Here is a 57671-nt window from a genome sequence, read left to right as displayed (position 1 = left end):
GCCCACGGCGCCGGTGAGGTTGCCGACCAGCACCCGCTCGCGCGCCTCGTCGAAGCGCGCCAGGTGTCGGTCGATCTCATCGACCCAGACCGCGACCTTGTAGCCGAACGTCGTGGGCAGCGCCTGCTGCCCATGGGTCCGCGCCACCATCGGGGTGTGCCTGTGGCGCAGGGCGAGCGCCAGCAGGTGGCCACGGATCGAATGCAGCAGACCCAGCGCATGGCCCCAGGCTTCCTTGACCTGCAGGATCAGGCCGGTATCGAGGATGTCCTGGGTGGTCACGCCATAGTGCACGTACTCCCCCCGGCCACCCTCGCAGGCCCTGGCCAGCGCCCGGATCGTGGGCACCAGCAGGTGCCCGGTCTCCAGGCTTTCGCGACCCAGTGCCGCCAGGTCGAAGCGCTCCACCCGGGCGACCCGGGCGATTTCCTGCGCCGCCTCGTGGGGTATGAGGCCCAGTTCGGCCTGGGTCGCCGCCAGGGCCCGCTCGACATCCAGCCACTTCTGCACCTGGTTGGCGTCGGAGAAGATCGCGGCGAATGCCGGGGACGAGTAGGCGCCCCCGTGTATACGGGATTCCGTAATATGACTCGGCATTTTTCAGTGCTCGCTTTGTCCCGGGGAAGGTCACTTCACGCGCTGCATTTCTTCCCAGATGGCGTCGTAGTAGGCCCTTTCCACCCGGAAGTGCTGCGCCAGCGAGGTCAGGAACGCATTCTGGAACGCCACGTCGGGAATCCGCCTGGCGATGAGCTGCCACTCGCGCTTGGCCCGCGGCGGTACGAGACTGATATGGATCTTGTAGTACTCCGCCGCGTCTTCGCTCAGGCCGGCCTGGAGCAGGGCCCGATAGAGCTTCTCGTGGTTCCCCGGCACCACCAGCTCGGTGATGTAGAACACCGCCAGGCCCCAGCCGGCCTCCGGATGTCGGAAGGAACGGGCACGGTTGTTCAGGTAGGCGATCTCCTCGGGCATCGTCGAGACGGCCTGGAAGTCCGCCTCCAGGCCGATGGCCTCGAGCAGCTTGGCCAGCAGGCGCGGGTGCGAGCCTTTCTCGTCCTCCTCGCCCAGTTCGCCGTAGAGATAGCGGGCAAGCGCCGCGGCCTCGTCGACGTCGGTCAGGTTGACCAGCAGGTCGGCCGCGTCCCGGTACAGGCGGAAGGTGCGGAACCACTGGTGGCGCAGGAACACCTGGAGCTGCGCGCGGGAGGCCGAGCCGGAGAACACGTACTGCGACATCGGGTGCCGCTCGCGGGACTGGGCGGCGATCTCCTGTTCGAGGCGCTGCTGGAAGTCCGCCTCGGACAATGCCGTGGACAGGTCGGCGGCGGGCATGAAGCGCTCTTCCACGCGATAGATGGCGTTGGCCAGCCAGCGCCGGGTCAGCGCGGTAGGCACGTCGTCGCTCAGCGAGAGAATGTAGAGCAGTTGCTGGTAGGCGGCGTAGGCCTGGCGGTCGCCCTGGAGCGCCTTTTCGGTCAGCGCGGCGAGCGCGCTCGCCGCGCTTTCGACCTGACGCGCGGTGGCGCTGGCCGCCAGCGCATCGGCGACGATGCGCGCTTCATCGAGGTGCAGGTTCTGCAATTGATGCAGGGAAAAATTGCGAGTAGTCATCCTGTATTCCTTGTTCTTGTTTCCGGACCGGCCTCAGGCCATCGACAGGGAATGCGCCTGCATCTGTTCCCAGAGCAGATCGAAGTACGCGCGGTTGATCTCGAAGTGACGTGCCAGCGACTGCATGAACTTGCGCTGGAAGTCTTCGCTCGGCGCGAACTTGGCGATCAGCGCCCACATCTCCTCGGTGTCGATCTCGTCCTGGGTACCATGCAGGCGGTGGAACTCGCTGGGTTGCTCGGGCACGCCGAGGCGCTGCAGGAGTTCGTAGATACGCCGGTGGTTGACGCAGCTCACCGACTCGACCGCGTACAGCAGCGCGAGGCCCCAGGCGACATCGGTGTGACGCACGCAGCGGATGCGGTTGTTGAGGTAGGCCTTCTCCAACGGGTGCAGCGCCGGGAAGTCGATGCGCAGCGGGATGTCGAAGTAGGTCATCAGGTGGGACAGCAGCGCGGGGTGCGAACGCTCCGGGTTTTCCGCCCCGGCCTCGCCATAGAGGTTGCGATAGAACACCGAGGCGTCTTCGATATCCTCGAAGCGGAAAGCCAGCTCCGCGAGGAGGCTGTAGAAGTTGTAGGAACGGGTCCAGTGGTGTTCGAGGAAGAAGCGCACGTCCTCGACCGGCGGCGTGCCCTGGAACAGGTGGACCGACATGGGATGCCGCACCCGGCTGCGCGCCTCGATCTCGGCATCGACCTTCTTGCGGAACTCCTCCACCGGGACGGCGGCGAAACCGGCCGGCTCGGGCGCGAAGCGATCCTCGACCCGATAGACCTGACTCGCCATCCAGCGGCGGGTCGGCTCCGTGCGTGGATCACCGGCGACGTGCAGTTCCAGGAGCAGGGACTGGTACTGCGCGTAGGCGGCCGCGTCGCCATCCAGGCCCTTAGCCGTGACCGCGAGGATAGCCTCCAGCGCGAGCGTGACCTGGTCCAGGGAAGCTTCGGGTTTCAATGCCTCGGCGAGCAGGGCCGATGCATTGCGGGCGGGATCCGACAGTGTCCGCGCGGTGCGGGCAGCGATATCGGAAGATGAACTGCAGCATTGCTGTGACGACTTGGAAGTCATATGGATCACCCTTGTTTTTGTTGTTGTGCGGGGCGACCGTAAAGCTTGCCACCGTGGCAAGGTCAAGCAACGAAAAAGCCCTTTCCGGTGACCGATCCGGTTCACCGAAAGAGCCTCTTCGCAATACTCTCCACACTGCCCGAAACCCCGGAACAAAGGCCTCTCGGCGCACTTGCGCATATCTTTCCGGATTCTCGATCAGCGCTTTTCTGCATTCACATAAATGTCACCTTCGAGCATTCTGAAATATTTGTTTACAAAGGCCGAAGTGTGCCTTTCGCAATAGCTTTTCGCCATTGATGGCATATAACGGGCAGGTATTTAATGAAAATCATTTTCACCACAACCCAAACGGAACAACCGCCACCATGGGTTGCCACGGCGATGCTAGCCCCGACCTTCCTGATGCCCCTCCGGATAGCCGGCCTCGCTCAGCGCCGCCAGGAAGGCGCGCTTGTCCAGCGTGCTTTCGACCCTGGCCTCGCGCCGGGGTGGATCGGTTTCGACGCGCGCCTGCGGGTCGACGCTGAGCAGGACCTGGGTGACGGATCTGGCGCAGCCGCCACAGGACATATTGGGAATATGCAGGGAAAACATCGCTACCTCCGATTGGGTTAACAACTCCCGGACACTATGAAACTTGCCACGGTGACAAGGTCAACTCATAAAATTCTCAGGTCACGCATATTTAAAAATAGTTATATGGATAGTTCTCCATCCTATAAATGAGCGGAGCGAAAACGAAAAAGACCAATACTTTCCAAAGCAGCCAGACAATATGCGAGAGCGCCTGAAGGCCCTACTCGACGCATATACTTGCAAGGCCGCCAGATGAAACCTGAAGACATGAAGAAAGGGGAAAGGATAAACAGCCAAGCCACATCCAGCGTGATAATTCAACGACGCCGTACATCCAACAGAAGAGCAACATCGCCGCTCTCGATCAAACTCATTCCCCGGACACCCCGGACTTCGCTATTTGAACTTTCCAAGACCTTGGAAACTGTGGAAGAAGTTCCGAACTTGCGGCTCGGGAAGAAGGAAACATGAAAAACTATCGGCACGGCAAACCACCGCTTCGCAACTCCTGAAGAACCGGGAGAGGAGCCTCTCCCGGTAACGACTCAGGAGCGGGACGCCTGCGCGCCCTCCCGCTCCGGGGAGACTCCGTCGGCGGCCACGCGGCAGGGCTGCTGCGGGTCCGCGCAGACTTCCCAGCCGCCGCCCAGCGCCTTGTAGATGTCGACGATGGCGAGGCGCTGGCGGGTCCGCGCGATGCTCAGCGCACGCCGGCTGAGATAGTCGGAGCGCTCCGCCTCGAGCACGTCCAGGTACTCGCCGTCGCCCTGGACGAAGCGCTCCCGGGCCAGCCGCGCCGCCTCGCGATTGGCTGCCGACTCGAGCAGGCGCAGGCGCAGCGTATCGCCGGCCGCGCCATAGCCCTTGAAGGCGTCGTCGGTTTCCTGCAGGGCGCGCAGCACCGTCTGGTCGTAACGGATCAGCGCCTCCCTGGCGCGCGCTTCGCTGGCGGCGATCCGCGCGCGCACGCGGCCACGGTCGAGCAACGCCCAGCGGATCACCGGGTTGAGCAGGCTGAAGGTCGCGCCGCTCTCGTCCAAGGCGTCGAGATCGCCGGCCACCAGCCCGATCGAACCCTGCACCTGGACCTGCGGGTACAACCCGGCGGTCTCGACGCCGATGCGCGCGGTCGCGGCCGCCAGGTCGCGCTCGGCCGCGGTGATGTCGGCGCGGCGGGCCAGCAGTCCCGCCGGATCGCCCACGCCGATGCTACGCAGTGCCAGCGTCTCGCGAGAGGCGCCGGCAGGTGGCGGGACGAACGTCTGTGGCGTCTCGGCGAGCAGGATGGCCAGCGCATTGCGGCTGGCGGCGCGGCGCCGTTCGAGGTCGGGCAACGCCGCCTCGACATTGCGCAGCAGCGCCTCGGCGCGCAGCCGGTCGAACTCGTGGGCGGCGCCGGCGCCGACCAGGCGCTCGACCATCTCCAGGCTGTCGCGCTGGTTGTGGCGGATGTCCTCGACCACCGCCAGCTCCGCCTCGAGCCCACGCAATTCGAACCAGGTCGCGGCCACGGCGGCGGCGACACTCGCCTGCACGTTGCGCAGCAACGCCTGGCGGGATCCCGCCTGGGCCTCGGCGGCCTCCACCGAACGCCGCACGCGGCCGAACAGGTCGATCTCCCAGGCGGCATCCAGCGCGCCACGATAGGTCTCGATGTCGCGCGGCTCTCCGCTCGGCGTCTCCACCTCGCCACGGCGCCGGTTCTGGTAGTCGAACGCCGGTCCGCCGCGCGGCAGGAACTCCTGGCGGCTCTCGCGCAGCAACGCCTTCGCCTCGTCCAGGCGCGCGGCGGCCAGGGCGATGTCGTGGTTCGCCGCCAGCGCGCGCTGGATCAGCTCCACCAGCGCCGGCTCATCGAGCCCGCGCCACCAGGCGACCTCCACGCCAGCGCCGTCGAGGCCGGCGACGCTGGCGCCGAAGCTGGCCGGAACGGCCCTGGCGGGCGGCGAATAGTCGGGCCCCACCGCGGCGCACCCGGCCAGCAGGAGAAAAGCGCCCAGGGACGCCAATGGATGACGGAAATGCCGGCTCATGACGCGCTCTCCTGCAGATGAGCCTGGCCGGAGCCGCGACGCCGCTCCAGGCGTAGCGCCAGCGCACGGACCAGGACGTAGAACACCGGGGTCAGGAACAGGCCGAACAGCGTCACCCCGAGCATTCCGGCGAACACCGCCACCCCCATCGCCTGGCGCATCTCCGCCCCGGCGCCGCTGGCCATCACCAGCGGCACCACGCCGGCGATGAAGGCCAGCGAGGTCATCAGGATCGGCCGCAGGCGCAGGCGACACGCCTCGACCACCGCCTCCAGCGTGGCGGCGCCCTGGGCTTCCAGCGCGCGGGCGAACTCGACGATGAGGATGGCGTTCTTGGCCGCCAGGCCGACCAGCACCACCAGCCCGATCTGGACGAACACGTTGTTGTCGCCGCCCACCAGCCAGACCCCGGCGATCGCGCTGAGCAGGCACATCGGCACGATCAGCAGCACCGCCAGGGGCAACAGCCAGCTGTTGTACTGCGCGGCGAGGATCAGATAGGCCAGCAGTACACAGAGCGGGAAGATGAACAGCGCGCTATTGCCCGCCAGCTTCTGCTGGTAGGTCAGGTCGGTCCATTCGAAGGTCATGCCCTCCGGCAACACCTCGCCGGCCAGGCGCTCCATCAGCGCCACCGCCTGTCCGGAACTGACGCCCGGGAGCGCGCCGCCACTGATGTCTGCCGACGGATAACCGTTGTAGTGGATCACCCGGTCCGGGCCGGAGCCCGGCGTGACGGTAACGAACGAGGAAAGCGGCAGCATCGCCCCGGCCGCGTTGCGCACCTGTAGCCGGCCGATCGCCTCGGCCTGCATGCGGTGCGGCGCATCGGCCTGGGCGGTGACCTTGTAGGTGCGGCCGAAGCGGTTGAAGTCGTTGATGTACAGCGAGCCGAGGTAGACCTGCAGCGCCTCGAACACGTCGGCCAGCTGCACACCCTGGCTCTTCACCTTGGTGCGGTCGATCGCCACCTCGAGCTGCGGGGCGTTGATGTCGAAGCTGCTCATCAGGCCACCGAGCTGTCCGGACTCGGTGGCCTTCATCATGAGCACCTGCGTGTGCTTGGCCAGGGCTTCCAGGCCGGCGCCAGCGCGATCCTCGACCTGCATCTTGAAGCCGCCGATGGTCCCCAGGCCCGGGACCGGAGGCGGCGGGAACACGCCGAGGAAACCGTCGGGAATGCTGGCGAACTTCGCCTGCAGGCGCCCGGCGATGGCCACCGCGCTGAGTTCGTCGGAGGTGCGCGCCTCGAACGGGTCGAGCATGAAGAACATCACCGCGGCGTTCGGCACGTTGACGAAGCCATTGACCGACAGGCCCGGGAAGGCCACCACGCTCTCGACCCCCGGCTCGTCCAGGCCGATCCGCGACATCTGCCTGACCACCGCATCGGTGCGGTCCAGCGCCGCTCCGTTCGGCAATTGGGCGATGCCGACCAGGTAGTACTTGTCCTGCATCGGCACGAAGCCCGGCGGCACCGCCTGGAAACCGAACCAGGTCAGGCCGAGCAGGCCGCCATAGACCAGCAGCGCCAGGCCGCTGACCCGCACCACCCGGCGCACCGTATTGCCATAGGCGTCGGGCGCATTGCGCAACGGTCGGCCGAGGGCCTGGAGCCAGCCCCCGAGCCGGCCCGGGCGCGACGCCGCATGCCCACCCTGGCGCGGACGCAGCAGCAGGCCGGCCAGCGCCGGGCTGAGGGTCAGCGAGTTGATCGCCGAGAGAATGGTCGAGATGGCGATGGTCAGGGCGAACTGCCGGTAGAACTCGCCCTGCAGGCCACTGAGGAAGGCGGTGGGGATGAACACCGCCGCCAGCACCGAGGTGATCGCCACGATCGGCCCGGTCACCTCTTCCATCGCGCGCCGCGCAGCCTGCAGCGGCGGCTCGCCGTTCTCGATATGGCGCTCGACGTTCTCCACCACGACGATCGCGTCGTCGACGACGATACCGATCGACAGCACCAACCCGAACAGCGACAGGGTATTCAGCGAGAAGCCCATCAGGTGCATGACGGCGAAGGTACCGACCAGCGACACCGGCACCGCCAGCAGGGGAATCAGCGAGGCCCGCCAGCTGCGCAGGAACACCACCACCACGATCACCACCAGCAGGATCGCCTCCAGCAGGGTGGTGGCCACCGTCTGCAGGGAGGCCCGGACGAATACCGTCGGGTCGTAGGCGATCCGCGCGCTGATCCCGGCCGGGAAGTTGCCTTCGAGCCGAGCCACGGTGCCGCGCACCGCTTCGGCCACGTCCAGCGCGTTGGCCCCCGGGCTCTGGATGATCTGCAAGGCGACCGCCGGCTCGCCGTCGAGCAGGCTGCGCAGCGCGTAGGCGTCGCCCCCCATCTCGATCCGCGCGACTTCGCGCAGGCGCGTGACCTGGCCGTCGGCGCCGGTGCGGACGATGATGTCGCCGAACTGCTCCTCGTCGGTCAATCGCCCGAGGGTGTTGACCGTCACCTGGAAGGCCGCGGTGGAGTCCGGCGCCTGGCCGACCGAGCCGGCCGCCACCTGGACGTTCTGCTCGCGCACCGCGGCGATCACCTCGCCCGCGGTCAACCCGCGGGCGGCGATCAGGTCGGGGTCGAGCCACAGGCGCATGCTGTACTCGCCGGCGCCCCACACCACCACATCGCTGATGCCTGGCAGGCGCAGCAGTTCGTCGCGCACCTGGAGGTAGGCATAGTTGGAGATGTACAGCGGGTCGTAGCGCTTTTCCGGCGACAGCAGGTGCACCACCATCAGGATGTCCGGCGACGTCTTCTGGGTCACCACCCCCTGCCGCTGCACCTCCTCGGGCAGGCGCGAGAGCACCCGCGAGACGCGGTTCTGCACCTGGATCTGGGCCATGTCGGGATCCACGTGCTGGTCGAAGGTGATGGTCAGGATCAGCCGCCCATCGGTCGCCGACTGCGAGGACATGTAGAGCATCCCCTCGACGCCGGTGATCGCCTGCTCCAGCGGGGTCGCCACGGTTTCCGCGATGACCTCGGGGTTGGCCCCCGGGTAGGCGGTGGTCACCTGCACGGTGGGCGGCGTCACCGCCGGGTACTCGCTCAGCGGCAGCTGGAAGAACGAGACGATGCCGCCGATCATCATCAATACCGAGAGCACGATGGCGAAGATCGGCCGATCGATGAAGAAGCGTGGGAAGTTCATTGCGCGGCCCCCACGGTCGGCGCCAACTCCACCGGCGTGCCATCGATTTCCGCCAGGCGCGGGGTGATCTGCATGTCCGGGCGCACCAGGCCCTTGACGACGATGCGCTCGCCCGGCTGCAGGCCCTGGCGCACGACACGCAGGCCGTCGACCAGCGGCCCCAGTTCGACGGGGCGGTACTGGGTGCGGTCGCCCTCGCCGACCACCAGCACGTAGCGCCGGCCCTGGTCGGTGCCGATCGAATGGTCGGCGACCAGCACCTGTTCGCGGGGCTTTCCGGTCTCCAGCCTGACCTTGGCGAACAGCCCCGGGGTCAATTGCCCGTCCTGGTTGTCCACCACGGCGCGCACCCTGACCGTGCCGGTGCCGCGATCGGCGATGTTGGAGAGAAAGTCGAGGCGGCTGCGTCGCGCATAGCCGCTATCGGTCAGCAGCGCCACGTCGACCTTCGGCGCCTCGCCGCCGTCCTTGCCGCGGGTCGGAGCCAGCGCCTGCAGGTAGGTGCGCTCGTCGACGTCGAAGTACACGTAGAGCGGGTCGACCGAGACGATGGTGGTCAGCGCGGTCACGCCATTGGTGACGTAGTTGCCCTCGGTGACCTGGATATGCCCGACGCGCCCGCTGATCGGCGCGGTGACCCGGGTGAAGCCGAGGTCCAGCTGCGCCGCGTCGAGCGCGGCCCGGGCCGCATCGACCTGCGCCTTGCTGGCGTTGCGCGTGGCGATGGCATTGTCGAGGCGTTCACGGGCGACGACCTTCCTCGCGAACAGCAGCTCGGCCCGCTCGTGCTCGGTGCGCGCCAGCAACGCCGCGGCCTCGGCCTCGCGCAGGCGCGCCCTGGCGGCGTCCTGCGCGGCCTTGAACACGCGCGGGTCGATGAAGAACAGTTGCTGGCCCTTCTCTACCAGGCGGCCTTCCGGCACGCTGACGTCCTGGATGTAGCCGGAAACGCGCGGCCGCAGTTCCACCTGCTCGACAGCGGTCAGCGAGCCGGTGAACTCGACGTAGGGTGTCACCGGCCGAACCACCACCTCGGCGACGGGAACGCTCGGCGGGGCGCTCGACGAAGCGCTGGGTGCCGACTCCCCGCAGCCGGCGAGAGCGAGCGCGACGCCGAGCGTCGCGCCGATCAGGGGTATGTGTCTGACATTCATTGTTGTGCCTTCCTGGTCTGGATCAACATGGCCTGGCTGGACGAAACAGCTTCCGTGGCCGGTTATCGACCTTGACACCTTGGCAAGGTCAAGCCCTCTTTTCTCGACACCGCGGCGCGGCCGTTCCTCAAGCTGCGGAGTGGAAGGAGAGGCGTGCAGAGGGGCGCCAGGTGGGCGCGTGAGCAGGGGGAAGGATCGCATCCCAGCCTGGGAAGTCCGGTTGCCAGGCGGCCCGAGGACGGCTGCGGCTGGCGGCCACATGGTAAAATCAGCCTTTGACCGTGAAGCTCGAGGCAATGAACATGCGCATTCTCCATACCATGATCCGGGTCGGAAACATCGATCGCTCGATCGACTTCTACACCCGGGTGCTCGGCATGACCCTGCTCAGGAAAAACGACTACCCCGACGGCCAGTTCACCCTCGCCTTCGTCGGCTACGGCAGCGAGGCGGATTCGGCGGTGATCGAACTCACCCACAACTGGGGCGTCGATGCTTACGAGATCGGCAGCGGCTACGGCCATATCGCCATCGAGGTCGACGATGCCTACCAGGCCTGTGACGACATCCGCAACAACGGCGGCCAGGTCACCCGCGAAGCCGGGCCGATGAAGCACGGCACCACGGTCATCGCCTTCGTCACCGACCCGGACGGCTACAAGATCGAGCTGATCCAGAAGTCTTCCTGACCACTCCCCGGACCTCGCCGTCGCCGCCCAGGCGAAGACCCCGGCTATCGCTTTCAGCAGTCCGGAATGAAAAAACCCCGGCTCGTGGCCGGGGTTCTTCGTTCGGTCGCAGGCGACGCGCGTCGATCAGGACAGCGAGCGCCCCTTGTTCGCGGCGATACGCATGCGCAGCGCGTTGAGCTTGATGAAGCCCGCGGCATCGGCCTGGTTGTAGGCGCCGCCGTCTTCCTCGAAGGTCGCGATGTTGGCGTCGAACAGCGAGTCGTCGGACTTGCGGCCGACCACCACGACGTTGCCCTTGTACAGCTTCAGGCGCACTACGCCGTTCACGTTGACCTGCGAGGCGTCGATCATCTGCTGCAGCATCAGGCGCTCCGGGCTCCACCAGTAGCCGGTGTAGATCAGGCTGGCGTACTTGGGCATCAGCTCGTCTTTCAGGTGGGCCACTTCGCGGTCCAGGGTGATCGACTCGATGGCGCGGTGGGCCTTGAGCATGATGGTGCCGCCGGGGGTCTCGTAGCAGCCACGGGACTTCATGCCGACGTAACGGTTCTCGACGATGTCCAGGCGGCCGATGCCGTTGATCCCGCCGACCCGGTTCAGCTCGGTGAGCACCTGGGCCGGAGTCATCTCCTTGCCGTCGATGGCGACGATGTCGCCCTTGCGGTAGGTCAGTTCGATGTAGGTCGGGGCATCCGGCGCGCTTTCCGGGGAAGCGGTCCACTTCCACATGTCTTCTTCGTGCTCGGTCCAGGTATCTTCCAGCACGCCACCTTCGTAGGAGATATGCAGGAGGTTGGCGTCCATCGAGTACGGCGACTTCTTCTTGCCATGGCGCTCGATCGGGATGCCGTGCTTCTCGGCATAGTCCATCAGCTTCTCGCGGGACAGCAGGTCCCACTCGCGCCAGGGCGCGATCACCTTGACGCCGGGCTTCAGCGCGTAGGCGCCCAGCTCGAAGCGGACCTGGTCGTTGCCCTTGCCGGTGGCGCCGTGGGAGATGGCGTCGGCGCCGGTCTCGTTGGCGATCTCGATCAGGCGCTTGGCGATCAGCGGACGGGCGATGGAAGTACCCAGCAGGTACTCGCCCTCGTAGACGGTGTTGGCGCGGAACATCGGGTAGACGAAGTCGCGGACGAACTCTTCGCGCAGGTCGTCGATGTAGATTTCCCGGACGCCCATCGCGCGGGCCTTGGCGCGAGCCGGTTCGACTTCCTCGCCCTGGCCGAGGTCGGCGGTGAAGGTCACCACTTCGCAGTTATAGGTATCTTGCAACCACTTCAGAATTACCGAGGTATCCAGGCCGCCGGAATACGCCAGGACTACCTTCTTCACATCCGCCATGCCATCACTCCACGGGGGTCGTCACGAAAAGCGACAATTCTACGCAGGGCGCCGGGGAAATTACAGAGGGGCGACAGCTTTAGACGCAAAAGCGACAGATTCTATCGTCTGCGCGACTCAAACCGTGGGTTTTCCCTGGAGCGAGGCGGCCGGAGCCTTCGGCGCGGCAGGTTCTGCCGCCGGCACCGGCGGCTTGTCCTCGGCCCTGGGCGTTTCCGGCGCCGGCTCGACCACCGCCTCGCGCGCCAGATGCACGGTCACCCGACGGTTGCGCGCACGGTTGGCGGCGCTGTTATTGGCTACCAGCGGATAGCGTTCGCCGTAGAAGCGCACGTTGATCTGGCTCTCCGGCACGCCGTTGCCCTTCAGGTACTCCTGCACCGCCAGCGCGCGGCGGCGCGACAGATCGCGGTTGGTCAGGCGGTTGCCGCTGTTGTCGGAGTGGCCGTCCAGCTCGATGCGGTTGATGCTCGGATCGGCCTTGAGCAGTTGCAGGATGATGTCCAGCTTGGCCCGCGCCACGTCGTTCAGCGCGGTGCCGCCGTCGGGGAAGCCGACCTGGGCCAGCTTGACCTGGTCGAAGTTCACCGGCAGCAGCTTGGCGGTGCACGCCAGGTACTGGTTGTAGACGCCGGCGAAACGCGCCGGCAGCAGACGCACCTCCAGGCGGTCGCCCTGCCAGGTGCGATGGCGGACCAGCGGGCTGCGTCCTTCGAGCAGGCCGGTCAGCAGGCGGCCGGCCTGTTGCTGGCTGCTGTTGAACGGCACCTCGCCGCTGCCGACGCTGACCTGGCCGAGGTTGATGTCGCCCTGCCCCGGCCGCCACGGCGGAGCGGCGGCGAGCAGGGTCGCCGAACCGCGTCCCAGCCACTGGGCGTCCGGTTTCAGGCGGAAGGTGGCTTGCTCACCAGCGCGACGGACGAACTCGCCGACGCCGAAGTTCGCCACCGGCTGCGACAGGCGGCATTCGAACTGGTCGCCCTCGACCTTCCATTCGACGCTGTCCAGGCGCGTCTGGAAGGTCACCGCCAGCGCCGGCAGGCTGCTGAGCAGGAAAGGCAATAGAAGAAGGCGCGGCTGCACGACGGCGGGCTCCGGGAAAGCGTCCAAATACGAAGGATGTATCGGACGGCCCGGACAAAACTTGATAGCGAGTGCCCCGCCCCCCCTTTTCCGGTAGCATTTCCCCCACGAAATCCCGTCCTGGAAGCCCCATGTCCGACCGCCTCACCCTCCTGCGCCCCGACGACTGGCACATTCACCTGCGTGACGGTGCCGCGCTGGTCAATACCGTCGGCGATGCCGCGCGCACCTTCGGCCGCGCCATCGTCATGCCGAACCTGGTGCCGCCGGTGCGCAACGCCGCCGAAGCCGACGCCTATCGCCAGCGCATCCTCGCCGCCCGTCCCGCCGCCAGCCGCTTCGAGCCGCTGATGGTGCTGTATCTCACCGACCGTACCAGCGCCGAGGAAATCCGCACCGCCAAGGCCAGCGGCTTCGTGCACGCCGCCAAGCTCTATCCGGCCGGCGCCACCACCAACTCGGATTCCGGCGTGACCCGCATCGACAACGTCTTCGCGGCGCTCGAAGCCATGGCCGAGGTCGGCATGCCGTTGCTGGTGCATGGCGAGGTGACCCGCGCCGAGGTCGATGTGTTCGATCGCGAGAAGCAGTTCATCGACGAGCACCTGCGCCGGGTGGTCGAACGCTTCCCGCCCCTGAAGGTGGTCTTCGAACACATCACCACCGGCGACGCCGCCCAGTTCGTCCGCGAAGCACCGGCCAACGTCGGCGCGACCATCACCGCCCATCACCTGCTGTACAACCGCAACCACATGCTGGTCGGCGGGATTCGCCCGCACTTCTATTGCCTGCCGATCCTCAAGCGCAACACCCACCAGGAAGCCCTGCTGGACGCCGCGGTGAGCGGCAACCCGAAATTCTTCCTCGGCACCGACTCGGCGCCGCACGCCCGCCACGCCAAGGAAGCCGCCTGCGGCTGCGCCGGCTGCTACAGCGCCTACGCCGCCATCGAGCTGTACGCCGAGGCCTTCGAACAGCGCAACGCGCTGGACAAGCTGGAAGGCTTCGCCAGCCTGCATGGCCCGGACTTCTATGGCCTGCCGCGCAATACCGACCGGATCACCCTGGTCCGTGAACAATGGCAGGCGCCCGCCAGCCTGCCCTTCGGCGATTTCGACGTGGTACCGCTGCGCGCCGGCGAGACACTGCGCTGGAAACTGCTGGAGGCCGAGGCATGAGCGAAGACAACTTCGACGAAGAATTCGACGGCACCCTCCCCAGCGGCCCGCGCCATCCGATGGCGCGCCGCTTCCGCGGCTACCTGCCGGTGGTGGTGGACGTCGAGACCGGCGGCTTCAACTCGGCCACCGACGCGTTGCTGGAGATCGCCGCGACCACCGTCGGCATGGACGAGAAGGGCTTCCTGTTCCCGGAGCACACCTACTTCTTCCGCATCGAGCCCTTCGAAGGCGCCAACATCGAGCCGGCGGCCCTGGAGTTCACCGGCATCAAGCTCGACCACCCACTGCGCATGGCGGTGCAGGAAGAACAGGCGCTGACCGAAATCTTCCGCGGCATCCGCAAGGCACTGAAGGCCAATGGCTGCAAGCGGGCGATCCTGGTCGGCCACAACAGCAGCTTCGACCTCGGCTTCCTCAACGCCGCCGTGGCCCGTACCGGGATCAAGCGCAACCCGTTCCACCCGTTCTCCAGCTTCGACACCGCCACCCTGGCCGGCCTCGCCTACGGCCAGACGGTCCTGGCCAAGGCCTGCCAGGCCGCCGGCATGGAGTTCGACAACCGCGAGGCGCACTCGGCGCGCTACGACACCGAGAAGACCGCCGAGCTGTTCTGCGGCATCGTCAACCGCTGGAAGGAAATGGGCGGCTGGATGGATGACGACGACTGAGCCTCGGCCCACTTCGGCGGATAACGCCGGTTATCCGCCCTATGCGACCGGTCAGGCGATGCCCCTTCTTCGGAACGAGGCGCGTAATCAGGGACTGGCTGCCGCCCCCGCGACCCCATGAAAAAGCCCCGCAGAAGCGGGGCTTTGTTCAACGCGCGAAGCAGGCTCTTCTTACAGCTTGCTGGCGTTCTCGGCCAGGTACTTGGCCACGCCTTCGGGCGATGCGGTCATGCCCTTGTCGCCCTTCTTCCAGTTGGCCGGGCAGACTTCGCCGTGCTCTTCGTGGAACTGCAGGGCATCGACCAGGCGCAGCAGTTCGTCCATGTTGCGGCCCAGCGGCAGGTCGTTGACGATCTGCGAGCGCACCACGCCTTCCTTGTCGATCAGGAACGCGCCACGGAAGGCCACGCCGCCGTCGGACTCGACGTCATAGGCCTTGGCGATCTCGTGCTTGGTGTCGGCCGCCAGGGTGTACTTGACGGCGCCGATGCCGCCCTTGTCCACCGGGGTGTTGCGCCAGGCGTTGTGGGTGAAGTGGGAGTCGATGGAAACGCCGATCACCTCGACGTTGCGCGCCTGGAACTCGGGAATCCGGTGGTCCAGGGCGATCAGCTCGGAGGGGCAGACGAAGGTGAAGTCCAGCGGGTAGAAGAACACCAGGCCGTACTTGCCCTTGATGGCTTCGGACAGGGTGAAGCTCTCGACGATCTCGCCATTGCCCAGCACCGCGGCAACGTTGAAGTCAGGCGCTTTCTTACCTACGAGTACGCTCATTCCATGTCTCCTTGAAATGAAGGTTGAAGGACGACGCCGCAGCCTGCCGGACTCTCGTGAAACCCCGATGGCAGGGGCGCCGCTCCCTGGGAGCGAACCATCATACACCCCGCCCCGGCCAGCGCTAAGTCTTTGTCCGACAAAGCCATTTGTCGGGGCCCGAAAAAAACCCGAGTAAAACGCTCCGAGGAACTTTGACAATCATTCTCATTATTATTAGTATCTTTTCCAACTCAACTGCCCCAGTAGCCAGAACGCCATGTACGTCTGCCTCTGCCAAGGTGTTACCGACAACCAGATCCGCGATGCCATCTACGAAGGCTGCTGCAGCTATCGTGAAGTCCGTGAGGCCACCGGCGTCGGCACCCAGTGCGGCAAGTGCGCATGCCTGGCCAAGCAGGTGGTACGCGAAACCCTCAACGACCTGCAGAGTGCCCAGCCGGTACCGGCGTTCGGGACTACGGCATTCGTCGCTGCCTGAAAAATATTTTTATCCCTCTTTCAGAAGAACCGGGCCTGGCGCCCGGTTTTTTTATGCCTTCAATTCAATGACTTAGCGGCAGAACGCGGAAAGAAAACATTCGTATTCATATTCTTTTTCCCTTATATTTCAATAACTTAGGTTTGACACTCGGCTTCGTCGCGGCCAAACTTGGCGGATCACACCCACTACGACGGCAGGATTCGGCATGAAAGGCGACAAGAAAGTCATCCAGCACCTCAACAAGATCCTCGGCAACGAGCTGATCGCGATCAACCAGTACTTCCTCCACTCGCGCATGTGGAACGACTGGGGCCTGAAGCGCCTCGGCGCCCACGAGTACCACGAGTCGATCGACGAGATGAAGCATGCCGACAAGCTCATCGAACGCATCCTCTTCCTCGAAGGCCTGCCCAACCTGCAGGACCTCGGCAAGCTGCTGATCGGCGAGAACACCCAGGAAATGCTGCAGTGCGACCTGAACCTGGAGCTGAAGGCGACCAAGGACCTGCGCGAGGCCATCGTGCATTGCGAGCAGGTGCACGACTACGTCAGCCGCGACCTGCTGAAGGACATCCTGGAATCGGAAGAAGAGCACATCGACTACCTGGAAACCCAGCTGGGCCTGATCCAGAAAGTCGGCCTGGAGAACTACCTGCAGTCGCACATGCACGAAGACGACTGAGCGGGAAACGACACGAAGCGCCGGTGGCCTGCCCCGCCGGCGCTTTTTTTTCGCCCGCTGGAACCTCAGGCGGCGCGCGGCCGGCGTCGCACCAGGTCGGCGCGCAGCGCCAGCAGCAGGCACAACCCGACCAGCACCAGCAGCGCCCAGCGCAGGCCGATCTCGTGGGCCAGCAGGCCGATCAGCGGCGGTCCCATCAGCAACCCGCCATAGCCCACGGTGGACACCGCGGCGACGCCGATCACCGGGTCGATGCCCGGCTGGTTGCCGGCGGCGCTGATGACGATCGGCACCATCACCGACAGGCCCAGGCCGACCACTCCGAAGCCGAAGATGCTCAGCGCCGGCCACGGGCTGAACAACGCCACCAGCATGCCCAGCGTGGCCAGCGAACCGAGCCCGCGCAGCAGCGGCGCGTCGTCGATGCGTCCGCGCAGGCGGTCGCCGAACAGGCGCCCCACCACCATCGCCGCGGAGAATGCCGCGAAGCCCAGCGCCGCCACCCGCTCCGATGCCTCGAGGACGCTGTGCAGGAACAGCGCGCTCCAGTCGGCCACGCCGCCCTCGGAGACGAACGCGCAGAGGATCAGCAGGCCCAGGCCGAGCAGCGCCCGCGGCGGCAGGGTGAAGCCGCTGCCCGTGCGCTCGCCGGCCTTGCGCGGGTCCGGTGGCAGCAACGAGCGGGCGAAGAACGGCAGGCTCAGCAGGCCAAGGGCGGTGAGAATGAGGAAATGCCAGAACGGCGCGAGCCCGGCCAGGGCCGCCGCGCCCAGCGCACCGACCAGGCAGCCGAGGCTGTACATGCCATGCAGCATGGACATGCAGGGCTTGCCGAGCAGGCGCTCGACGTCCACCGCCTGGATGTTCATCGCCACGTCCATCCCGGCGAAGCTCACGCCCAGCACGTAGAAGGCCAGCGCCAGTTGCCACCAGCCCTGGCTCAGGCCGAGCAGCGGAAACACCAGCAGCATGATCAGGCAACCGCCGATCACTACGCTGCGGCTGCCGATGCGCTGGACCAGGAAACCGCTCAACGGGAACGCCGTGAGCGCGCCGACCCCGACCCCGAGCAGGGCCTGGCCGAGCGCGCGTTCGTCCAGCTGGGCCTGCTCCTTGAGCGCCGGGATGCGTCCCATCAGGTTGCCGATGACCAGCCCGGCCATGGCGAAGAAATAGATGCAGGCCAGGCGGCCCTGGCGAGGATTGACTTCCGTCATGGAGGCTCCCGGTTTCCTTGCTGGTTTCTCCGGACAAAAAAGAAACCCCGCACAAGGCGGGGCTCTTCGGCGGATGCGCGGATCAGGCGTTGGCTTTGGCCGCCGCGTCCTTGACCAGGGTTTGCAGTTCGCCCTTCTCGAACATCTCGGCGAGGATGTCGCTGCCGCCGACCAGTTCACCGTTGACCCACAGCTGCGGGAAGGTCGGCCAGTTCGCGTACTTCGGCAGGTTGGCGCGGATTTCCGGGTTCTGCAGGATGTCGACGTAGGCGAACTTCTCGCCACAGGCCATCAGCACCTGGGCCGCGCGCGAGGAGAAACCGCACTGCGGGGCGTTCGGCGAACCCTTCATGTACAGCAGGATGGGGTTGTTGGCGATCTGCTCTTTAATGGTTTCGATGATGTCCATGGCTTACCTCAACAGGAACGTTTCGACACGGTAACTCGGCGAATAATGACCGGTATTGTATCGGAAAGCCTAGCGTGGCGCTCGGCTTTACTGTCGCGCTCCGTCGACCCGCTCAGGCCGCCTCCACCTCCACCGGCAGGCCGTTGAGCGCGGCGTTGCCCGACAGCGCGTCGAGATGGCGCTCGTCGGTCAGGTCGTTGGCGCTGGCGCCCGCCTGCTGGCTGGCGATCGTCAGTTGCACGCCCGGCCGTGCGTGCCCCCAGCCGTGCGGCAGGCTGACCACCCCGGGCATCATCTCGCTGCTCGCCGCCACCTCCACCTCGACGCTGCCGACCCGCGAGCGCACCCGCACCCGCTGCCCGTCGACCAGGCCGCGACCCTCCAGATCGCGCGGGTGCATCAGCAACTGGTGGCGCGGCTTGCCCTTCACCAGGCGGTGATAGTTGTGCATCCAGGAATTGTTGCTGCGCACGTGGCGCCGGCCGATCAGCAGCAACTGGTCGGACGCCGGCATCGGCTGTGCGGCGAAGCGCTGCAGGTCATCGACGAACAGCGGCGGCGCGGCCTGGATCCGCTGGTCGGCGGTTTTCAGGCGCGGCGCCAGGTTCGGTCGCAGCGGCCCGAGGTCGATGCCGTGGGGATGTTCGCGCAGAGTGGCCAGGCTCAGCCTGTGCTCGGAACGGTCGCCGTAGGCGCCAGCGCGCAGGCCCAGGTCGATCATCCGCTGCGGCTCCAGGGTCGGTTTCAGCTCCAGGCCGTTGCGCGCGGCGAAGGCCCGCGCCAGGCCGACGAAGATCTCCCAGTCGTGCAGCGCACCCTCGGGACGCGGCAGCACGGCCTCGTTGAAACGGGTCACGTTACGCACGGCGAAGACGTTGAAGGTGGTGTCGTAGTGATCGTGCTCCAGCGGCGCGGTGGGCGGCAGGATGAGGTCGGCGTAGCGGGTCGTCTCGTTGATGTAGAGGTCGATGCTGAGCATGAACTCCAGGCCGTCCAGGGCCTGTTCCAGGCGCCGTCCGTTGGGCGTGGAGAGCACCGGGTTGCCGGCCACCGTGACCAGCGCGCGCACCTGCCCCTCGCCGTCGCCGAGGATTTCTTCGGCCAATGCCGCCACCGGCAGCTCGCCGCCATACTCCGGCAGGCCGGAGACGCGGCTGCGCCAACGGTCGAAGTGACCACCCGAGGTGCTCGCCACCAGGTCCAGCGCTGGCGAGGTGCAGAGCGCACCGCCGACCTGGTCGAGGTTGCCGCTGACCAGGTTGATCAGTTGCACCAGCCACTGGCAGAGCGTGCCGAAAGCCTGGGTGGAAACGCCCATCCGCCCGTAGCAGACCGCCCGCTCGGCGGCGGCGAAATCCCGCGCCAGCTGGCGAATGCTTTCGGCCGGCACGCCACAGCGCGCACTCATGGACTCGGCGTCGAAGACGGCGACCGCCTCGCGTACCCGTTCCAGCCCGTCGACCGGCAATGGCGTCGGGCGACCGAGGTTCTCCGCGAACAGGGTGTTGAGCACCCCGAGCAGCAGCGCCGCGTCCTGGCCGGGACGAACGAACAGGTGCTGGTCGGCGATCGCCGCGGTCTCGCTGCGCCGTGGATCGACCACCACCAGGCGGCCGCCGCGGGCCTTCAGCGCCTTCAGGCGCTTCTCCACGTCCGGCACGGTCATGATGCTGCCGTTGGACGCCAGCGGGTTGCCACCGAGCACCAGCATGAAGTCGGTGTGGTCGATGTCGGGGATCGGGATCAACAGGCCATGGCCGTACATCTGCTGGCTGACCAGGTGATGCGGCAACTGGTCGACGGAGGTCGCGGAAAAGCGGTTGCGTGTCTTCAGCAGGCCGAGGAAGTAGTTGCTATGGGTCATCAGGCCGTAGTTGTGCACGCTCGGATTGCCCTGGTAGACCGCCACCGCGTCATTGCCATGGCGCTCGCGGATCTCGCCGAGACGACTGGCCACCAGCGCGAAGGCCTCGTCCCAGCCGATCGGCTGCCACTCGCTGCCGACCCGGCGCAGCGGCTGGCGCAGGCGATCGGGATCGTCCTGGATGTCCTGCAGGGCCACCGCCTTGGGACAGACATGGCCACGGCTGAAGCTGTCCTGCGGGTCGCCCTTGATCGAGCGGATGCGCGGCACGCCGCCCTCGTCGCTCTCGGTCTCGATGGCAAGACCACAGATGGCCTCGCAGAGATGGCACGCACGGTAGTGGAGGGTCTTGCTCATGGCTCGCCTCTTCGTTTCTTGTTCTGCCGGTCGCGGCAGGTCGACGCCGGCGGCGTCCAGACGACCGGTCTAGTCGTCGAAGCGGAACTATGCGGCGCCCGCCACCGAAGCGCCAGCAGCGTCAGCCGGATGAATCGCCCGGCATCAGGCTGGCCGATGGGCACGCTGGAGGAAAAGCCTGCCGACCGCCGGGTTGTCAACTATCCACCTGGGAATTCCGGTGCGGCGGAAGCCGGTGCTACACCTTGTCTCTTCGAGTCCGCATCCCTGTCCGACAAGACCAATAAAAGAGTGGAGACCGCATGACCGACAACCGCCCACGCCTCACCCCGTTGTCCACCGCACTGCTGCTGGGCGCCTGGATCGCCCAGCCGGCCACGGCCGCCTATGTCGAAACCGGCCGGCCCGGCGACCCGGCCAGCTGGCGCTCCGCCGAATACCAGCAGGATTGGGGCCTGGAACGGATGCGGGCCGACCAGGCCTACGCCGCCGGTATCGACGGCCAGGGCGTGAAGATCGGCGAGATGGACTCCGGCTTCGACCCGAGCCATCCGGATACCCCCGCCTCGCGCTACCAGCCGGTGACGGCCAGCGGCACCTATGTCGACGGCACGCCGTTCAGCGTCAGCGGCGTGATGAACGGCAACAACGACTCCCACGGCACCCATGTCGGCGGCACCCTCGGCGCCTCGCGCGACGGCGTCGGCATGCATGGGGTGGCCTACGCGGCGCAGGTGTTCGTCGCCAACACCAACCAGAACGACAGCTTCCTGTTCGGCCCGACGCCCGACCCGAACTATTTCGAGGCCGCCTACCAGGCGCTGGCCGACGCCGGGGTGCGGGCGATCAACAACAGCTGGGGTAGCCAGCCCAAGGATGTCAGCTACGAGACCCTCGACGGCCTGCACGCCGCCTATGCCCAGCACTACGGCCGGACCACCTGGCTGGACGCCGCCGCCGGCGTCTCCCGCCAGGGCGTGATCAACGTCTTCAGCGCCGGCAACAGCGGCTACGCCAACGCCAGCGTGCGCTCCGCCCTGCCCTACTTCCAGCCGGACCTGGAAGGCCACTGGCTGGCCGTGTCCGGCCTCGACCAGCAGAACGCCCAGCGCTACAACCGCTGCGGCATCGCCAAGTACTGGTGCGTCACCACGCCCGGGCGGCTGATCAACAGCACCATGCCCGGCGGCGGCTACGCCAACAAGTCCGGTACCTCGATGGCCGCGCCCCACGCCACCGGCGCGCTGGCCCTGGTCATGCAGCGCTATCCGTACCTGAGCAACGAGCAGGCGCTGCAGGTCCTGCTGACCACCGCCACCCAGCTCGACGGCACGCCGACCCGCGCGCCCACCGACACCGTCGGCTGGGGCGTGCCGGATCTCGGCCGGGCGATGCATGGGCCTGGACAATTGCTCGGCCGCTTCGAGGCCAACCTTCCGGCGGGCCTGCGCGACGAATGGAGCAATTCGATTTCCGATAGCGCCCTGCTCCAGCGCCAGGCCGAGGACGCCGCCGAGCGCGCGGCCTGGCAGCGAACCCTGAAGGACAAGGGCTGGGAAAACGGCCTGCCGGCAAATGCCAGCCAGCAGGAGCGTACCGACTACGCCATCGGCATGGCTCGCGACCGGGCCGCCGCCCAGCGCCAGTACCAGGGCAGCCTGGTCAAGTCCGGTGCAGGCAGCCTGGTCCTCAGCGGCGAAAACACCTATCGCGGGCCGACCCTGGTCGACGGCGGTTCGCTCAGCGTCGAGGGTTCGCTGCTGTCCGCCGTCGAGGTCGATGCCGGCGGCACCCTCGGCGGCAACGGCAGGATCGGCGGCCTGCTGGCGCGCTCCGCCGGCACGGTGGCGCCGGGCAACTCCATCGGCACCCTGGAGGTCGCCGGCGACCTGCGCTTCGAGCCGGGCTCGACCTACGCGGTGGAACTGTCGGACAGCGCCAGCGACCGCATCGTCGCCAGCGGCAAGGCGAGCATCGCAGGCGGCGATGTCACCCTGGCCATGGAGAACAGTCCCGATCTGCTCAGCCAGGCCCAGGTCGAGAGCCTGGTCGGCCGCCGCTACGACATCCTCGAGGCCGCCGGCGGCATCGACGGGCGCTTCGACGCGGTGTTGCCGAACTACCTGTTCCTCGGCGGCACCCTGGACTACACGGCCAACGCCATCCGCCTGGATATCGGACGCAACGGCACCGCCCTCGCCAGCGTCGCGCAGACGCCCAACCAGGCGGCGGTCGCCGGCGCCATCGAGGCGCTCGGTGCAGGCAACCCGGTCTATGAAAGTCTGCTTCTGTCGGAAAACGCCGCAAGCGCCCAACGGGCCTTCCAGCAATTGTCCGGGGAAATCTATCCGGCGCTCGCCGGCCTGCTGCTCAACGACAGCCGCTATCTGCGCGACAGCGTCGGCGAACGCCTGCGCCAGACCAGCGACGCGCCCGACGGCGAGCGCCCCGAAGGCTGGTTCAAGGCGCTCGGCTCCTGGGGCAAGAGCGCCGACGGCAGCCATGGCAGCGAAGGCTACCGCCACTCGGTCGGCGGCTTCCTGCTCGGCATCGACAGCCAGGTCGCCAGCGACACGCGCCTCGGCCTGGTGGCCGGCTACAGCAACAGCTCGCTGAACATGGACAGCAGCCTGCAATCCTCCGCCAGCATCGACAGCTACCACCTCGGCGCCTATCTCGGCCGGCAATTGCAGCAATGGCGCCTGAGCCTGGGCGCGGCGCACGCTTGGCACCGCGCCGAGGTCAAGCGCGACCTGCAATACGGCGCCGTGGCCGGCAAGCAGAAGGCCAAGCTCGACGCACAGAGCAACCAGCTGTTCGCCGAGGCCGCCTACGCGCTGGGCTGGCGCACGCTGGAGCTGGAACCCTTCGCCGGGCTGGCCTATGTGAACGTCGCCAGCGACGGCTTCCACGAACGCGGTAGCGCCGCGGCGCTGAAGGGCGGCGACGACAACCTCGATGCCGCCTTCACCACCCTGGGCCTGCGTGCGAAGCGGCATTTCGAGCTGGATGCCGAACGCCGCCTGGCGCTCTCCGGTACCCTCGGCTGGCGCCACAACCTCAGCGACACAACCCCGCAACGCCACCTGGCCTTCGCCAGCGGCGGCCAGCCGTTCAGCGTGGAAAGCGTGGCCCTGTCGCGCGATGCCGCGCTGCTCGGCGTCGATGCCAGCCTCGCGGTGAACCGCGAGGTGAGCGTGAGGCTGGGTTACAACGGCCTGCTCGGCAGCCGCGAGAAGGACCACGGCGTCGGCCTGGCGGTCGACTGGCGCTTCTGAGCGGGTATCGAGGGCATGCCGCCCGTTGGTTGGGTTCCGGCGGGCGGCAAGGGGGAAATGCGACTTCATTGCCCTCGGTCACGAAACCGCTGCAAATATGAGAAAAAGACCTAACTAAAGGATTCATGCGAAATGCATAGCGCTATACTGTCCATCCAGCGCTGTACTATCCCTTCCAGCGCTGATCGCGGCCCGGTGCCCGCACCACCGTGCCGCACGAGCCCCGGAGATCCGCACCTCCGGGGCTCACCTTTTTCTCCTCTCGCGCCCTCCCTCCCCGACTGAGCCCCAGCCCTGCAGATCCGCGACGGATGACCGCCAAGCAGTGCATTTCCGACAAGGCCTACGAATGCCCGCGATGCGACAATCCGATGAACGCGCGGCCGAACGGCGAGCGCCTGCGCACGTCGCCGAACGGGTCAGGCCTGGCGGAAGAAGATCATGCCGAACAACACCGCCAGGGCGCTCAGGAACGACAGCCCGGTCTGCCCCAGGACCATCAGGGTCGCGGCCGCCGCCGTGCTCAGCGCATGCCAGCCCCAGAGCAGGCACGACAGGTTGAGGACGATCCCGGCCAGGGCCAGGTGGCGCTTGCGGCTGCGCCTGAGCAGGCCGGCCAGGCCCAGCACCAGGCCACAGGTCGATATTGCGAAGACCGCCAGCAAGGCGGCGAACAGGCCGAGCAGATGATTCTCGTCGCTGAGGTCGATCCGCTCGCCGAGCGCCAGCGCCATCAACACCAGAGCGATGGCCGCCCCGACCAGGGCGAGGCACAGCGACAGGCGGCCCAGCCGCGATTGCCGCAATGGCCGTGCCGGCGGCGCGGCGGCGAGTGTTTCTCCAGTGTGCATGTTCGACCTCCCTGGTCCCAGGCCCGCCTCCTCCATGAAGGCGTTCGTGCGCGCACAGCATAGAGTGTCGCAGCCGCCAACCGATAGATCGACGAAGCGCGCCCCGGGGGCGGGATAACCGCGAAGCCCCGGGAAAAACCCCGTAACCCGCGCCTTCCAAGCCCCTCCTTGTGTTTCCGCGACATTTCCTTATAAGATCGCGCCTTCCCCTATTTTCCCGCACGTTGCGGTCCCGCCGCAGGTCCAGTCCCGTTTTCTCTCGCGAAAGCCGGCCAGTGCCTCGGCCAGCAGTAAAAATAAAAGGTAGTCAGCGATGAGCGTACGGCACTTTCTCTCGTTTATGGATTACAGCCCCGAAGAGCTGATCGGTCTGATCCGCCGCGGCAGCGAGCTGAAGGACCTGCGCAACCGAGGCGTGCTCTACGAGCCGCTGAAGAGCCGGGTACTGGGCATGGTCTTCGAGAAGGCCTCGACCCGTACCCGCCTGTCCTTCGAAGCCGGGATGATCCAGCTCGGCGGCCAGGCGATCTTCCTCTCGCCGCGCGACACCCAGCTCGGCCGCGGCGAGCCGATCGGCGACAGCGCCCGGGTCATCTCGCGGATGCTCGACGGGGTGATGATCCGCACCTTCGCCCACAGCACCCTGACCGAGTTCGCCGCGCATTCGCGGGTACCGGTGATCAACGGCCTGTCCGACGACCTGCACCCCTGCCAGTTGCTCGCCGACATGCAGACCTTCCACGAACACCGTGGCAGCATCCAGGGCAAGACCGTGGCCTGGATCGGCGACGGCAACAACATGTGCAACAGCTATATAGAAGCGGCGCTGAAGTTCGACTTCCAGTTGCGCGTGGCCTGTCCCGAAGGCTACGAGCCGAAGGCCGAGTTCGTCGCCCTCGCCGGCGAACGCCTGCGCATCGTCCGCGATCCCCGCGAGGCGGTGGCCGGCGCGCATCTGGTGAGCACCGACGTCTGGGCCTCGATGGGCCAGGAAGACGAGGCCGCCGCGCGCATCGCCCTGTTCCGTCCCTTCCAGGTGAACGCCGCGCTGCTCGATGGGGCCGCCGACGATGTACTATTCATGCACTGCCTGCCGGCCCACCGCGGCGAGGAGATCAGCGAGGAGCTGCTGGACGACCCGCGCTCGGTGGCCTGGGACCAGGCAGAGAACCGTCTGCACGCGCAGAAGGCCCTCCTCGAACTGTTGATCGAACACGCCCACTACGCCTGACCCATGAGCCACGACCTGCTGCTGAACCTGAAAGATCTCGCCTGCGGCTACGCCGCGCAGAAAGTGGTGCAGGACCTCGACCTGCACCTCAACGCCGGCGACATCGGCTGCCTGCTGGGTCCTTCGGGATGCGGCAAGACCACCACCCTGCGCGCCATCGCCGGTTTCGAACCGGTGCTGTCCGGGCAGATCGAGCTGGGTGGCGAGGTCATCTCGCGGCCCGGCTTCACCCTGGCGCCGGAGAAGCGCCGGATCGGCATGGTGTTCCAGGACTATGCGCTGTTCCCGCACCTGAGCGTGGCCGACAACGTCGGCTTCGGCATCCGCAAGCATCCGCAGCGCGAACGCCTGGCTCGCGAATTGCTGGAGCTGGTCAAGCTCGACCACCTCGCCGCACGCCACCCCCATGAACTCTCCGGCGGCCAGCAGCAGCGCGTGGCCCTGGCCCGCGCGCTGGCGCCCGAACCGCTGTTGCTGCTGCTCGACGAACCCTTCTCCAACCTCGACGTGGAACTGCGCCGCAGCCTCAGCCAGGAGGTTCGCGAGATCCTCAAGGCACGCGGCACCAGCGCGATCCTGGTGACCCACGACCAGGAGGAAGCCTTCGCCGTCTGCGACCATATCGGCGTGTTCAAGGAAGGCCACCTGGAGCAGTGGGACACCCCCTACAACCTCTACCACGAACCGCTGACGCCCTTCGTCGCCAGCTTCGTCGGCCAGGGCTACTTCATTCGTGGCCAGTTGCTCAGCCCCGATACGGTGCAGACCGAACTCGGCGTGATCCGCGGCAATCGCGCCTATAGCCTGCCTTCCGGCAGCGCGGTGGACGTATTGCTGCGTCCGGACGACCTGGTGCATGCCCCCCAGGGCGAGCTGAAGGCGCGGATCGTCGGTAAGACCTTCCTCGGCGCCGCCACCCTCTATCGTCTGCAATTGCCCACCGGCACCCAGCTGGAATCGCTCTTCCCCAGCCACGCCGACCATCAGCCGGGCGACGATGTCGGCATCCGTGTCGCCGCCGACCACCTGGTGGTGTTCGCCGCCCAGGGCAGCGTCGCCGCGCATCGCGCGCCGCTCCCGGCCTGAAACCTCGGCGCCGTTCGCCGGCGCCGCCCTCCTCTATCGAGGGCATAGGTGGAGCCGAGCGTCTCCAGCCCCTACAATCGCCCGACGATTCGAGGAGCCTGAACGATGCTGATGGTGATTTCCCCCGCCAAGACCCTGGACTACGAGACCCCGCCGGTCACCCAACGCTTCACCCAGCCGCAATACCTGGACCATTCCCAGGAACTGATCCAGCAACTGCGCCAGCTCACACCACTGCAGATCAGCGAGCTGATGAAGCTGTCGGACAAGCTCGCCGGCCTCAACGCCGCGCGCTACGCCAGCTGGCACCCCGACTTCACCCCGCAGAACGCCAAGCAGGCGCTGCTCGCCTTCAAGGGCGACGTCTATACCGGCCTCGACGCCGAGTCATTCAGCGAAGACGACTTCGCCTTCGCCCAGGAGCACCTGCGCATGCTCTCCGGACTCTACGGCGTGCTGCGCCCGCTCGACCTGATGCAGCCCTACCGCCTGGAAATGGGCACGCGCCTGGCCAATGCCCGCGGCAAGGATCTCTACGCCTTCTGGGGCGAACGCATCAGCCAGTGGCTCAACGAAGCGCTGGCCGCCCAGGGCGACGACGTGCTGCTCAACCTGGCCTCCAACGAATACTTCGGCGCGGTGAAGCGCAAGGCGCTGCAGGCGCGGATCATCGATACCGAGTTCAAGGACCTGAAGAACGGCCAGTACAAGATCATCAGCTTCTACGCCAAGAAGGCCCGCGGCATGATGGCCCGCTACGTGATCCGCGAACGCCTGCGCGACCCCGCCGGGCTCAAGGACTTCAACGCCCACGGCTATTACTTCAGCGCCGAGCAGTCCGGCCCGGAGCAACTGGTGTTCCTCAGGGACGCCCCGCAGGACTGATCTCTCCGGCCCGCCACCATGGCGGGCCCACCCTCATTCGGCGCGCCGACGCTTCCAGCGTTCTTCCCTCCTGCGAACACCTCCGCGACGTCTTCCTGCCTGGAAAAGCCCTCGTGGCGAATAGGCCTACTCAACCGTTCGTCTGCAAGTCATGCGGAACTGCATCACATTTTTTCACGCCCAGCCATCACGCTTTTCCCCAGTTCGAGGCGGAAATGCCATCTCCGGCGTAATCCATTGGCCATTACCAGCCTCCCGCCATCACATGCAAATTACGATTGCAAAGTGCATGGGACGAAGATTAAGGAAACCTTAAGGTTTGCTTAAGGCGGTAAAAGCGGCCTCTGTTTCACTCCAATGACGTGGAACTTTCAGCCGCCATGCATTCTGCAACTAATGGCCATTGGCAGGCATTTATCGGAAACGCCATCAAGTTGGTATCAAGTGATATCAAACGGATATTTCCAAATATTTCGCGAGCGGGACAAACGGCCGGAACTTCCCTCACCGAGAAAACATCCTATCAGCGCAATGCCCATCGATAGTTATGGGAAGCGCAACTTGAAACCGTCTCGAACAATCGGAATTCGTTCCGAGGGACAAACTCAACCCATTGAAAATAAAGGCCTTTAGAAACTTGAATTCTATGGTCCGAACTAAAACGAAGCATCCAAGGTCGGGTTACGCACTGTTATTGAAACCCACCTGAAACATTAAAGGGCAAAAACTCATAACTTGCCCCATTAGAGTGCCAAACAACTAAGCACTCTATTCGAAACTGCCTGAAGGCGGATCAAGGGCTCTGGATCGGGGCTCGTAGTAACGGCTCGCCAGATAGGGATGTGGCCATCCGGCCACCTTATTAACGGCGCGACAAACAATCGAGGTGAATGCGATGCGAATCAGCATCTTTGGTTTGGGCTATGTCGGTGCGGTATGTGCTGGCTGCCTGTCGGCACGCGGTCATGAGGTCATTGGTGTGGATGTCTCCAGCACCAAGATCGACCTGATCAACCAGGGCAAGTCGCCCATCGTCGAACCGGGCCTGGAGGCGTTGTTGCAACAGGGTCGGCAGACCGGCCGGCTGTCCGGTACCACCGACTTCAAGAAGGCCGTGCTGGATTCCGACGTGTCGTTCATCTGCGTCGGCACGCCGAGCAAGAAGAACGGCGACCTGGACCTGGGCTACATCGAGACCGTCTGCCGCGAGATCGGCTTCGCCATCCGCGAGAAGTCCGAGCGCCACACCGTGGTGGTGCGCAGCACCGTGCTGCCGGGCACCGTCAACAACGTGGTGATCCCGCTGATCGAGGACTGCTCGGGCAAGAAGGCCGGGGTCGACTTCGGCGTCGGCACCAACCCCGAGTTCCTCCGCGAGAGCACCGCGATCAAGGATTACGACTTCCCGCCGATGACGGTGATCGGCGAGCTGGACAAGCAGACCGGCGACCTTCTCGAGGAGATCTACCGCGAGCTGGACGCGCCGATCATCCGCAAGACCGTCGAGGTCGCCGAGATGATCAAGTACACCTGCAACGTCTGGCACGCGGCCAAGGTCACCTTCGCCAACGAGATCGGCAACATCGCCAAGGCGGTCGGCGTCGACGGCCGCGAGGTGATGGACGTGATCTGCCAGGACCACAAGCTCAACCTGTCGCGCTACTACATGCGTCCCGGCTTCGCCTTCGGTGGCTCCTGCCTGCCCAAGGATGTGCGCGCCCTCACCTACCGCGCCAGCCAGCTGGACGTCGAACATCCGATGCTCGGCTCGCTGATGCGCAGCAACTCCAACCAGGTGCAGAAGGCCTTCGACATCATCACCAGCCACGACACCCGCAAGGTCGGCCTGCTCGGCCTGTCGTTCAAGGCCGGTACCGACGACCTGCGCGAGAGCCCACTGGTGGAACTGGCCGAGATGCTCATCGGCAAGGGCTACGAGCTGCGCATCTTCGACCGCAACGTCGAGTACGCCCGCGTCCACGGGGCGAACAAGGAGTACATCGAGTCGAAGATCCCGCACGTTTCCTCGCTGCTGGTCTCCGACCTCGACGAAGTGGTGGCCAGCTCCGACGTGCTGGTGCTGGGCAATGGCGACGAGCTGTTCGTCGACCTGGTGAACAAGACCCCGAGCGGCAAGAAGCTGGTCGACCTGGTGGGCTTCATGCCGCACACCACCACCGCCCAGGCCGAGGGCATCTGCTGGTAACGGGCCGCCCCCTGGCCCCGTGAGCCGGTAAAGACCTCTTTATCGCCCTCGGACCGAAGGCCGTCTCCGCGGCGTGCGCCATAACAACAACAAGCGCACGCCGGCGTCGAGGCCGAGGTCCCCAGCCCGATGGAACTGATGATGGAAACTTACAAACGCGGCCTTGCCGAAGCCACCGGCTGGCTGGTGTTCCTCAGCCTGCTGATGCTGCTCGCGCTGGCAGTGCCGAAGACCGTGTTCGACGCCGACTCCAAGGATTTCATCCTGCTCATCGGCGCCGTCGGCATCTGGCGCTACTCCATGGGCGGCGTGCACTTCCTGCGCGGCATGCTGTTCCTCCACGCGGTCTACCCGTACTACCGCCGGCGCGTGCGCCAGCTGGGCAGCGCGGCCGATCCGTCGCACGTGTTCCTGATGGTCACCAGTTTCCGCATCGACGCCCTGACCACCGCCATGGTCTATCGCTCGGTGATCCGCGAAGCCATCGACAGCGGCTACCCGACCACCGTGGTCTGCTCCATCGTCGAGATGTCCGACGAGGTCCTGGTCAGGTCGCTATGGGAAAAGATGAACCCGCCGGACCGGGTCAGCCTCGACTTCGTACGGATTCCCGGCACCGGCAAGCGCGACGGCCTGGCCTATGGCTTCCGCGCGATTTCCCGGCACCTGCCGGACGACGACGCGGTGGTCGCGGTAATCGACGGCGACACCGTGCTCGACCACGGCGTGGTGAAGAAGACCGTGCCCTGGTTCAAGCTCTTCCCCAACGTCGGCGGCCTCACCACCAACGAATTCTGCGAGGTGCAGGGCGGCTACGTGATGAGCGAGTGGCACAAGCTGCGCTTCGCCCAGCGCCACATCAACATGTGCTCGATGGCCCTGTCCAAGCGCGTGCTGACCATGACCGGACGGATGTCGGTGTTCCGCGCCCGGGTGGTGACCAACCCCGAATTCATCACCGACGTCGAGAACGACCACCTGGAACACTGGCGCCTGGGCCGCTTCAAGTTCCTCACCGGCGACGACAAGTCCAGCTGGTTCAGCCTGATGCGCCTGGGCTACGACACCTTCTACGTGCCCGACGCGGCGATCAACACGGTCGAGCATCCGCCGGAGAAGAGCTTCATCAAGGCCAGCCGCAAGCTGATGTACCGCTGGTACGGCAACAACCTGCGGCAGAACTCGCGCGCGCTCAAGCTCGGTGCGCGGCGCCTGGGCTGGTTCACCATGGTGGTGCTGTTCGACCAGCGCGTCTCGATGTGGACCAGCCTGCTCGGCCTGGTGGTGGCGATCCTCGCCAGCCTCAAGTACAGCATCGCCTTCCTGCTGGTGTACCTGCTCTGGATCGGCCTCACCCGCCTGGTGCTGACCCTGCTCCTCTCGCTGTCCGGGCACCGCATCGGCCCGGCCTACCCGCTGATCCTCTATTACAACCAGATCGTCGGCGCGCTGGTGAAGATCTACGTGTTCTTCCGCCTCGACCGGCAGTCCTGGACCCGTCAGCCGACCAAGCTGGAACGCGGCCTGGCCAGCTTCCAGCGCTGGTTCAACGCCTGGTCGTCGCGGGCCATGACCTTCTCTGCCGCCAGCATCTTCGTCGCCGTGCTGCTGACCATCGTATGACCACCGAATCGACTACGGACAACGCCAGGGCCGCGGCCCGCGCGTGAATCGACCCAGATTGGACCGAACAGGACCCGACACCATGAATACAGCCGTCAACGTCAACGTCGTGCACGAATCCGAAGCCCAGCGCCAGTTCGCCCGGGTCAAGCTGCCGGCACGCATCCGCTACATCGGCGCCAACCGCGAAGGCGTCGACGCACGCCTGCTCGATCTCTCCGCCGGCGGCTTCGCCTTCACCGCGAGCGGCGCGCCGATCCAGCCCGGCGACCTGTACAAGGGCAAGCTGCTGTTCCAGGTCGACAGCATCAGCTTCTCCCTCGAAGTGGAGTTCCAGGTGCGCTCGGTGGACCCCGCCAGCCGCCGCGTCGGCTGCGAGTTCCAGAACCTCAAGCCGCGCGAGGTGGCGGCCCTGCGCTACCTGATCACCTCCTACCTGGCCGGCGAGGTGATCGGTGTCGGCGACATGCTCAACACCCTGCAGCGCGAGAACTTCACCAAGGCCCGCAAGCAGGGCGGCGGCAACGGCGGCATGGGCTTCTTCGGCCGGGTCCGGGCGGTGACCCTGAGCACCGCGATCTTCGTCGTCGGGGTCGGCGCCTTCGCCTTCATCCTCAACCAGATGTACAACCTGTACTTCGTCACCCACGCCGACTCCGGCGTGGTCAGCGTTCCCAACCAGCAGATCACCATGCCCCGCGAGGGCACCGTGCAGAGCCTCCTCGGGCCCAACGCGGAAGTGGCCAAGGGCGCGCCGATCGCCACCTTCTCGGCCAACCTGCTGGACATGCTCAAGGGCAACCTGACCGAGGAGCAGCTCAACCCGGGCAACATCGAGAAGCTCTTCGGCCACCAGATGAAGGGCACCCTGACCAGCCCCTGCGACTGTCGCGTGGTCCAGCAACTGGTGGCCGACGGGCAGTACGCCAACAAGGGCCAGGTGATCTTCACCCTCGCCCCGCGCGACAGCGTGGCCAGCATCGAGGCGCGCTTCCCCTACCGCAACGCCGCCGAGCTGGCGCCGGGCACCCGGGTGAACTTCCAGGTCGCCGGCGACGGCGTCAACCGCAGCGGTCGCATCGTCAACACCGCGCCGGTGGATGGCGACCTGTCCTCGGAGATCCGCGTGCAGATCCAGCCCGACCAACCGCTCGACGCCCAGTATGCCGGCCGGCCGGCCGAGGTCAGCATCGGCGGCCTGCCCGGCCGCACCCTGCTGGACAAGGCCGTGACCCTGGCCACCGCTCGCTGACCGGTACCCGACCATGAAGATGCCCATCCTCCCTCCCCTGCCCCTGGCCTCCCGGCACCTGCTGCTGGCCTCGGCCATCGCCCTGGCCGCCGGCTGCGCCGGCCTGCCCGACCAGCGCCTGGCCCAGGAAGCGGCGGCGCGCGGCGACCTCGCCACCGCCCAGAGCAACTACCAGGCCCTGGCCGCGATGGGTTACGCCGACGCCCAGGTCGGCCTCGCCGACATGCAGGTCGCCAGCGGCGACAGCGCCCAGCAGGCCAAGGCCGAAAAGCTCTACCGCGAGGCCGCGCAGACCTCGCCGCGGGCCCGCGCGCGCCTGGGCAAGTGGCTGGCGGCCAAGCCCGGCGCCAGCGACGCCGAGCACCGCGAGGCCGAACGCCTGCTCAGCCAGGCCTTCGAACAGGGCGAGGACAGTGCCCTGGTGCCGCTCATCGTGCTCTACCTGCAATATCCGCAGTCCTGGCCGGAGATCGACCCGCAGCAGCGCATCGACCAGTGGCGCGCGCGCGGACTGCCGCAGGCGGACCTGGCGCAGATCATCCTCTACCGCACCCAGGGCACCTACGCCCAGCACCTGGGCGAGATCGAGCAGGTCTGCCAGCGCTGGCTGCGACGCATGGACGTGTGCTGGTACGAACTGGCCACGGTCTACCAGATACAGGGCAACGCGGAAAAGCAGAAGGCCCTGCTCGAACAGCTGCGCGCCGCCTACAAGGCCGGCCGGGTACCCGGCGAGCGGGTCGACTCGGTGGCCGGGGTGCTCGCCGACGGCGAACTCGGCCAGCCCGACCCGCAGACCGCCCAGGCGCTGCTGGAAGAGATCGCGCCGAGCTACCCCGCAGCCTGGGTCAGCCTGGCCAAGCTGCTCTACGACTACCCCGACCAGGGCGACCTGGAAAAGATGCTCGGCTACCTGAAGAACGCCCAGGACGCCGCCCAGCCACGCGCCGAACTGCTCCTCGGGCGCCTCTACTACGACGGCAAGTGGGCGCCGCAGGACCCGCGCACGGCCGAGCGGCATCTGCTCAAGGCCGCCGCCAGCGAACCCCAGGCCAACTACTACCTGGGGCAGATCTACCGCCGCGGCTTCCTCGGCAAGGTCTATCCGCAGAAGGCCGTCGACCACCTGATCCTCGCCGCCCGCGCCGGCCAGGCCAGCGCCGACATGGCCCTGGCCCAGCTCTGGTCGCAGGGCCGCGGCATCCAGCCGAACCGGGTCAACGCCTACGTCTTCGGCCAGCTCGCCGTGCAGCAGCAGGTACCGCAGGCCAGCGACCTGCTCGGGCAGATCGAAGCGCAACTGCCGCCGGCCGAACGCAGCCAGGCGCAGCAATTGCTCAAGCGCGAACAACAGAGCCGCGGCAACAACTGGCAGGCCACCGTCAGCCTGCTGCAGAGCCAGGACTCGCCGATCAACGAAGAAGAGCCAGAAAGCCTATGAACAGCTCCCGTTCCGTCAACCCGCGGCCGTCCTTCGCGCCGCGCGCCCTGTCCCTGGCCATCGCCCTGCTGCTCGGCGCGCCGGCGTTCGCCGCCGGCAGCGGCGAGGCGCCGAAGAACTTCGGCCTGGACGTGAAGATCACCGGCGAATCGGAAAACGATCGCGACCTCGGTACCGCTCCCGGCGGCACCCTCAACGATATCGGTATCGACCTGCGGCCCTGGGCCTTCGGCCAGTGGGGCGACTGGAGCGCCTACTTCATGGGCCAGGCGGTGGCCGCCACCGACACCATCGAGACCGACACCCTGCAGTCGGACACCGACGACGGCAACAACAGCCGCAACGACGGTCGCGAGCCGGACAAGAGCTACCTTGCCGCACGCGAATTCTGGGTCGACTACGCCGGCCTCACCGCCTACCCCGGCGAGCACCTGCGCTTCGGTCGCCAGCGCCTGCGGGAAGACAGCGGCCAGTGGCAGGACACCAACATCGAGGCGCTGAACTGGAGCTTCGAGACCACCCTGCTCAACGCCCATGCCGGGGTCGCCCAGCGTTTCAGCGAATACCGCACCGACCTCGACGAGCTGGCTCCGGAGGACAAAGACCGCACCCACGTGTTCGGCGACATCTCCACCCAGTGGGCGCCGCACCACCGCATCGGCGTGCGCATCCACCACGCCGACGACAGCGGCCACCTGCGCCGCCCCGGCGAGGAAGTCGACAACCTCGACAAGACCTATACCGGCCAGCTCACCTGGCTCGGCATCGAGGCTACCGGCGACGCCTACAACTATCGCTCGAGCATGCCGCTGAACTACTGGGCCAGCGCCACCTGGCTGACCGGCGACCGCGACAACCTGACCACCACCACGGTCGACGACCGGCGCATCGCCACCGGCAAGCAGAGCGGCGACGTCAATGCCTTCGGCGTCGACCTGGGCCTGCGCTGGAACATCGACGAGCAGTGGAAGGCCGGCGTCGGCTACGCCCGCGGCAGCGGCGGCGGCAAGGACGGCGAAGACCAGTTCCAGCAGACCGGGCTGGAGAGCAACCGCTCCAACTTCACCGGCACCCGCTCGCGCGTGCACCGCTTCGGCGAAGCCTTCCGCGGCGAACTGAGCAACCTCCAGGCAGCCACCCTGTTCGGCTCCTGGCAACTGCGCGAGGACTACGACGCGAGCTTGGTCTACCACAGGTTCTGGCGCGTCGACGACGACTCAGACATCGGCACCAGCGGCATCAACGCCGCCCTGCAACCGGGCGAGAAGGACATCGGCCAGGAACTCGACCTGGTGGTGACCAAGTACTTCAAGCAGGGCCTGCTGCCGGCCTCGATGAGCCAGTACGTCGACGAGCCCTCGGCGCTGATCCGCTTCCGCGGCGGCCTGTTCAAGCCGGGCGACGCCTACGGGCCGGGCACCGACTCGACCATGCACCGCGCCTTCGTCGACTTCATCTGGCGCTTCTGAGCCCCGCGAGGAAACCGGACATGCCCACTCCCCTTTCGACCTCCCATCGCCGGCTGCGGCCGCTGGCCGCGGCAGTGCTCGGCGCGCTGCTGCTGCACGGCCAGGCGTGGGCGGCGCAGCCGCTGGAGAAACCGCAACCGGCCCCGGCGCAGGCCGGCAACGAGCCGGGCCTGACCCAGGGCCTGAAGGAAACCGGCAACTACACGGTGACCGCCGCGCCAGCCGAGCCGCTGCACATGGATCCGCCGAAGCTGCCCGACCTCTCCGGCTACACCGCCGCCGCGGTGGAAGCCAGGATCGTGCGCAAGCCGGGTGGCCGCGCCAGCGTGCAGCGCATGGTCCAGCAGCAGCCGCTGAAGGAGTTCACCGGTGGCAGCAACCGCCTCGCCGAGTGGGTCAAGCGCCAGCGCCAGATGCCCCAGGCGATCTTCATCGAAGGCGGCTACGTGAACCTCGCCCAGCTCGCCGGCAAGCTTCCCGCCAGCGCCCTGGAACAGGTCGAGCCGGGGGTGTTCATCGCCCGCCTGCCGATCGTGGTCAGCCAGGGCGCGACCCTCGACATCGACAAGCAGGTCAGGGAACTGCGCCTGTCCCAGGAGCGCGGCGCGTTCCTGGTCAACGACGGCATGCTGTTCGTCCGCGACAGCAAGGTCACCGGCTGGAGCGAATCGAAGAAGGAGCCGGCCTGGTTCAGGACCCCCGACGAGTTCCGTCCGTTCCTGATCTCCTGGGGCGGCGCCGAGGTATACCTGAGCAACAGCACCTTCACCAGCTTCGGCTACAACGCCTCGAAGGCCTACGGCATCTCCATCTCGCAGTACAGCCCGGGCATGGACAAGCAGATGAAGCGCCCGCGGCCCAAGGGCTGGGTGATCGACTCGACCATCGTCGACAGCTGGTACGGCTTCTACTGCTACGAGGCCGACGACCTGGTGGTGAAGGGCAACACCTACCGCGACAACATCGTCTACGGCATCGACCCGCACGACCGTTCGCATCGCCTGATCATCGCCGACAACACCGTCCACGGGACGAAGAAGAAGCACGGCATCATCGTTTCGCGGGAGGTCAACGACAGCTTCATCTTCAACAACCGCAGCTACGAGAACAAGCTATCCGGGATCGTCCTCGACCGTAACAGCGAGGGCAACCTGGTGGCCTACAACGAGGTCTACCGCAACCATTCCGACGGCATCACCCTCTACGAGAGCGGCGACAACCTGCTCTGGGGCAACCAGGTCCTGGCCAACCGCCGCCACGGCATCCGCGTGCGCAACAGCGTGAACATCCGCCTCTACGAGAACCTCGCGGCGGGCAACCAGCTGATCGGCGTGTACGGCCACATCAAGGACCTCACCAATACCGACCGCAACATCGCCCTCGACCCGTTCGACACCAAGGTCTCGCTGATCGTGGTCGGCGGCAAGCTCGCCGGCAACGGTTCCGGCCCGCTCTCGGTGGATTCGCCGCTGAGCCTCGAACTGTACCGGGTGGCGATGCTCGCCCCGACCAAATCCTCCGGCATCAGCCTGCCCGGCGTGCTCGGCGAGAAGCAGGACCAGATCCTCGACCTGCTGGTGCGCCAGGACAAGGCAGTGCTGATCGATCCCGTGGAAAGCCAGGCCGAACTCCAGGACTGAGGACCCAGACGCATGAAAACCCGCACTTCCCGACTGTTCCGCCTGAGCGCCCTGGCCGCCGGCCTCTGCCTGGCCCAGGCCGCCCTCGCCGCAGAGCCCGGCACGGCGCCGAGCTACCAGGCGCTGCCGGCCGGCAATCTATGCCCGGCCGCCGCCGACGACTCGCGCTACGACACCAAGTACCTGGGCTTCTTCACCCACCTGGTGCAGGCCCAGGACGACTGGCTGTTCCGCACCACCTACGACCTGCGTACCGACTTCGGCACCAGCGCCGAAGGCTGGCGCGAACTGCGCGCACTGCGCGACGAACTCAAGCGCAAGGGCATCGAACTGGTGGTGGTCTACCAGCCGACCCGCGGCCTGGTGAACCGCGATAAGCTCAGCCCGGCGGAAAAGGCCGGCTTCGACTACGAGCTGGCGAAGAAGAACTACCTGGCGACCATCGCCCGCTTCCGCCAGGCCGGCATCTGGACCCCGGACTTCTCGCCGCTGTTCGACGAGAAGGAGGAGCACGCCTACTACTTCAAGGGCGATCACCACTGGACTCCCCATGGCGCCCGGCGCAGCGCGAAGATCGTGGCCGAGACGCTGAAGCAGGTGCCCGGCTTCGAGGAGATCCCCAAAAAACAGTTCGAAAGCAAGCGCGTCGGCCTGCTGTCCAAGCTCGGCACCTTCCACAAGGCCGCCGCGCAGCTCTGCGGCAACAGCTACGCCACCCAGTACGTCGACCGTTTCGAGACCGAGCCGGTGGGCGCCAGCGACAGCGGCGACCTGTTCGGCGACGGCGGCAACCCGCAGATCGCCCTGGTCGGCACCTCCAACAGCGGCCCGGCCTACAACTTCGCCGGCTTCCTGGAAGAGTTCAGCGGCGCCGACATCCTCAACAACGCGGTGTCCGGCGGCGGCTTCGACAGTTCGCTGCTGGCGTACATGACCAGCGAGGAATTCCACAAGAACCCGCCGAAGATCCTCATCTGGGAATTCGCCACCCACTACGACATGGCGCAGAAGAGCTTCTACCGCCAGGCCATGCCGCTGGTGGACAACGGCTGCTCCGGCCGGAAGACCGTGCTCAGCCGCAAGGTCAAGCTGCGCCAGGGCCGCAACGAGGTGCTGCTGAACAGTGCCGCGCTGCCGATCCGCAGCGGCAGCTACGTCGCCGACGTGACCTACAGCGACCCGTCGGTACACGAGCTGAAGAACACCATCTGGTACATGAACGGCCGCCGCGAGCAGCTGAAGATCGAGCAGTCGAAAGCCGTCGACACCGGCGGCCGCTACGTCTTCCAGCTGCGCAACGACAGCGACTGGGCCGACCAGCAGTTCCTTTCCCTGGAAATCGAAGCGCCGGAGGACATGCCCCAGGGCCTGGAGGTCCAGGCCAGCATCTGCCAGGCGGCGCCCGCCAAGGCCAGCCAGTCGGTGGCCGGGAGGTAATCGATGAAAACGTCCCACCTGATCCGTATCGCCCTGCCCGGCGCTCTCGCCGCGGCATTGCTCGCCAGCCAGGTCAGCCAGGCCGCCGACCTGGTGCCCCCGCCCGGCTACTACGCGGCGGTCGGCGAGCGCAAGGGCAGCGCCGGCAGTTGTCCGTCGGTGCCGCCGCCGTACACCGGCAGCCTGGTCTTCACCAGCAAGTACGAAGGCTCCGATTCGGCGCGGGCGACCCTCAACGCCAAGGCGGAGAAGGCGTTCCGCTCGCAGATCAAGGACATCACCGACATGGAGCGCGGCGCCACCAAGCTGGTCACCCAGTACATGCGCAGCGGCCGCGACGGCGACCTGGTCTGCGCGCTGAACTGGATGAGCGCCTGGGCCCGCGCCGGCGCCCTGCAGAGCGATGATTTCAACCACACCGGCAAGTCCATGCGCAAATGGGCGCTGGGCAGCCTCTCCGGCGCCTACATGCGCCTGAAGTTCTCCAGTTCGCGTCCGCTCGCGGCCCACGCCGGGCAGAGCCGGGAGATCGAGGACTGGTTCGCCCGGCTCGGCACCCAGGTGGTCCGCGACTGGAGCAACCTGCCGCTGAAGAAGATCAACAACCATTCCTACTGGGCGGCCTGGTCGGTGATGTCCACCGCGGTGGTGACCAACCGCCGCGATCTCTTCGACTGGGCGGTGAGCGAATTCAAGGTCGCCGCCAACCAGGTCGACGAGCAGGGCTTCCTGCCCAACGAACTCAAGCGCCGCCAGCGCGCCCTCGCCTACCACAACTACGCGTTGCCGCCGCTGGCGATGATCGCCGCGTTCGCCCAGGTCAACGGCGTCGACCTGCGCCAGGAGAACCACGGCGCCCTGCAGCGCCTGGCCGAGCGGGTGATGAACGGGGTCGACGACGAGGAAACCTTCGAGGAGAAAACCGGCGAAGACCAGGACATGACCGACCTCAAGGTCGACAACAAGTACGCCTGGCTGGAGCCCTACTGCGCCCTCTACCGCTGCGCGCCGAAGATGCTCGAGGCGAAGAAGGACCGCGAGCCGTTCAACAGCTTCCGCCTCGGCGGCGAAGTGACGCGGGTGTTCAGCCGCGAAGGGGGGAGTTGAGGGCGTGGCGGGAAGCGGGCGCGGAGGCCGGAGGGCCACGTGTCCCCATGCCCCGCTCGCTGACCAGGCGTCCCTCCAGGCACCACCCCGACCCATGCGCGACAGACGCGGGCGGGCGCAACACCTTAGGCAACACCACGGGGAGGAAAACGGCGGGTCGTCCCGCCTTTCCTCGGGCGCTCCAGGGCGCGGAAAGGCAGGGCCGACCTGAATGGTTGACGCTCTAGAGAGAGAGACGGCATGGTCTTTTCTTCAAACGTGTTCCTGTTCCTGTTCCTGCCGGTCTTTCTCGGCCTGTACTACCTGAGCGGCGAACGTTACCGGAACCTGCTGCTGCTGATCGCCAGCTACGTGTTCTACGCCTGGTGGCGGGTGGACTTCCTCCTGCTGTTCGCCGGGGTCACCGTCTTCAACTACTGGATCGGCCTGCGCATCGGCGCCGCCGGCGTACGTACCAGGGCCGCGCAACGCTGGCTGATCCTCGGCGTGGTGGTCGACCTCTGCGTGCTCGGCTACTTCAAGTACGCCAACTTCGGCGTCGACAGCCTCAACGAGATCATCACCTCGTTCGGCATGCAGCCGTTCGTGCTGACCCACATCCTGCTGCCGATCGGCATCTCGTTCTACACCTTCGAATCGATCAGCTACATCATCGACGTCTACCGCGGCGATACCCCGGCGACCCACAACCTGATAGACTTCGCCGCCTTCGTGGCGATCTTCCCGCACCTGATCGCCGGCCCGGTGCTGCGCTTCAAGGACCTGGTCGACCAGTTCAACCACCGTACCCACACCGTCGACAAGTTCGCCGAAGGCTGCACGCGCTTCATGCAGGGCTTCGTCAAGAAGGTGTTCATCGCCGACACCCTGGCCGCCGTCGCCGACCACTGCTTCGCCTTGCAGGACCCGACCACCGGCGACGCCTGGCTCGGCGCCCTGGCCTACACCGCGCAGCTCTACTTCGACTTCTCCGGCTACAGCGACATGGCCATCGGCCTCGGCCTGATGATGGGCTTCCGCTTCATGGAAAACTTCAACCAGCCCTACATCAGCCAGTCGATCACCGAGTTCTGGCGGCGCTGGCACATCAGCCTGTCGACCTGGCTGCGCGACTACCTCTACATCAGCCTGGGCGGCAACCGCGGCAGCACCTTCCAGACCTACCGCAACCTGTTCCTGACCATGCTCCTGGGCGGCCTGTGGCACGGCGCCAACTTCACCTACATCATCTGGGGCGCCTGGCACGGCATGTGGCTGGCGATCGAGCGGGCCCTCGGGGTGAACGCCGCGCCGCGCGTGCTCAACCCGTTGAAGTGGGCGTTCACCTTCCTCCTGGTGGTGATCGGCTGGGTGATCTTCCGCGCCGAGAACCTGCAGGTTGCCTGGCGCATGTACGAAGCCATGTTCAGCTTCGGCACCTGGCAGCTTTCCGAACTGAATCGCGCCAGCCTCACCGGCCTGCAGGTCGGCACCCTGGTCCTGGCCTACCTGGTGCTGGCGTTCTTCGGCCTGCGCCAGTTCTACAACCAGCCATTGCAGAGCAAGGCGCCCAAGGCCGCGGCGAAGACCGACGAAGTCGCCGCCGACGGCCCGGCCAGCGCCCAGCCGCGCGCCCCGCGCGAGGCCGTCGGCGACCCGGCGGCGATCGCCTACTCGCCGAGCGGCGCGCTGGTCTACCAGCCGGGCTGGCTCAGCCAGTTACCCGTGCTGGCAACCCGCCTGGCGCTGCTCCTGCTGTTCGCCGCCTCGGTGCTGAAGCTCTCCGCGCAGAGCTACTCGCCCTTCCTCTACTTCCAGTTCTGAGCGAGGCCCACGCCATGACACAGAGCATTTCCCGCCCCCTGCAATATGCCTACATCGCCGCCTTCGGCGGGCTGCTGCTGGGGCTCGCCGGATGGTCGCTGAAGAGCGTCCCGGGCTTCTCCGCCGCGGCCGATACGCCACTGCTCAACGGCAAGCTGGCGCATGCCTTCGAAGCCCACTACGACAAGGAATTCCCGATCAAGCGCCTGGGCACCAACCTCTGGGCCGCGCTCGACTACACGCTGTTCCACGAAGGCCGCCCCGGCGTGGTGATCGGCAAGGACGGCTGGCTGTTCACCGACGAGGAATTCAAGCCGGCGCCCACCGCCCGGCAACTGGAAGACAACTGGGCGCTGGTCCGCGGCGTACGCCAGGAACTGGAACGACGCGGCGTCAGGCTGGTGCTGGCGGTGATCCCGGCCAAGGCCCGCCTGTATCCCGAGCACATCGGCCGCGAGCAGCCGGCCGCGCTGCACGACAGCCTCTACCAGGACTTCCTGGCCCGCGCCCGCGCCGCCGGCATCGACAGTCCCGACCTGCTCGGCAGCCTGCGCCAGGCCAAGGACAACGGCGCGGTGTTCCTGCGTACCGATACCCACTGGTCGCCGCTCGGCGCGGAAACCGTGGCCCAGCGCCTCGGCGCGGAGATCCGCGAGGCACACCTGCTGGACGTACCGGCGCAGAACTTCGTCACCCGCGTCGGCGAGGAACGCACGCACAAGGGCGACCTGCTCAGCTTCCTGCCGCTCGACCCGCTGTTCGACGAACTGCTGCCGCGTCCGGAGCGGTTGCAGCAACGCACCACCGAAGCCGCGCCGGCCATGCCGGGCGGCGAGCAGTCCGGCGCGGACGCCGACCTCTTCGGCGATAGCCAGCAACCGCGCCTGGCACTGGTCGGCACCAGCTACAGCGCCAATCCCAGCTGGAACTTCGAGGGCGCGCTGAAACAGGCGCTGTCCGCCGACCTGATCAATTACGCGAAGGAGGGCAAGGGCCCGCTCGAACCGATGCTGGAGCTGCTGCAGGACGAAGGTTTTCGCAAGGACCCGCCGCAGCTGCTGGTCTGGGAGTTCCCCGAGCGCTACCTGCCGATGGCCAGCGACCTCAGCCAGTTCGACGCCGACTGGGTCGCCCAGCTGAAGGCCAGCGGCGGCCGCGACGAGCGCCTGGCCGCCAGCCGCAACGATTGAACGAACACAGCCAAGGCTGTTTACCCGGGGCCGAACGCCCCGCTGAAGAAGAAGCAACGGAGGAATACCCATGAACCCGATGACCCGCCGCCACACCTGGACCCGCCTGGCCTGCGCCCTTTCCCTCGGCGTCGCCGCGTTCGCCGCGCAGGCCGACGAAGGCGCCCTGTACGGGCCCCAGGCACCCAAGGGCTCGGCCTTCGTCCGCGCCTACAACGCCGGCAACAGCGAGCTCGACGTGTCGGTCGGCAGCACCAGCCTGAACGACGTCGCGCCGCTCGGCTCCAGCGACTTCAAGTTCCTCCCCCCCGGCAGCTACACCGCCCAGGTCGGCCAGCAGAGCCTGCCGGTCAAGCTCGACCCGGACAGCTACTACACCCTGGTCAGCCAGCCCGGCGGCAAGCCGCAGCTGGTGGCCGAGCCGCCGTTCAAGAACAAGCAGAAGGCGCTGGTGCGGGTGCAGAACCTCAGCGGTTCGAAGCTGACCCTGAAGACCGCCGACGGCAAGACCGACGTGGTCAAGGACGTCGGCCCGCAAAGCCACGGCGACCGCGAGATCAACCCGGTGAAGGTGAACCTGGCGCTGTTCGACGGCAGCAAGAAGGTCAGCGACCTGAAGCCGGTCACCCTGGCCCGCGGCGAGGTGGTCTGCCTGTACGTCACCGGTAGCGGTGGCAAGCTTTCGCCGGTCTGGGTCAAGCGCCCGGTGAAAGCGGATTGAGAGCGGCCGGGAGGGGCTCGCCCCTCCCGGCATTCCACACAACAAGACCGGCCCGACACCGGCGCACCAACCGTCAGCGCTCCCGCAGAAGGAGCGCACTGGAGAGGTCACCCGGGGCTCCGTGGAGCCCGGTAACGAGATATCCCGCCGCGCGGCGGGATCCCTAGACAGACGCATCGCTTCAAGGAGAAACAACATGATCCCAGTAATCCTTTCCGGTGGCAGCGGCTCGCGACTCTGGCCTCTTTCCCGCAAGCAGTACCCCAAGCAGTTCCTCGCCCTTACCGGCGACGACACCCTGTTCCAGCAGACCATCAAGCGCCTGGCCTTCGACGGCATGCAGGCGCCGCTGCTGGTGTGCAACAAGGAGCACCGCTTCATCGTCCAGGAACAGCTGGAGGCGCAGAACCTGGCGAGCCAGGCGATCCTGCTCGAACCCTTCGGCCGCAACACCGCGCCGGCGGTGGCGATCGCCGCGATGAAACTGGTCGCCGAAGGCCGCGACGAACTGCTGCTGATCCTTCCCGCCGACCACGTGATCGAGGACCAGCGCGCCTTCCAGCAGGCCCTGGCGCTGGCCACCAACGCCGCCGAAAAGGGCGAGATGGTGCTCTTCGGCATTCCCGCCAGCCGCCCCGAGACCGGCTACGGCTACATCCGCGCGAGCGCCGATGCGCAACTGCCGGAAGGCGTCAGCCGGGTGCAGAGCTTCGTCGAGAAACCCGATGAAGCCCGCGCCCGCGAGTTCGTCGCCGCCGGCGGCTACTACTGGAACAGCGGCATGTTCCTGTTCCGCGCCAGCCGCTACCTGGAAGAACTGAAGAAGCACGACGCCGACATCTACGACACCTGCCTGCTGGCCCTGGAGCGCAGCCAGCACGACGGCGACCTGGTGAACATCGACGCCGCCACCTTCGAGTGCTGCCCGGACAATTCCATCGACTACGCGGTGATGGAGAAGACCTCGCGCGCCTGCGTGGTGCCGCTGTCCGCCGGCTGGAACGACGTCGGCAGCTGGTCGTCGATCTGGGACGTGCACGCCAAGGACGCCAACGGCAACGTCACCAAGGGCGACGTGCTGGTCCACGACAGCCACAACTGCCTGGTGCACGGCAACGGCAAGCTGGTCTCGGTGATCGGCCTGGAGGACATCGTGGTGGTGGAAACCAAGGATGCCATGATGATCGCCCACAAGGACCGGGTGCAGGACGTCAAGCACGTGGTCAAGGACCTCGACGCCCAGGGCCGCAGCGAGACCCAGAACCACTGCGAGGTCTACCGTCCGTGGGGCTCCTACGACTCGGTGGACATGGGCGGCCGCTTCCAGGTCAAGCACATCACCGTGAAACCCGGCGCGCGCCTCTCGCTGCAGATGCACCACCACCGCGCCGAGCACTGGATCGTGGTTTCCGGCACCGCCCAGGTGACCTGCGACGACAAGACCTTCCTGCTCACCGAGAACCAGTCGACCTACATCCCGATCGCCTCTGTGCACCGCCTGGCCAACCCCGGCAAGATCCCGCTGGAGATCATCGAGGTGCAGTCCGGCAGCTACCTCGGCGAGGACGATATCGAGCGCCTGGAGGACGTCTACGGGCGCACCGCCGAACCGGCCCTGCAAGTGGTCGCCGGCAGCCGCTGAAGCGGCTTTTCCGGCAACCCCCGACGGAGCGATCCGGCGGGGGTTTTTCTTTTCCTGCCGGCTCCCTTTCGATATACGGCTCTGTATCCGGCACCTGCCTCTAATTATTTAAAAGAGTCTGCAAGATAATCCCCCTGGAAATTCAAAGAGCCATTCCCGCAAACATCAAAAATGCCTGACCCGATGGGGCGCGGGCAGTCCTGCTCGCTGCCGATCAACGAGGCCAGCCTCGCACAGGAGGATGACTTGCGCCTGTTGCGCCAGGCCTGAGGCCGCTCCATGCCGGATCGACCGGTAGGGCGAATAACCGCTTGCGGTTATCCGCCGGGTCTGCGGAGTATCGGCGGATAACGCCCGTGGCGTTATCCGCCCTACCGCCAGCCATGTAGCTCAGGTGGCGCAGGGCGCATGTCCGCCTCGCGGCTATCCGCCAGCCGCCGGCTCCCGCGAGGGCGAGGCCCCCAGCGCCAGTCCCGGCTCGGCGCCACGCTTGAGTACGGCGTAGAGCAGCCCGGTAAGCAGGCTGCCGGCGACGATCGCCAGCAGGTACGCCAGGGCGTGGTTGATCGCGTTGGGCACCAGCATGACGAACAGCCCGCCGTGCGGCGCCTGCAACTTGCAGCCGAAGTACATCGACAGGGCGCCGGTCAGCGCGCCGCCGGCGATGCTCGCCGGGATCACCCGCAGCGGGTCCTTGGCGGCGAACGGGATGGCACCTTCGGAGATGAAGCACAACCCCAGCACCGAGGCCGCCTTGCCGGCCTGCCGCTCGCTCTCGGCGAACTTGCGCCGCGCCAGCAGGGTCGCCAGGCCCATGCCGATCGGCGGCACCATGCCCGCCGCCATCACCGCCGCCATCGGCGCGTAGCTGTGCGACGAGAGCAGGCCGACGGAGAAGGCGTAGGCGGCCTTGTTCACCGGTCCGCCGAGGTCGACGCACATCATTCCGCCGAGCAGCAGGCCGAGCAGGATGGCGTTGGAGGTGCCCATGCCATCGAGGAACCCGGTCAGCGCCGCGAGCATGCCGGCCACCGGCTTGCCGACCACGTAGAGCATCAGCAGGCCGGTGGCCAGGCTGGCCAGCAGCGGGATGACCAGGATCGGCTTCAGCGCTTCCAGGCTCGCCGGCAGCCTCAGCCCGCGGCTGATGGCCCGCGCCGCATAGCCGGCGATGAAGCCGGCGACTATGCCGCCGATGAACCCGGCGCCGAGGGTCCCGGCGAGCAGGCCGCCGAGCATGCCCGGCGCCAGGCCCGGGCGGTCGGCGATGGAATAGGCGATGTAGCCGGCGAGCATCGGCACCATCAGGACGAACGCCGTGTCGCCGACCGTCCTCAGCACCGCCGCCAGGCTGCCCGGCTGCTTGTAGGCGTCGATGCCGAAGGCCAGCGACAGGGCGATCAGCAGGCCGCCCGCGACCACCATCGGCAACATGAACGACACCCCGGTCAGCAGGTGCTTGTACACCCCGCGCTTCTCGTCCCCGGCGACAACCGCGCTGGCTGCGCCCGCGCTCTCGACCCGCCCTTCCGCCAGCGCCCGCTCGAGCGTCGCACGGGCCTGCTTGAGGGCCACGCCGGTGCCGCAACGGTAGATCTTCCTGCCGGCGAAACGGGCCGTGTCCACGTCGATGTCGGCGGCCAGCAGGACCACGTCGGCGGCGGCGATGTCCGCCGGGTCGAGCGGGTTGCGCGCGCCGACCGAGCCCTGGGTCTCGACCTGCAACGCGTAGCCCAGTTGCCCCGCTGCGAGCTGCAACGCCTCGGCGGCCATGAAAGTGTGCGCCACGCCGGTCGGACAGGCGGTCACCGCGACGATCCGCGGTGCCGCTCCGGCCTTCGGCGCAACCAGGCCGACCGCGTCCCCGGCGATCTCCACGCTCGCCGAGGCGGCGGCCCGCTGGAGAAAGCCGCGCGGATCGGCCAGCGCCTCGGCGGGACGCGCGCGAAACACCGGTTTGCCGACGAAGCGCGCCGCCGGCAGCGGCTCGACGCCGACCAGCAGGACCCAGTCGGCTTCGGCGATCTGTTCGGCGCTCAGTCCGCCCTCGGGCCTCGGCCCGGCATTCGCCTCGACGCAGGTTGCCCAGCCCAGGCGCTCGGCGGCGCCCTGCAGCAGGCGCGCGGCGAGCACGCTGGTGACCTGTCCGCCAGGGCAGGCGGTGACGATCGCTAGTTTCATCTCAGGCCTCCTCGACCAATGGCTGTACCACGACGCCCGCTTCGATCCGCGCCAGGCGCTGCGGATCGCCGATGCCGAATTCGAACTGGGTCACCGCCAGGCTGGCGATGGCGGTGGCCTGGCGCAGCACCCGTTCGGCCGGCCAGCCGCTGGCCAGGCCGTGGACCATGCCGGCCAGCAGGGAATCGCCGGCACCCACCGTGCTGGCCACTTCCACCGCCGGCGGCCGGGCCTGCCAGGCGCCCTCGGCGGCGAACCAGTTGACCCCCGCGGCGCCCTGGGAAATCACCACCTGGCCTACCCCATCATGGCGCAGGCGTTCGGCCGCCTGGCGCTGTGCGAGCAGGTCATCCATCGGCGCCGAACAGAGGTCGGCCAGTTCCTCGACGTTCGGCTTGATCATCCACGGCGCGGCCTTCACGCCTTCGCGCAGGGCCGCGCCGCTGCTGTCGAAGGCGACCTTCAGGCCGAGGCGCCGCAAGCGCCGCAGCAGCTCGCCCAGCCATTCCGGCGCGACCCCGCGCGGCAGGCTGCCGGCAACCACCGCCAGCTCGTGCTCCCCGGCAAGCCGGTCGAGGCGTTCGAGCAACGCCGCCTGGGCCCGCTCGTCGGCCTCCGGGCCCGGTCCGTTGAGGTCGCTGACGCGCCCGCTGCACTCGGCCAGCTTGATGTTGCTGCGGGTTTCGCCGGGCACCCGGACGAACGCGTCAGCGAAGCCACGGCGCTGGAACATGGCGGTGAACGGCGGCTGGTTGTCCTCGCCGAGGAAGCCGCTGACCGTCAACCGGTGGCCGAGGTCGGCGAGCACCTGGGCGACGTTCAGGCCCTTGCCGGCAGCCTGGGTCAGCACCGCCTCGCTGCGGTTGACTGCCCCCAGTTCCAGCTGGCGCAGGCGCACGGTGAGGTCCAGCGCCGGGTTCAGGGTGATCGTCAGGATCCGCGCCATCATTGCACCTCCGCTTCCACCAGGGCCCGGACTTCGGCGGCGCTCGCCAGGCCCAGGGCTTTGCCGGCCAGGCCGCGCGCGGCGACCAGCTCCAGTTCGCGCACGCCGGCCTTGACCAGGGCGATGCTGCGCGCCGAGACACTCAGCTCGTCGACGCCCAGGCCGACCAGCAGCGGCAACGCCAGCGGGTCGGCCGCCAGTTCGCCGCAGACGCCGACCCACTTGCCCTCGGCGTGGGCGGCGCGGACGGTCATGTCGATCAGTTGCAGCACCGCCGGATGCAGGCCGTCGGCCTGGGCCGAAAGGCTCGGGTGTCCGCGATCGATGGCCAGGGTGTACTGGGTCAGGTCGTTGGTGCCGATACTGAAGAAGTCCACCTCGCGGGCCAGCACCGGCGCCAGCAGCGCCGCCGAGGGCACCTCGACCATGATCCCCAGTTGCAGGTCGGCCAGCGCGATCTCCTCGCGCAGGCGCAGCGCCAGGTCGCGCGCCCGGCGCCATTCGTCGAGGCTGCCGACCATCGGGAACATCACCCGCAGCGGCCGCTCCCCGGCGGCGCGGAACAGCGCGCGCAGCTGGGTCTCGAGGATCTGCGGGCGCCGCAGGGCCAGGCGGATGCCGCGCAAGCCCAGGTAGGGGTTCTCCTCGTGGGGGATCGGCCAGTACGCCAGCGGCTTGTCCCCGCCGACATCCAGGGTCCGCGCCACCAGCGGGCGCCCGGCGAGGGCGTCGAACACGCGGCGGTACTCGGCCTCCTGGGTCGCCAGGTCGGGCGCCTGGGGATGGTTCATGAAGACGAATTCGGTACGCAGCAGGCCGACGCCCTCGGCGCCCAGTTCCACCGCGCGCGCCGCGCCGGCGGTGTCGCCAAGGTTGGCGCAGACTTCCACGGCGTGGCCGTCGCGGGTCCGCGCCGGCTCCAGGCGCTGCGCGTCGGCGCGGGCCTGGCGCTGCTGGCGGGCATCGCGCTCGGCGGCGGCCTGGCGCAACTGTTCGACGCTCGGCGCCACCTGCAGCCAGCCGTGCTCGCCATCCAGCAGCAGCGCCGTGCCCGGCTCCAGGCCGAGCACCGCCGCGCCGGCGCCGACCAGTGCCGGGATGCCGAGGGCCCGGGCGATGATCGCGCTGTGCGAGGTGGCGCCGCCGCGCGCCGTGAGGATGCCGGCGACCCGCTGTGGGTCGAGGCGGGCGACATCGGAGGGGCCGACCTCGTCCATCACCAGGATGTACGGCTGCTCCGGCTCGCGCGGCGCCTCCACCCCGCAGAGTCTGGCCAGCACCCGCCGGCCGAGGTCGCGCAGGTCGGCGGCGCGTTCGGCGAGCAGCGCGTCGCGCAGCGCCTCCTGCTGCGTCGCGAGTTCCTCCACCACCCCGCTCCAGGCCGCCTCGGCGCTTTCGCCGCGATTCAGGCGCAGTTGCACCTGCTCGGCCAGTTCCGGATCGTCGAGCATCTCCCGGTGGGTGACGAAGATGTCGCGGATCGCCTTCACCGCGCTGCGTTCGACCAGGCCGACGATCTCCTCGTCCACCGCCCGCCTGGCCCGCAGCAGGCGCTCGCGTTCATGGGCCGGCGACTCGCCGCGCGGCTGGAACTCGAAACGCTGCGCCACCTGCACATGCGCCGGACCGCTGGCGATGCCCGGCGACGCGGCGATCGCCGGCAGCCGGTCGCCGGCGCACAGCGGCGCCGGCCGGTCGTTCTCTTCCGCCTCGGCGAGGGACGCGGGAAAGACCTCCTCCGCCAGCGCCTCGACCTCCTCGCCCAGGCCCTCGCGCACCGCGGCCAGCAAGGCCGGCAGCGCGTTCTCGGCGATCGCCGGCTCGGCGCTGAACTCCAGCGCCTGGCCGCGCTGCGCGCCGAGGGCGAGCAGCCTGCTCAGGCTCTTCGCCGAAACGGGAAGCGCGTCGCTATCGGCCAGGCGCACGCGGATCTCCCCGGCGAAGCCCTTGGCCAGTTGCGCCAGCGCCTGCGCGGGGCGGGCATGCAATCCATGCGGGTTGGCCAGGACCACCCGCGCGCTAGGCCAGTCCGGCGGCAGCTCGCCGCCGAGCGCGGCGAGTACGCTGCGGCTGCTGGTGGCGCCCACCAGCTCGGCGCCACGCCCTTCCAGCAACAGGTCGCACAGGCGTTCGAGCAGCGCCTGGTGCGCTTCGCCCAGGCTGGCCAGGCAGAACAGCCCGGTGACCAGTTGCCCCTGGTGCTGCAACGGTTGCGCCGGAGTGACGAAGGCCAGCCCGGGGCGCTTGACCAATTGTTCGCTGTGCAACCAGCACAGCCCCTCGCCCAGCGGCAGTGGTTCTGCCTGTTGCAGCACGGCGGCGAAGCCGTTGTCCACGCAGCCGGCCTTCTTCAGCAGGCGCGCGCCGAGACAGGCCAGTTCGTCGAGGTCCTCGGCGTTCTGGCCGAGGCCGACCAGCTGCGCGTCCAGCGCCAGCTCCTGCGGCGCGCCCTGCAACAGGCGGAGGACTTCCTCGGCGCTGGCGGCCGCGCTCAGCGCCGGTCCCAGGTCGGCCTCGCCGAGGGCGCGGGTGAGCAGTTGCAGCAGGTGCAGGTGTTCGTCGGACTTCGCCGCGATGCCGATGGCCAGGTAGACCCGCTGGCCATCGCCCCAGTCCACCCCCTCGGGAAACTGCAACAGGCGCACGCCGGTGCTGAAGACCAGCTCGCGGGTGTCCGGGGTCCCGTGGGGGATGGCGATGCCCTGGCCGAGATAGGTGGAGCCTTGCGCCTCGCGCGCCTTCAGTCCTTCGGCGTAGCCGGGCGCGGCCAGGCCGTCGGCGACCAGCGCCTCGCCGAGCAGGCGCAGGGCTTCGGCCTTGTCCGCGGCGCGCTGGCGCATGCGGATCTGCCGGGTATCGAGTTCGAGCATGGAAACCTCCTCAGGAGCGAACGGCTCCCCGTCTCACGTCCGGATCGTCCCGCCGCGCCGGGGCGCGGGCGAAGGATGTGCCGGCGGTAGCGGAAAGCGGCTCGCGGGAGCCTTCCGTACAGCCTGGGGCGGTGATCCGCTTGTTGTCATTGATCTGCCATGGCGTGGGCGGCGCGTCGTTCGGGCTGCGCGAGGCAGCCTGGGGCAGGTGGCGCCGGCTTCGCCGGAATCTTTTGCTGAATCGATTCACTTAATTAAATTGGCACGTTACCCGATAATGATTGATCCTTGAAGCCCAACTTGTCGTCGCTCCCAGTAGAGATCGGTTTGAAACTCAGTGATATCGCCCGCCTGGCCGGGGTCTCGGTGACCACCGCCAGCTACGTCATCAATGGCAAGGCCGCCCAGCGGCGCATCAGCGCCGCCACCGTCGAACGCGTGCTTGCCGTGGTCGAGGAACACGGCTACCAGCCGGACCAGCAGGCCGCCGGCCTGCGCCGCGGGCAGACCCGCACCCTCGGCTTCATCCTCCCGGACCTGGAAAACCCCAGCTACGCCCGCCTCGCCAAGCAACTCGAACAAGGCGCCCGGGCACGCGGCTACCAGTTGCTGATCGCCTGCTCCGACGACGAGCCGGAGACCGAGCGCCAGGTCGTCAACCTGTTCCGCGCGCGCCGCTGCGACGCGCTGATCGTCGCCAGTTGCCTGCCGGCCGGGGATGATACCCATGCCCGGCTGCTCGCCGAAGGCCTGCCGGTGGTGGCCATCGACCGCCAGCTCGAGCCGCGGCAATTCGCCTCGGTGATCAGCGACGACCAGGACGCCGCGCGCCGCCTCACCGAAACCCTGCTGCGACCGGCGCCGCGCCATATCGCCCTGCTCGGCGCGCGGGCGGACCTGATCATCAGCCATGACCGCGCCGCCGGCTTCCGCCAGGCACTGGAGGACTTCCGCGGCGAAGTCATCGTCGAGCATGCCGAGGTGTTCAGCCGCGAGTGTGGACGGCGCCTGATGGAACAGTTGCTGGAGCGCCTGGGCTACCTGCCCGACGCCTTGGTGACCACCGCCTACGTGCTTCTCGAAGGGGTCTTCGACGTGTTCCAGGCGCGCGCCGACGGCTGGCCCGAGCGCTTGCGGGTGGCGACCTTCGGCGACACCCAGCTGCTCGACTTCGTACCGCTGAAGGTCAACTCGATCTACCAGCAGCACGCGCTGATCGCCGCCAACGCCCTCGAACTGGCGCTCCGCGCGGTCGAGGAAAACGACTACCGGCCGGGCCTGCACGCCGTCCCCCGGCAACTCAAGCTGCGCAGCTGAGCCGACCGCCATGCGCCTGGTCGACACCCACAACCACCTCGACTTCCCGGACTTCGACGCCGACCGCGCCGCGCTGCTGCAACGCAGCCGCGCGCTGGGGGTCGAGCGCCAGGTGGTGCTCGGCGTCTATCGCGAGAACTGGCAACGGGTCTGGGACCTGGCGCAGGCCGAGGACGGCCTGTACGCGGCGCTCGGCCTGCATCCGATCTACCTGGCGCGGCACCGCCCGGAGCATCTGGACGAACTGCGCCAGTGGCTGCAACGCCTGCGCGGCGAGACGAAGCTCTGCGCGGTCGGCGAGATCGGCCTGGACTACTACCTGGAACACCTCGACCGCGACGCCCAGCAGGCGCTGTTCGAGGCCCAGCTGCGGCTGGCCGCCGAGTTCGGGCTGCCGGCGCTGATCCACGTGCGCCGCGCCCACGCGGCGACCATCGCCACCCTCAAGCGCATCCGCCTGGAGCGCCGCGGCATCATCCATGCCTTCGCCGGCAGCCGCGAGGAAGCCCGCGAATACCTCAAGCTCGGCTTCCGCCTCGGCCTCGGCGGCGCGCCGACCTGGCCGCAGGCCAACCGCCTGCGCAAGGTGGCGGCGGAGCTGCCGGCCGAGGCCATCGTGCTGGAAACCGATGCGCCGGACATGGCGCCGGCGATGCATCCCGGCCAGCGCAACAGTCCGGAGCACCTGCCGGACATCTGCCGCGCCCTCGCCGAGCTGCGCGGGGTCGACGCCGAGGAACTGGCGGCGAGCAGCAGCCGCAACGCCGCCGAGCTGTTCGGCTGGGACTGATCAAGCGTCGCGCAGGACTTCCGGCGCCAGATGCGGGTACGCTTCGCGCAACGCTTCCAGGCAGGCCGATAGCTGCGCCGCTTCCTCCGGCAGGCGCCGGGCGAAGTCGCTCCAGCCTTGCAGACGCAATTGCCGGGGCATCGGCACCAGGCCGCTGATGGCGTCCCAGAAGGCATCCCAGTTGCATCCGTACCATGGCGGCAGCGCCAGGGCCTGGCGCAGGCGCTCGTGCAACCGCGCGGCGCTGTCCACGTCCGCCAGCTCGATGGCCAGGCTCGCCGCCCGGTTCAGTTCCTCATCCATGGCGCCTCCGCCAGCAATGCGTCGCAACGCTCGCGCACGAAGCCGCGCAACAGCGTCACCGGGCGGGTCAGCTGGACGCGATGGGTGCACAGCAGATTCAGCGGCGTCGCCTCGCCCTGCCACTCCGGCAGCAGCAGACGCAGGCGCCCGGCGCGCACGTCCTCGGCCACGTCGAGCCAGGACTTGTAGACCAGCCCCTTGCCGGCCAGGGCCCAGCGCCGCACCACATCGGCATCGTCGCAGACGCGGTCGCCGGCGACCGTCAGGGTCAGGCTGCGGCGGCCCCGCTGGAATGCCCAGCGATCGTGCACCCGGCCGCCGAGCTGGTAGAGCAGGCAATTGTGCTCGCGCAGGTCGTCCGGCTGGCGCGGCTCGCCGCGCTCGGCCAGATAGGCCGGCGCGGCGCAGAGCACTCGGCGGTTGTCCGCCGCCAGCGGCAGGGCGACCAGGCTGGAGTCGGCCGGCGCGCCGTAGCGGATCGCCACGTCCACCGGTTGCCGGTAGAGATCGGCCACCCGGTCGCCGAGCAGCAGGCGCAGGCTCAGTCGCGGATAGCGCGCCTGGAACTCGTCGAGCCAGGGCAGTAGCAGGTTGCGGCCGAAGTCGGAGGGCGCGGAAAGCTGCAGCACCCCGGCGATCTGGTCCTTGCCGCCCTGCAGCAACCGGCGCCCCTCCTCCAGGCTGCGCAACGAGGCGCGGGCATGCAGGAGGAAAGCGTCGCCCTCGGGGGTCAGGCGCAGGCTGCGGGTGGAGCGGGCGAACAGGCGCACCTCCAGCTCGCTTTCCAGGCGCTTCAGCGCCGCGCTGGCCACCGCCGGGGAGATATCCAGCTGGCGCGCGGCGGCGGACAACGAGCCGCTGTCGCTGGTGTGGACGAACACCTGGAGGTCGTCGTAGCGCAGCATTTTCAAGATTCCTTTGAAAGAGTCTTCCCTGATAGCCTGTTTTTCAGCGATTTGAAATAGCCCATCCTGACTCCACCTCATCGAAGGAACCCACCATGAGCACACCCCTTACCCTGATCGCCACCATCACCGCCGCCCCCGGCCACGCCGAGGCCCTGGAGCGCGAGCTGCGCGCCCTGGTCGCCCCGTCGCGCGCCGAGGCCGGCTGCCTGCAGTACGACCTGCACCAGGACCGCCACGACTCCCACCTGTTCTACATGATCGAGCAGTGGCGCGACGACGCCGCCCTGGAGCGGCACCAGAACACCGAGCACTTCCTGCGCTTCAGCCGCGGCAACGAGGCCCTGCTGCAGAACGTGAAGATCGACCAACTCTATCGCCTCGCCTGAGGCCCGTTTCCCGGAGCCCCCATGAAAGCTGTCGGTTACTACCAGTCCCTGCCCATCGACCATCCCGATGCCTTGCTCGACCTCGAACTGCCCGAGCCCACGCCGGGCCCGCGCGACCTGCTGGTGGAGGTCCGCGCCATCTCGGTCAACCCGGTGGATACCAAGGTCCGCCAGCGCGCCCAGCCGGAAGCCGGCCAGGCCAGGGTACTGGGTTGGGACGCGGCGGGCGTGGTCCGCGCGGTGGGCAGCGAAGTCAGCCTGTTCCGTCCCGGCGACCGGGTCTGGTACGCCGGGGATATCACCCGCCCGGGCAGCAACAGCGAGCTGCACCGGGTCGACGAGCGCATTGCCGGGCACCTGCCGAAAAGCCTCGACTTCGCCCAGGCGGCGGCCCTGCCGCTGACCACCATCACCGCCTGGGAACTGCTCTTCGAGCGCTTGCAGATCGTCGAAGGCAAGGCCGACCAGGGCCAGAGCCTGCTGGTGGTCGGCGCCGCCGGCGGGGTCGGCTCGATCCTGGTCCAGCTGGCCCGCCGACTGACCGGCCTGAACGTGATCGGCACGGCCTCGCGCGCGGAGACCCAGGCCTGGGTCCGCGACCTCGGCGCGCGCCATGTGATCGACCACGGCAAGCCGCTGGCCGAAGAGCTGAAGCGGATCGGCATCGACGAGGTCAGCCATGTCGCCAGCCTGACCCACACCGACCAGCACCTCGAACAGATCGTCGCCGCCCTGCGCCCGCAAGGCCGCCTGGCGCTGATCGACGATCCGGCGTCGCTGGACATCGGCAAGCTGAAGCAGAAGAGCCTGTCGCTGCACTGGGAGTTCATGTACACCCGGTCGATGTTCCAGACCGACGACATGATCGAGCAGCACCGGTTGCTGGAGCGGGTCGCCGGGCTGATCGACGAAGGCGTGCTGAAGACCACCGTGGGCGAGCACTTCGGCCGCATCGACGCGGCCAACCTGCGCCGCGCCCATGCGCTGCTGGAGAGTGGCCGGGCCAAGGGCAAGATCGTTCTCGAAGGGTTCTGAGCGGCAGGATCACGGGACGTGGCGAGTAACGCCTGCGGCGTTATTCGCCTTACCGCCGTGACCGTCCCCTACGCTATCCCACCTTGCGCACCCTCAGCGCAACCTCGATCTCGCCGAGGATCGTCGGGTCGTCGATGGTCGATGGCGCCGCGTAGTCCTCGCCATCGGCGATCTTGCGCAGCACCGCGCGGAGGATCTTCCCGGAGCGGGTCTTCGGCAGCCGCTTGACCACCACCACCCGCTGGAAGCAGGCCAGCGCGCCGATCTGTTCGCGGACCAGTACCACCAGCTCGCGCTGCAGCTGCTCGGCGGCGATTCCGGCATCGTCCTTGAGCACCACCAGCCCCAGCGGCACATGGCCCTTGAGTTCGTCCCGCACGCCGATCACCGCGCACTCGGCGACCGCCTGGTGCTGCGCCACGCGCTCCTCCATCTCGCCGGTGGACAGGCGGTGCCCGGAAACGTTTATCACGTCGTCGGTACGACCCATGATGTAGACGAAACCGTCCTCGTCGAGGTAGCCGCCGTCGCCGGTGTGGTAGTAGCCGGGATAGTTGCCCAGGTAGGCCTGGAGGTAGCGCGGGTGGTCACCCCAGAGGGTCTGCGCGCAACCCGGCGGCAGCGGCAGGGCGATGGCGATCGCGCCCTGGCGGTTCGGCCCCAGCGGCCGGCCGTCCTCGTCCAGCACCTGCACGTGGTAGCCGGGCACCGCGCGGTTGGTCGAACCGGCGCGCAGGTCGTGGCCGGCGATCCCGGTGCACGGCGCGGTCACCGGCCAGCCGGTCTCGGTCTGCCACCAGTGGTCGTGGACCGGCCGCCCGGTATGCTCCTCCAGCCAGTGCTGGGTACTGCTGTCGAGCTTCTCGCCGGCGAGGAACAGATGGCGCAGCGAACCCAGGTCGTAGCGCCTCACCCGTTCGCCATGCGGGTCTTCCTTGCGGATCGCGCGGATCGCCGTCGGCGCGCAGAACAGGCTGTTCACCTTGTGCTCTTCGATCACCCGCCAGTAGGCGCCGGCGTCCGGCGTGCGCACCGGCTTGCCTTCGTAGAACACCGTGGTGCAGCCGCACATCAGCGGGCCGTAGACGATCAGCGAGTGGCCGACCACCCAGCCGACGTCGGAGATTCCCCACCAGACGTCGCCGGCCTGCATCCCGTAGATGTTGCGCACCGCGTAGCGCAGCGCCACCGCGTGGCCGCCGTTGTCGCGGACGATGCCCTTGGGTTTGCCGGTGGTGCCCGAGGTGTACATGATGTACAGCGGATCGCCGCTGGCCACCGGCACCGGATCGGCCGGCTCGGCGGCGGCGAGGCAGTCCTGCCAGTCCAGGTCGCGGCCCGGGTGCAGGCGCGCGAGGGCCTGCGGGCGCTGCCAGACCATGACGTGGTCGGGCTGGTGGATCGCCAGTTCGAGGGCCTTGTCCACCAGCGGCTTGTATTCGATCACCCGGTCGAACTCCAGCCCGCAGGAAGCGCTGAGCACCAGTTTCGGCCTGGCATCGTCGATGCGCAGGGCCAGTTCGTAGGGTGCGAAGCCACCGAACACCACCGAGTGCACCGCGCCCAGGCGCGCGCAGGCGAGCATGGCCATGGCCGCCTGCGGCACCATCGGCATGTAGATGATCACCCGGTCACCCTTGCCGACCCCCAGGGCGCGCAGGGCACCGGCCAGGCGCGCCACTTCGTCGCGCAGCCGCAGGTAGCTG

45 protein-coding genes and 1 pseudogene (2 of these 46 running past the window's edge) are annotated in these 57671 nt (G+C 67.5%); 26 read left to right on the top strand and 20 right to left on the bottom strand.

The window, feature by feature from the left end:
* From purB to B7D75_RS07520, 7 genes are all read right to left on the bottom strand, one after another.
* Positions 1 to 597: the 5' portion of an adenylosuccinate lyase gene (purB, locus tag B7D75_RS07550; RefSeq protein WP_107113885.1), read on the bottom strand. It extends 837 nt beyond the left edge of the window; only the first 597 of its 1434 coding nucleotides appear in the window; it begins with the start codon at positions 595 to 597; the stop codon falls past the left edge of the window.
* Between the two features lie 30 nt (positions 598 to 627).
* The gene (locus B7D75_RS07545) at positions 628 to 1614 is read right to left on the bottom strand and encodes an HOASN domain-containing protein (RefSeq protein WP_033996723.1); all 987 of its coding nucleotides are present in this window, start codon (positions 1612 to 1614) and stop codon (positions 628 to 630) included.
* A gap of 33 nt (positions 1615 to 1647) precedes the next feature.
* Positions 1648 to 2685 carry an HOASN domain-containing protein gene (locus B7D75_RS07540; protein ID WP_003157206.1) on the bottom strand — a complete coding sequence of 346 codons (1038 nt, stop codon included), beginning with the start codon at positions 2683 to 2685 and terminating at the stop codon, positions 1648 to 1650.
* A 387-nt stretch (positions 2686 to 3072) separates the two neighbouring features.
* The gene (locus B7D75_RS07535; protein ID WP_012074787.1) at positions 3073 to 3282 is read right to left on the bottom strand and encodes a heavy-metal-associated domain-containing protein; all 210 of its coding nucleotides are present in this window, start codon (positions 3280 to 3282) and stop codon (positions 3073 to 3075) included.
* A 527-nt stretch (positions 3283 to 3809) separates the two neighbouring features.
* The gene (locus B7D75_RS07530; RefSeq protein ID WP_043102492.1) at positions 3810 to 5297 is read right to left on the bottom strand and encodes an efflux transporter outer membrane subunit; all 1488 of its coding nucleotides are present in this window, start codon (positions 5295 to 5297) and stop codon (positions 3810 to 3812) included.
* Positions 5294 to 8461 carry a multidrug efflux RND transporter permease subunit MexQ gene (gene mexQ, locus B7D75_RS07525; RefSeq protein ID WP_107113884.1) on the bottom strand — a complete coding sequence of 1056 codons (3168 nt, stop codon included), beginning with the start codon at positions 8459 to 8461 and terminating at the stop codon, positions 5294 to 5296. Before mexQ ends, B7D75_RS07530 begins: the two co-directional genes overlap by 4 nt.
* The gene (locus tag B7D75_RS07520) at positions 8458 to 9615 is read right to left on the bottom strand and encodes an efflux RND transporter periplasmic adaptor subunit (protein WP_034082626.1); all 1158 of its coding nucleotides are present in this window, start codon (positions 9613 to 9615) and stop codon (positions 8458 to 8460) included. The genes mexQ and B7D75_RS07520 overlap by 4 nt, the downstream gene beginning before the upstream one ends.
* A 302-nt stretch (positions 9616 to 9917) precedes the next feature.
* Here B7D75_RS07520 and gloA point away from each other — a divergent pair, with 302 nt between their 5' ends.
* Positions 9918 to 10304: a lactoylglutathione lyase gene (gene gloA, locus B7D75_RS07515; RefSeq protein WP_034082641.1), complete on the top strand. Its 387-nt coding sequence runs from the start codon at positions 9918 to 9920 to the stop codon at positions 10302 to 10304.
* Between the two features lie 126 nt (positions 10305 to 10430).
* Here gloA and B7D75_RS07510 read toward each other — a convergent pair whose 3' ends face one another.
* Positions 10431 to 11648 carry an argininosuccinate synthase gene (locus tag B7D75_RS07510; protein WP_012074782.1) on the bottom strand — a complete coding sequence of 406 codons (1218 nt, stop codon included), beginning with the start codon at positions 11646 to 11648 and terminating at the stop codon, positions 10431 to 10433.
* Between the two features lie 117 nt (positions 11649 to 11765).
* Entirely contained in the window at positions 11766 to 12731 is a 966-nt protein-coding gene (gene motY, locus B7D75_RS07505) for a flagellar protein MotY (protein WP_012074781.1), read from the bottom strand.
* A gap of 131 nt (positions 12732 to 12862) precedes the next feature.
* Here motY and pyrC point away from each other — a divergent pair, with 131 nt between their 5' ends.
* Together pyrC and rnt are read left to right on the top strand one after the other, a co-directional pair.
* The gene (gene pyrC, locus B7D75_RS07500; RefSeq protein ID WP_107113883.1) at positions 12863 to 13909 is read left to right on the top strand and encodes a dihydroorotase; all 1047 of its coding nucleotides are present in this window, start codon (positions 12863 to 12865) and stop codon (positions 13907 to 13909) included.
* On the top strand, positions 13906 to 14580 hold the full coding sequence (gene rnt / locus B7D75_RS07495) for a ribonuclease T (RefSeq protein ID WP_003155625.1): 675 nt from the start codon (positions 13906 to 13908) through the stop codon (positions 14578 to 14580). Before pyrC ends, rnt begins: the two co-directional genes overlap by 4 nt.
* Positions 14581 to 14751: 171 nt before the next feature.
* Here the strand turns inward: rnt and B7D75_RS07490 are convergent, their stop codons facing one another.
* The gene (locus B7D75_RS07490) at positions 14752 to 15354 is read right to left on the bottom strand and encodes a peroxiredoxin (RefSeq protein WP_003092073.1); all 603 of its coding nucleotides are present in this window, start codon (positions 15352 to 15354) and stop codon (positions 14752 to 14754) included.
* A gap of 259 nt (positions 15355 to 15613) precedes the next feature.
* Between B7D75_RS07490 and B7D75_RS07485 the strand changes: the two genes are divergently transcribed.
* On the top strand, positions 15614 to 15835 hold the full coding sequence (locus tag B7D75_RS07485) for a bacterioferritin-associated ferredoxin (RefSeq protein ID WP_003092075.1): 222 nt from the start codon (positions 15614 to 15616) through the stop codon (positions 15833 to 15835).
* A 208-nt stretch (positions 15836 to 16043) separates the two neighbouring features.
* A complete protein-coding gene (gene bfrB, locus B7D75_RS07480; RefSeq protein ID WP_003092078.1) occupies positions 16044 to 16520 on the top strand; it encodes a bacterioferritin BfrB in 477 nt (158 codons plus the stop codon).
* Positions 16521 to 16585: 65 nt separating this feature from the next.
* Here the strand turns inward: bfrB and B7D75_RS07475 are convergent, their stop codons facing one another.
* From B7D75_RS07475 to B7D75_RS07465, 3 genes are all read right to left on the bottom strand, one after another.
* Positions 16586 to 17737 carry an MFS transporter gene (locus B7D75_RS07475; protein ID WP_033996729.1) on the bottom strand — a complete coding sequence of 384 codons (1152 nt, stop codon included), beginning with the start codon at positions 17735 to 17737 and terminating at the stop codon, positions 16586 to 16588.
* Between the two features lie 82 nt (positions 17738 to 17819).
* Positions 17820 to 18146 carry a Grx4 family monothiol glutaredoxin gene (gene grxD, locus B7D75_RS07470; RefSeq protein ID WP_003092082.1) on the bottom strand — a complete coding sequence of 109 codons (327 nt, stop codon included), beginning with the start codon at positions 18144 to 18146 and terminating at the stop codon, positions 17820 to 17822.
* A 112-nt stretch (positions 18147 to 18258) separates the two neighbouring features.
* Positions 18259 to 20367, bottom strand: a complete 2109-nt coding sequence (locus B7D75_RS07465; protein ID WP_053813540.1) for a molybdopterin oxidoreductase family protein — start codon at positions 20365 to 20367, stop codon at positions 18259 to 18261.
* A 302-nt stretch (positions 20368 to 20669) separates the two neighbouring features.
* Here B7D75_RS07465 and eprS point away from each other — a divergent pair, with 302 nt between their 5' ends.
* Positions 20670 to 23645, top strand: coding sequence for an autotransporter serine peptidase EprS (gene eprS, locus B7D75_RS07460; RefSeq protein WP_107113882.1), 2976 nt, complete (start codon positions 20670 to 20672; stop codon positions 23643 to 23645).
* A gap of 419 nt (positions 23646 to 24064) precedes the next feature.
* Here the strand turns inward: eprS and B7D75_RS07455 are convergent, their stop codons facing one another.
* Positions 24065 to 24496 carry a hypothetical protein gene (locus B7D75_RS07455; protein WP_185269329.1) on the bottom strand — a complete coding sequence of 144 codons (432 nt, stop codon included), beginning with the start codon at positions 24494 to 24496 and terminating at the stop codon, positions 24065 to 24067.
* 313 nt (positions 24497 to 24809) lie between these two features.
* Here B7D75_RS07455 and argF point away from each other — a divergent pair, with 313 nt between their 5' ends.
* From argF to B7D75_RS29715, 16 genes and pseudogenes are all read left to right on the top strand, one after another.
* The gene (gene argF / locus B7D75_RS07450; protein ID WP_107113881.1) at positions 24810 to 25727 is read left to right on the top strand and encodes an ornithine carbamoyltransferase; all 918 of its coding nucleotides are present in this window, start codon (positions 24810 to 24812) and stop codon (positions 25725 to 25727) included.
* A gap of 3 nt (positions 25728 to 25730) precedes the next feature.
* The gene (locus B7D75_RS07445) at positions 25731 to 26813 is read left to right on the top strand and encodes an ABC transporter ATP-binding protein (protein ID WP_107113880.1); all 1083 of its coding nucleotides are present in this window, start codon (positions 25731 to 25733) and stop codon (positions 26811 to 26813) included.
* Between the two features lie 105 nt (positions 26814 to 26918).
* Positions 26919 to 27698, top strand: a complete 780-nt coding sequence (gene yaaA / locus B7D75_RS07440; protein WP_034080378.1) for a peroxide stress protein YaaA — start codon at positions 26919 to 26921, stop codon at positions 27696 to 27698.
* Between the two features lie 895 nt (positions 27699 to 28593).
* Complete coding sequence (algD, locus tag B7D75_RS07435) at positions 28594 to 29904, top strand: GDP-mannose 6-dehydrogenase (RefSeq protein ID WP_003154318.1); 1311 nt, start codon at positions 28594 to 28596, stop codon at positions 29902 to 29904.
* A 138-nt stretch (positions 29905 to 30042) separates the two neighbouring features.
* Positions 30043 to 31527: a mannuronan synthase gene (gene alg8, locus B7D75_RS07430; RefSeq protein ID WP_074197298.1), complete on the top strand. Its 1485-nt coding sequence runs from the start codon at positions 30043 to 30045 to the stop codon at positions 31525 to 31527.
* Between the two features lie 82 nt (positions 31528 to 31609).
* Positions 31610 to 32779 (top strand): alginate biosynthesis protein Alg44, encoded by a 1170-nt coding sequence (gene alg44 / locus B7D75_RS07425; RefSeq protein WP_012074769.1) that lies wholly within the window; start codon positions 31610 to 31612, stop codon positions 32777 to 32779.
* 13 nt (positions 32780 to 32792) lie between these two features.
* On the top strand, positions 32793 to 34220 hold the full coding sequence (algK, locus tag B7D75_RS07420; RefSeq protein ID WP_043103541.1) for an alginate biosynthesis TPR repeat lipoprotein AlgK: 1428 nt from the start codon (positions 32793 to 32795) through the stop codon (positions 34218 to 34220).
* A complete protein-coding gene (algE, locus tag B7D75_RS07415) occupies positions 34217 to 35689 on the top strand; it encodes an outer membrane porin AlgE (protein ID WP_012074767.1) in 1473 nt (490 codons plus the stop codon). The genes algK and algE overlap by 4 nt, the downstream gene beginning before the upstream one ends.
* Positions 35690 to 35709: 20 nt before the next feature.
* Positions 35710 to 37329 carry a mannuronan 5-epimerase AlgG gene (gene algG / locus B7D75_RS07410; RefSeq protein ID WP_034080376.1) on the top strand — a complete coding sequence of 540 codons (1620 nt, stop codon included), beginning with the start codon at positions 35710 to 35712 and terminating at the stop codon, positions 37327 to 37329.
* Positions 37330 to 37341: 12 nt separating this feature from the next.
* Positions 37342 to 38766, top strand: coding sequence for an alginate biosynthesis protein AlgX (algX, locus tag B7D75_RS07405; RefSeq protein ID WP_033996736.1), 1425 nt, complete (start codon positions 37342 to 37344; stop codon positions 38764 to 38766).
* Between the two features lie 3 nt (positions 38767 to 38769).
* Positions 38770 to 39873 carry an alginate biosynthesis protein AlgL gene (algL, locus tag B7D75_RS07400; RefSeq protein WP_034080375.1) on the top strand — a complete coding sequence of 368 codons (1104 nt, stop codon included), beginning with the start codon at positions 38770 to 38772 and terminating at the stop codon, positions 39871 to 39873.
* A gap of 240 nt (positions 39874 to 40113) precedes the next feature.
* Positions 40114 to 41676, top strand: a complete 1563-nt coding sequence (locus B7D75_RS07390) for an MBOAT family O-acyltransferase (protein ID WP_043103534.1) — start codon at positions 40114 to 40116, stop codon at positions 41674 to 41676.
* 14 nt (positions 41677 to 41690) lie between these two features.
* Positions 41691 to 42866 (top strand): alginate O-acetyltransferase, encoded by a 1176-nt coding sequence (gene algJ / locus B7D75_RS07385; protein WP_034080373.1) that lies wholly within the window; start codon positions 41691 to 41693, stop codon positions 42864 to 42866.
* Positions 42867 to 42936: 70 nt separating this feature from the next.
* Positions 42937 to 43587, top strand: a complete 651-nt coding sequence (gene algF, locus B7D75_RS07380) for an alginate O-acetyltransferase AlgF (protein ID WP_015502518.1) — start codon at positions 42937 to 42939, stop codon at positions 43585 to 43587.
* 196 nt (positions 43588 to 43783) lie between these two features.
* A complete protein-coding gene (locus B7D75_RS07375) occupies positions 43784 to 45229 on the top strand; it encodes a mannose-1-phosphate guanylyltransferase/mannose-6-phosphate isomerase (RefSeq protein WP_003092113.1) in 1446 nt (481 codons plus the stop codon).
* Positions 45230 to 45409: 180 nt separating this feature from the next.
* A pseudogene (locus tag B7D75_RS29715) lies at positions 45410 to 45499 on the top strand (hypothetical protein); the annotation flags it as partial.
* Between the two features lie 153 nt (positions 45500 to 45652).
* On the opposite strand, the gene B7D75_RS07370 reads toward B7D75_RS29715, so the two are convergent.
* Genes B7D75_RS07370 through ptsP form a run of 3 tightly spaced genes read right to left on the bottom strand, consistent with a single transcriptional unit; the run spans position 45653 to position 51226 of the window.
* Positions 45653 to 47410, bottom strand: coding sequence for a fructose-specific PTS transporter subunit EIIC (locus B7D75_RS07370; RefSeq protein WP_107113879.1), 1758 nt, complete (start codon positions 47408 to 47410; stop codon positions 45653 to 45655).
* Between the two features lies 1 nt (position 47411).
* Complete coding sequence (gene pfkB / locus B7D75_RS07365) at positions 47412 to 48356, bottom strand: 1-phosphofructokinase (RefSeq protein ID WP_034080371.1); 945 nt, start codon at positions 48354 to 48356, stop codon at positions 47412 to 47414.
* The gene (ptsP, locus tag B7D75_RS07360; RefSeq protein WP_107113878.1) at positions 48356 to 51226 is read right to left on the bottom strand and encodes a phosphoenolpyruvate--protein phosphotransferase; all 2871 of its coding nucleotides are present in this window, start codon (positions 51224 to 51226) and stop codon (positions 48356 to 48358) included. Before ptsP ends, pfkB begins: the two co-directional genes overlap by 1 nt.
* Positions 51227 to 51553: 327 nt before the next feature.
* Between ptsP and cra the strand changes: the two genes are divergently transcribed.
* Positions 51554 to 52543, top strand: coding sequence for a catabolite repressor/activator (gene cra, locus B7D75_RS07355; protein ID WP_012074749.1), 990 nt, complete (start codon positions 51554 to 51556; stop codon positions 52541 to 52543).
* A gap of 10 nt (positions 52544 to 52553) precedes the next feature.
* Complete coding sequence (locus B7D75_RS07350) at positions 52554 to 53333, top strand: TatD family hydrolase (RefSeq protein ID WP_034080367.1); 780 nt, start codon at positions 52554 to 52556, stop codon at positions 53331 to 53333.
* Here the strand turns inward: B7D75_RS07350 and B7D75_RS07345 are convergent, their stop codons facing one another.
* The gene (locus B7D75_RS07345) at positions 53334 to 53636 is read right to left on the bottom strand and encodes a barstar family protein (protein WP_034080366.1); all 303 of its coding nucleotides are present in this window, start codon (positions 53634 to 53636) and stop codon (positions 53334 to 53336) included.
* Complete coding sequence (locus B7D75_RS07340; RefSeq protein ID WP_053813531.1) at positions 53621 to 54541, bottom strand: LysR family transcriptional regulator; 921 nt, start codon at positions 54539 to 54541, stop codon at positions 53621 to 53623. The genes B7D75_RS07345 and B7D75_RS07340 overlap by 16 nt, the downstream gene beginning before the upstream one ends.
* Before the next feature lie 95 nt (positions 54542 to 54636).
* On the opposite strand from B7D75_RS07340, the gene B7D75_RS07335 reads away from it, so the two are divergent.
* Both B7D75_RS07335 and B7D75_RS07330 read left to right on the top strand, forming a co-directional pair.
* Positions 54637 to 54930, top strand: coding sequence for a putative quinol monooxygenase (locus B7D75_RS07335; RefSeq protein WP_003104358.1), 294 nt, complete (start codon positions 54637 to 54639; stop codon positions 54928 to 54930).
* Between the two features lie 21 nt (positions 54931 to 54951).
* Positions 54952 to 55965 carry a zinc-binding alcohol dehydrogenase family protein gene (locus B7D75_RS07330; protein WP_053816848.1) on the top strand — a complete coding sequence of 338 codons (1014 nt, stop codon included), beginning with the start codon at positions 54952 to 54954 and terminating at the stop codon, positions 55963 to 55965.
* Between the two features lie 73 nt (positions 55966 to 56038).
* Here B7D75_RS07330 and B7D75_RS07325 read toward each other — a convergent pair whose 3' ends face one another.
* On the bottom strand, positions 56039 to 57671 hold the 3' portion of the coding sequence (locus B7D75_RS07325; RefSeq protein WP_107113877.1) for a propionyl-CoA synthetase. The gene runs 254 nt beyond the window's last position; only the last 1633 of its 1887 coding nucleotides appear in the window; the start codon falls outside the window, past its right edge; its stop codon occupies positions 56039 to 56041.

The sequence above is a fragment of the Pseudomonas paraeruginosa genome (assembly GCF_003025345.2).
In the GTDB taxonomy this organism is placed as follows: domain Bacteria; phylum Pseudomonadota; class Gammaproteobacteria; order Pseudomonadales; family Pseudomonadaceae; genus Pseudomonas; species Pseudomonas paraeruginosa.
The sequence above is the reverse complement of the archived record's forward strand: the minus strand, read 5'-3'. Positions and strand labels throughout refer to the sequence as shown.

What these genes read in the sequence shown, in the direction of transcription:
- B7D75_RS07370 (WP_107113879.1), bottom strand. Translation starts at nt 47,410, where the DNA reads ATGAAACTAGCGATCGTCACCGCCTGCCCTGGCGGACAGGTCACCAGC.
- algK (WP_043103541.1), top strand. Translation starts at nt 32,793, where the DNA reads ATGAAGATGCCCATCCTCCCTCCCCTGCCCCTGGCCTCCCGGCACCTG.
- algE (WP_012074767.1), top strand. Translation starts at nt 34,217, where the DNA reads ATGAACAGCTCCCGTTCCGTCAACCCGCGGCCGTCCTTCGCGCCGCGC.
- B7D75_RS07530 (WP_043102492.1), bottom strand. Translation starts at nt 5,297, where the DNA reads ATGAGCCGGCATTTCCGTCATCCATTGGCGTCCCTGGGCGCTTTTCTC.
- B7D75_RS07540 (WP_003157206.1), bottom strand. Translation starts at nt 2,685, where the DNA reads ATGACTTCCAAGTCGTCACAGCAATGCTGCAGTTCATCTTCCGATATC.
- eprS (WP_107113882.1), top strand. Translation starts at nt 20,670, where the DNA reads ATGACCGACAACCGCCCACGCCTCACCCCGTTGTCCACCGCACTGCTG.
- B7D75_RS07455 (WP_185269329.1), bottom strand. Translation starts at nt 24,496, where the DNA reads ATGCACACTGGAGAAACACTCGCCGCCGCGCCGCCGGCACGGCCATTG.
- gloA (WP_034082641.1), top strand. Translation starts at nt 9,918, where the DNA reads ATGCGCATTCTCCATACCATGATCCGGGTCGGAAACATCGATCGCTCG.
- B7D75_RS07350 (WP_034080367.1), top strand. Translation starts at nt 52,554, where the DNA reads ATGCGCCTGGTCGACACCCACAACCACCTCGACTTCCCGGACTTCGAC.
- argF (WP_107113881.1), top strand. Translation starts at nt 24,810, where the DNA reads ATGAGCGTACGGCACTTTCTCTCGTTTATGGATTACAGCCCCGAAGAG.
- alg44 (WP_012074769.1), top strand. Translation starts at nt 31,610, where the DNA reads ATGAATACAGCCGTCAACGTCAACGTCGTGCACGAATCCGAAGCCCAG.
- ptsP (WP_107113878.1), bottom strand. Translation starts at nt 51,226, where the DNA reads ATGCTCGAACTCGATACCCGGCAGATCCGCATGCGCCAGCGCGCCGCG.
- B7D75_RS07490 (WP_003092073.1), bottom strand. Translation starts at nt 15,354, where the DNA reads ATGAGCGTACTCGTAGGTAAGAAAGCGCCTGACTTCAACGTTGCCGCG.
- B7D75_RS07345 (WP_034080366.1), bottom strand. Translation starts at nt 53,636, where the DNA reads ATGGATGAGGAACTGAACCGGGCGGCGAGCCTGGCCATCGAGCTGGCG.
- rnt (WP_003155625.1), top strand. Translation starts at nt 13,906, where the DNA reads ATGAGCGAAGACAACTTCGACGAAGAATTCGACGGCACCCTCCCCAGC.
- pyrC (WP_107113883.1), top strand. Translation starts at nt 12,863, where the DNA reads ATGTCCGACCGCCTCACCCTCCTGCGCCCCGACGACTGGCACATTCAC.
- B7D75_RS07485 (WP_003092075.1), top strand. Translation starts at nt 15,614, where the DNA reads ATGTACGTCTGCCTCTGCCAAGGTGTTACCGACAACCAGATCCGCGAT.
- algJ (WP_034080373.1), top strand. Translation starts at nt 41,691, where the DNA reads ATGACACAGAGCATTTCCCGCCCCCTGCAATATGCCTACATCGCCGCC.
- B7D75_RS07375 (WP_003092113.1), top strand. Translation starts at nt 43,784, where the DNA reads ATGATCCCAGTAATCCTTTCCGGTGGCAGCGGCTCGCGACTCTGGCCT.
- algX (WP_033996736.1), top strand. Translation starts at nt 37,342, where the DNA reads ATGAAAACCCGCACTTCCCGACTGTTCCGCCTGAGCGCCCTGGCCGCC.
- B7D75_RS07535 (WP_012074787.1), bottom strand. Translation starts at nt 3,282, where the DNA reads ATGTTTTCCCTGCATATTCCCAATATGTCCTGTGGCGGCTGCGCCAGA.
- B7D75_RS07445 (WP_107113880.1), top strand. Translation starts at nt 25,731, where the DNA reads ATGAGCCACGACCTGCTGCTGAACCTGAAAGATCTCGCCTGCGGCTAC.
- algG (WP_034080376.1), top strand. Translation starts at nt 35,710, where the DNA reads ATGCCCACTCCCCTTTCGACCTCCCATCGCCGGCTGCGGCCGCTGGCC.
- algF (WP_015502518.1), top strand. Translation starts at nt 42,937, where the DNA reads ATGAACCCGATGACCCGCCGCCACACCTGGACCCGCCTGGCCTGCGCC.
- alg8 (WP_074197298.1), top strand. Translation starts at nt 30,043, where the DNA reads ATGATGGAAACTTACAAACGCGGCCTTGCCGAAGCCACCGGCTGGCTG.
- grxD (WP_003092082.1), bottom strand. Translation starts at nt 18,146, where the DNA reads ATGGACATCATCGAAACCATTAAAGAGCAGATCGCCAACAACCCCATC.
- B7D75_RS07465 (WP_053813540.1), bottom strand. Translation starts at nt 20,367, where the DNA reads ATGAGCAAGACCCTCCACTACCGTGCGTGCCATCTCTGCGAGGCCATC.
- B7D75_RS07510 (WP_012074782.1), bottom strand. Translation starts at nt 11,648, where the DNA reads ATGGCGGATGTGAAGAAGGTAGTCCTGGCGTATTCCGGCGGCCTGGAT.
- algD (WP_003154318.1), top strand. Translation starts at nt 28,594, where the DNA reads ATGCGAATCAGCATCTTTGGTTTGGGCTATGTCGGTGCGGTATGTGCT.
- mexQ (WP_107113884.1), bottom strand. Translation starts at nt 8,461, where the DNA reads ATGAACTTCCCACGCTTCTTCATCGATCGGCCGATCTTCGCCATCGTG.
- B7D75_RS07330 (WP_053816848.1), top strand. Translation starts at nt 54,952, where the DNA reads ATGAAAGCTGTCGGTTACTACCAGTCCCTGCCCATCGACCATCCCGAT.
- B7D75_RS07545 (WP_033996723.1), bottom strand. Translation starts at nt 1,614, where the DNA reads ATGACTACTCGCAATTTTTCCCTGCATCAATTGCAGAACCTGCACCTC.
- B7D75_RS07390 (WP_043103534.1), top strand. Translation starts at nt 40,114, where the DNA reads ATGGTCTTTTCTTCAAACGTGTTCCTGTTCCTGTTCCTGCCGGTCTTT.
- bfrB (WP_003092078.1), top strand. Translation starts at nt 16,044, where the DNA reads ATGAAAGGCGACAAGAAAGTCATCCAGCACCTCAACAAGATCCTCGGC.
- algL (WP_034080375.1), top strand. Translation starts at nt 38,770, where the DNA reads ATGAAAACGTCCCACCTGATCCGTATCGCCCTGCCCGGCGCTCTCGCC.
- B7D75_RS07475 (WP_033996729.1), bottom strand. Translation starts at nt 17,737, where the DNA reads ATGACGGAAGTCAATCCTCGCCAGGGCCGCCTGGCCTGCATCTATTTC.
- B7D75_RS07340 (WP_053813531.1), bottom strand. Translation starts at nt 54,541, where the DNA reads ATGCTGCGCTACGACGACCTCCAGGTGTTCGTCCACACCAGCGACAGC.
- B7D75_RS07520 (WP_034082626.1), bottom strand. Translation starts at nt 9,615, where the DNA reads ATGAATGTCAGACACATACCCCTGATCGGCGCGACGCTCGGCGTCGCG.
- B7D75_RS07335 (WP_003104358.1), top strand. Translation starts at nt 54,637, where the DNA reads ATGAGCACACCCCTTACCCTGATCGCCACCATCACCGCCGCCCCCGGC.
- pfkB (WP_034080371.1), bottom strand. Translation starts at nt 48,356, where the DNA reads ATGGCGCGGATCCTGACGATCACCCTGAACCCGGCGCTGGACCTCACC.
- yaaA (WP_034080378.1), top strand. Translation starts at nt 26,919, where the DNA reads ATGCTGATGGTGATTTCCCCCGCCAAGACCCTGGACTACGAGACCCCG.